This window comes from Pseudoalteromonas sp. D15MCD-2 (assembly GCF_038562745.1).
In the GTDB taxonomy this organism is placed as follows: domain Bacteria; phylum Pseudomonadota; class Gammaproteobacteria; order Enterobacterales; family Alteromonadaceae; genus Pseudoalteromonas.
In genome coordinates this window covers 1-57671 of record NZ_JBCFQE010000002.1, presented here as the reverse complement: position 1 = coordinate 57671, position 57671 = coordinate 1, and the positions used below count along the sequence as shown (strand labels likewise).

The 57671-nt window shown below is 40.7% G+C and carries 46 protein-coding genes and 2 pseudogenes (1 of these 48 running past the window's edge); 34 read left to right on the top strand and 14 right to left on the bottom strand.

Going from position 1 to position 57671, the window contains the following annotated elements; translation table 11 throughout:
- The 22 genes from tagF to AADY36_RS16890 all read left to right on the top strand — a co-directional run.
- A protein-coding gene (tagF, locus tag AADY36_RS16995; protein WP_055197346.1) for a type VI secretion system-associated protein TagF crosses the window boundary here: on the top strand, window positions 1-662 show its 3' portion. 331 nt of this gene lie to the left of the window's left edge; 662 of the gene's 993 nt are visible here — the last part of the coding sequence; its start codon lies beyond the left edge, outside the window; its stop codon occupies window positions 660-662.
- Window positions 659-2224, top strand: a complete 1566-nt coding sequence (locus AADY36_RS16990) for a type VI secretion system domain-containing protein (RefSeq protein WP_342409309.1) — start codon at window positions 659-661, stop codon at window positions 2222-2224. The genes tagF and AADY36_RS16990 overlap by 4 nt, the downstream gene beginning before the upstream one ends.
- Window positions 2225-2276: 52 nt before the next feature.
- Window positions 2277-2798, top strand: coding sequence for a type VI secretion system contractile sheath small subunit (tssB, locus tag AADY36_RS16985; protein ID WP_054554071.1), 522 nt, complete (start codon window positions 2277-2279; stop codon window positions 2796-2798).
- 10 nt (window positions 2799-2808) lie between these two features.
- Window positions 2809-4335, top strand: a complete 1527-nt coding sequence (gene tssC, locus AADY36_RS16980) for a type VI secretion system contractile sheath large subunit (protein ID WP_054554070.1) — start codon at window positions 2809-2811, stop codon at window positions 4333-4335.
- Between the two features lie 223 nt (window positions 4336-4558).
- Window positions 4559-5044: an Hcp family type VI secretion system effector gene (locus tag AADY36_RS16975; protein ID WP_054554067.1), complete on the top strand. Its 486-nt coding sequence runs from the start codon at window positions 4559-4561 to the stop codon at window positions 5042-5044.
- A gap of 54 nt (window positions 5045-5098) precedes the next feature.
- Complete coding sequence (gene tssE, locus AADY36_RS16970; RefSeq protein ID WP_055197342.1) at window positions 5099-5506, top strand: type VI secretion system baseplate subunit TssE; 408 nt, start codon at window positions 5099-5101, stop codon at window positions 5504-5506.
- 22 nt (window positions 5507-5528) lie between these two features.
- On the top strand, window positions 5529-7247 hold the full coding sequence (tssF, locus tag AADY36_RS16965) for a type VI secretion system baseplate subunit TssF (RefSeq protein ID WP_285221019.1): 1719 nt from the start codon (window positions 5529-5531) through the stop codon (window positions 7245-7247).
- A gap of 2 nt (window positions 7248-7249) precedes the next feature.
- Window positions 7250-8224, top strand: a complete 975-nt coding sequence (gene tssG / locus AADY36_RS16960; protein WP_342409308.1) for a type VI secretion system baseplate subunit TssG — start codon at window positions 7250-7252, stop codon at window positions 8222-8224.
- Between the two features lie 27 nt (window positions 8225-8251).
- Entirely contained in the window at window positions 8252-10990 is a 2739-nt protein-coding gene (gene tssH / locus AADY36_RS16955) for a type VI secretion system ATPase TssH (protein WP_342409307.1), read from the top strand.
- 21 nt (window positions 10991-11011) lie between these two features.
- Window positions 11012-13033, top strand: a complete 2022-nt coding sequence (locus AADY36_RS16950) for a type VI secretion system Vgr family protein (protein WP_446728748.1) — start codon at window positions 11012-11014, stop codon at window positions 13031-13033.
- A 15-nt stretch (window positions 13034-13048) separates the two neighbouring features.
- Window positions 13049-13465, top strand: coding sequence for a hypothetical protein (locus AADY36_RS16945; protein WP_342409305.1), 417 nt, complete (start codon window positions 13049-13051; stop codon window positions 13463-13465).
- Complete coding sequence (locus tag AADY36_RS16940) at window positions 13392-14624, top strand: hypothetical protein (RefSeq protein WP_342409304.1); 1233 nt, start codon at window positions 13392-13394, stop codon at window positions 14622-14624. The genes AADY36_RS16945 and AADY36_RS16940 overlap by 74 nt, the downstream gene beginning before the upstream one ends.
- A complete protein-coding gene (locus AADY36_RS16935; RefSeq protein WP_342409303.1) occupies window positions 14614-15645 on the top strand; it encodes a DUF2169 family type VI secretion system accessory protein in 1032 nt (343 codons plus the stop codon). The genes AADY36_RS16940 and AADY36_RS16935 overlap by 11 nt, the downstream gene beginning before the upstream one ends.
- Window positions 15635-16543: a hypothetical protein gene (locus AADY36_RS16930; protein ID WP_342409302.1), complete on the top strand. Its 909-nt coding sequence runs from the start codon at window positions 15635-15637 to the stop codon at window positions 16541-16543. Before AADY36_RS16935 ends, AADY36_RS16930 begins: the two co-directional genes overlap by 11 nt.
- Window positions 16531-17649, top strand: a complete 1119-nt coding sequence (locus tag AADY36_RS16925) for a DUF4150 domain-containing protein (protein WP_138624993.1) — start codon at window positions 16531-16533, stop codon at window positions 17647-17649. Before AADY36_RS16930 ends, AADY36_RS16925 begins: the two co-directional genes overlap by 13 nt.
- Before the next feature lies 1 nt (window position 17650).
- A complete protein-coding gene (locus AADY36_RS16920; RefSeq protein ID WP_342409301.1) occupies window positions 17651-20704 on the top strand; it encodes a hypothetical protein in 3054 nt (1017 codons plus the stop codon).
- The gene (locus tag AADY36_RS16915) at window positions 20697-21764 is read left to right on the top strand and encodes a hypothetical protein (protein WP_285221013.1); all 1068 of its coding nucleotides are present in this window, start codon (window positions 20697-20699) and stop codon (window positions 21762-21764) included. The genes AADY36_RS16920 and AADY36_RS16915 overlap by 8 nt, the downstream gene beginning before the upstream one ends.
- A 30-nt stretch (window positions 21765-21794) precedes the next feature.
- Window positions 21795-22865: a hypothetical protein gene (locus AADY36_RS16910; RefSeq protein ID WP_285221012.1), complete on the top strand. Its 1071-nt coding sequence runs from the start codon at window positions 21795-21797 to the stop codon at window positions 22863-22865.
- Window positions 22866-22932: 67 nt separating this feature from the next.
- Window positions 22933-23949 (top strand): hypothetical protein, encoded by a 1017-nt coding sequence (locus tag AADY36_RS16905; RefSeq protein WP_342409300.1) that lies wholly within the window; start codon window positions 22933-22935, stop codon window positions 23947-23949.
- A gap of 50 nt (window positions 23950-23999) precedes the next feature.
- On the top strand, window positions 24000-25202 hold the full coding sequence (locus AADY36_RS16900) for a hypothetical protein (RefSeq protein WP_342409299.1): 1203 nt from the start codon (window positions 24000-24002) through the stop codon (window positions 25200-25202).
- Entirely contained in the window at window positions 25196-25474 is a 279-nt protein-coding gene (locus AADY36_RS16895; protein WP_342409298.1) for a DUF6795 domain-containing protein, read from the top strand. The genes AADY36_RS16900 and AADY36_RS16895 overlap by 7 nt, the downstream gene beginning before the upstream one ends.
- A gap of 10 nt (window positions 25475-25484) precedes the next feature.
- Window positions 25485-25727 (top strand): hypothetical protein, encoded by a 243-nt coding sequence (locus tag AADY36_RS16890; RefSeq protein ID WP_342409297.1) that lies wholly within the window; start codon window positions 25485-25487, stop codon window positions 25725-25727.
- Here the strand turns inward: AADY36_RS16890 and soxR are convergent.
- On the bottom strand, window positions 25724-26179 hold the full coding sequence (gene soxR, locus AADY36_RS16885; protein WP_054562542.1) for a redox-sensitive transcriptional activator SoxR: 456 nt from the start codon (window positions 26177-26179) through the stop codon (window positions 25724-25726). The genes AADY36_RS16890 and soxR overlap by 4 nt on opposite strands.
- Window positions 26180-26255: 76 nt before the next feature.
- Here soxR and AADY36_RS16880 point away from each other — a divergent pair, with 76 nt between their 5' ends.
- From AADY36_RS16880 to AADY36_RS16870, 3 genes are read left to right on the top strand one after another with little or no spacing between them, the layout of a single operon-like run.
- Window positions 26256-26720, top strand: a complete 465-nt coding sequence (locus AADY36_RS16880) for a flavodoxin family protein (protein ID WP_342409296.1) — start codon at window positions 26256-26258, stop codon at window positions 26718-26720.
- 48 nt (window positions 26721-26768) lie between these two features.
- A complete protein-coding gene (locus AADY36_RS16875) occupies window positions 26769-27293 on the top strand; it encodes a DsrE family protein (RefSeq protein WP_138624998.1) in 525 nt (174 codons plus the stop codon).
- Complete coding sequence (locus AADY36_RS16870; RefSeq protein WP_342409295.1) at window positions 27293-27892, top strand: SGNH/GDSL hydrolase family protein; 600 nt, start codon at window positions 27293-27295, stop codon at window positions 27890-27892. Before AADY36_RS16875 ends, AADY36_RS16870 begins: the two co-directional genes overlap by 1 nt.
- Here the strand turns inward: AADY36_RS16870 and AADY36_RS16865 are convergent.
- A complete protein-coding gene (locus AADY36_RS16865; RefSeq protein ID WP_054562538.1) occupies window positions 27889-28557 on the bottom strand; it encodes a LytR/AlgR family response regulator transcription factor in 669 nt (222 codons plus the stop codon). The genes AADY36_RS16870 and AADY36_RS16865 overlap by 4 nt on opposite strands.
- Complete coding sequence (locus AADY36_RS16860) at window positions 28550-29773, bottom strand: sensor histidine kinase (RefSeq protein ID WP_342409294.1); 1224 nt, start codon at window positions 29771-29773, stop codon at window positions 28550-28552. Before AADY36_RS16860 ends, AADY36_RS16865 begins: the two co-directional genes overlap by 8 nt.
- 591 nt (window positions 29774-30364) lie before the next feature.
- Here AADY36_RS16860 and AADY36_RS16855 point away from each other — a divergent pair.
- A complete protein-coding gene (locus AADY36_RS16855) occupies window positions 30365-31234 on the top strand; it encodes an ABC transporter ATP-binding protein (protein ID WP_342409293.1) in 870 nt (289 codons plus the stop codon).
- A complete protein-coding gene (locus tag AADY36_RS16850; RefSeq protein WP_342409292.1) occupies window positions 31228-34380 on the top strand; it encodes a M1 family aminopeptidase in 3153 nt (1050 codons plus the stop codon). The genes AADY36_RS16855 and AADY36_RS16850 overlap by 7 nt, the downstream gene beginning before the upstream one ends.
- Window positions 34381-34457: 77 nt before the next feature.
- Here AADY36_RS16850 and AADY36_RS16845 read toward each other — a convergent pair whose 3' ends face one another.
- Entirely contained in the window at window positions 34458-36716 is a 2259-nt protein-coding gene (locus AADY36_RS16845; RefSeq protein WP_342409291.1) for a TonB-dependent receptor, read from the bottom strand.
- A 263-nt stretch (window positions 36717-36979) separates the two neighbouring features.
- Between AADY36_RS16845 and AADY36_RS16840 the strand changes: the two genes are divergently transcribed.
- From AADY36_RS16840 to AADY36_RS16825, 4 genes are all read left to right on the top strand, one after another.
- A complete protein-coding gene (locus AADY36_RS16840; protein ID WP_054562534.1) occupies window positions 36980-37987 on the top strand; it encodes a LacI family DNA-binding transcriptional regulator in 1008 nt (335 codons plus the stop codon).
- 101 nt (window positions 37988-38088) lie between these two features.
- Window positions 38089-39339 carry an MFS transporter gene (locus AADY36_RS16835; RefSeq protein WP_342409290.1) on the top strand — a complete coding sequence of 417 codons (1251 nt, stop codon included), beginning with the start codon at window positions 38089-38091 and terminating at the stop codon, window positions 39337-39339.
- Window positions 39340-39348: 9 nt separating this feature from the next.
- Window positions 39349-40857, top strand: a complete 1509-nt coding sequence (locus AADY36_RS16830) for a trehalase family glycosidase (RefSeq protein ID WP_342409289.1) — start codon at window positions 39349-39351, stop codon at window positions 40855-40857.
- A gap of 164 nt (window positions 40858-41021) precedes the next feature.
- On the top strand, window positions 41022-41720 hold the full coding sequence (locus AADY36_RS16825; protein ID WP_055021610.1) for a helix-turn-helix transcriptional regulator: 699 nt from the start codon (window positions 41022-41024) through the stop codon (window positions 41718-41720).
- 116 nt (window positions 41721-41836) lie between these two features.
- Here the strand turns inward: AADY36_RS16825 and AADY36_RS16820 are convergent, their stop codons facing one another.
- The 5 genes from AADY36_RS16820 to AADY36_RS16800 all read right to left on the bottom strand — a co-directional run bounded on the left by AADY36_RS16820 (window position 41837) and on the right by AADY36_RS16800 (window position 45641).
- Window positions 41837-42235, bottom strand: a complete 399-nt coding sequence (locus AADY36_RS16820; RefSeq protein ID WP_342409288.1) for a hypothetical protein — start codon at window positions 42233-42235, stop codon at window positions 41837-41839.
- A 275-nt stretch (window positions 42236-42510) separates the two neighbouring features.
- The gene (locus AADY36_RS16815) at window positions 42511-43284 is read right to left on the bottom strand and encodes a CsgG/HfaB family protein (RefSeq protein WP_054562529.1); all 774 of its coding nucleotides are present in this window, start codon (window positions 43282-43284) and stop codon (window positions 42511-42513) included.
- The gene (locus tag AADY36_RS16810) at window positions 43284-43709 is read right to left on the bottom strand and encodes a curli assembly protein CsgF (RefSeq protein WP_054562528.1); all 426 of its coding nucleotides are present in this window, start codon (window positions 43707-43709) and stop codon (window positions 43284-43286) included. Before AADY36_RS16810 ends, AADY36_RS16815 begins: the two co-directional genes overlap by 1 nt.
- Window positions 43699-44091: a curli production assembly/transport protein CsgE gene (locus tag AADY36_RS16805; protein WP_055021612.1), complete on the bottom strand. Its 393-nt coding sequence runs from the start codon at window positions 44089-44091 to the stop codon at window positions 43699-43701. The genes AADY36_RS16810 and AADY36_RS16805 overlap by 11 nt, the downstream gene beginning before the upstream one ends.
- Before the next feature lie 35 nt (window positions 44092-44126).
- The gene (locus AADY36_RS16800) at window positions 44127-45641 is read right to left on the bottom strand and encodes a curlin (RefSeq protein ID WP_342409287.1); all 1515 of its coding nucleotides are present in this window, start codon (window positions 45639-45641) and stop codon (window positions 44127-44129) included.
- A gap of 559 nt (window positions 45642-46200) precedes the next feature.
- Between AADY36_RS16800 and AADY36_RS16795 the strand changes: the two genes are divergently transcribed.
- Window positions 46201-48699 carry a S8 family serine peptidase gene (locus tag AADY36_RS16795; protein WP_055021613.1) on the top strand — a complete coding sequence of 833 codons (2499 nt, stop codon included), beginning with the start codon at window positions 46201-46203 and terminating at the stop codon, window positions 48697-48699.
- 44 nt (window positions 48700-48743) lie between these two features.
- On the opposite strand, the pseudogene AADY36_RS16790 reads toward AADY36_RS16795, so the two are convergent.
- Together AADY36_RS16790 and AADY36_RS16785 are read right to left on the bottom strand one after the other, a co-directional pair.
- Window positions 48744-49222 (bottom strand): annotated as a pseudogene (locus AADY36_RS16790) (ankyrin repeat domain-containing protein).
- A 59-nt stretch (window positions 49223-49281) separates the two neighbouring features.
- Window positions 49282-50796 carry a catalase gene (locus tag AADY36_RS16785; protein WP_095209693.1) on the bottom strand — a complete coding sequence of 505 codons (1515 nt, stop codon included), beginning with the start codon at window positions 50794-50796 and terminating at the stop codon, window positions 49282-49284.
- A 226-nt stretch (window positions 50797-51022) separates the two neighbouring features.
- Here AADY36_RS16785 and AADY36_RS16780 point away from each other — a divergent pair, with 226 nt between their 5' ends.
- Window positions 51023-52234: a sugar efflux transporter gene (locus AADY36_RS16780; RefSeq protein ID WP_342409286.1), complete on the top strand. Its 1212-nt coding sequence runs from the start codon at window positions 51023-51025 to the stop codon at window positions 52232-52234.
- Between the two features lie 41 nt (window positions 52235-52275).
- Here the strand turns inward: AADY36_RS16780 and AADY36_RS16775 are convergent, their stop codons facing one another.
- The 3 genes from AADY36_RS16775 to AADY36_RS16765 all read right to left on the bottom strand — a co-directional run bounded on the left by AADY36_RS16775 (window position 52276) and on the right by AADY36_RS16765 (window position 57318).
- Entirely contained in the window at window positions 52276-53361 is a 1086-nt protein-coding gene (locus AADY36_RS16775) for a methyl-accepting chemotaxis protein (RefSeq protein WP_054562523.1), read from the bottom strand.
- A gap of 190 nt (window positions 53362-53551) precedes the next feature.
- A complete protein-coding gene (locus tag AADY36_RS16770; protein ID WP_342409285.1) occupies window positions 53552-55945 on the bottom strand; it encodes a TonB-dependent siderophore receptor in 2394 nt (797 codons plus the stop codon).
- 152 nt (window positions 55946-56097) lie between these two features.
- Window positions 56098-57318 carry an MFS transporter gene (locus tag AADY36_RS16765; RefSeq protein WP_054562521.1) on the bottom strand — a complete coding sequence of 407 codons (1221 nt, stop codon included), beginning with the start codon at window positions 57316-57318 and terminating at the stop codon, window positions 56098-56100.
- A gap of 138 nt (window positions 57319-57456) precedes the next feature.
- Between AADY36_RS16765 and AADY36_RS16760 the strand changes: the two are divergent.
- A pseudogene (locus tag AADY36_RS16760) lies at window positions 57457-57671 on the top strand (sucrose phosphorylase); the annotation flags it as partial.

Genomic DNA, 57671 nt, shown 5'->3' with positions numbered 1-57671 from the left:
AGACTTACAAACGTCACCCTGCTTTTCTATTTTTATATGCAAGTCATGTCATTGAGCACCTATTAGGGGTTAATCAGCGCATCGTTGAAGCACATTCAATTGATGCGATGGCTGAACAAGCTAAATCGTATAGTAAAGTGGCCGATGCATTAAAGCAGCAGCCAAATCTGAATCAAGAGCTTGATAAATTACGCAGTATTCCGATGAGTGTGGTTTGGCAGCATTTAGGGATCAACGACATTCATCACAGAGCGGTTTTAATTGAAGAGCTTTCAGCGGTATTAAAGTCGATTGCGAATAGAGGTTGCCTACGTACACAATTTGGTATTCGACTACCTATGCCACACTTTAGTCACGAAAGTGCCCTGGTTGCAGGTTTTTGGCTACATTTAATTGCTTCGATCGTTGCCGATCATAATTGGCAACCTTGGTTCTTTTACCAGCTAGGAAATGAAAGTTCGCAACCGAGCCTAACGGTGTTTTGTCGCCCTGTACCGGCATCTTATTTTGGTTCAGTGTGGCTTGCTGAGGATAAGTCAAAAGACATTATTGATTTAGTAAATCTCTCACTAGACAAAGTGCCGAGCGAATACAGCCTTAATTTTGCTGATATGGATAATGTAAGTGTTTACGATGCGCTCAGAAGGTGGTGCAAAGCATGAGTGTAGTTAATCCGCATACCCATAACAGCTGGGAGCTGTGGCTTGAAGAGCTTAGTAAGCCACTTTCGGGGCTTGCGTGTGGTGAAGATCTAAAATACGAAGAAACCTTTAAAGCACTTAAAGCTTCATCGTCAGGTGTGGGCGAAGTTGATTTTAAAGTCATGTTTATTCAAGCCACCGATCTTTTGCAAAACCAAAGTAAAGATTTACGTATAGTGAGCTACTTGTGCCTTGCGGCTACCAGTGAGTTTGGCGTGGTGGGTTTAACCCATTCTTTAAAACTGTTTAATCAACTATTAAGTCAGTTTAGTGAACAGGTTCATCCTTTAAAAGCACGTATGCGTTGTGCGGTTAACACATGGTTTTTACAACAACAAGAACGCTTAAAAGGAATTGCCCAAGCTCAATCATCGAGCCCTGAGCAATGGGCTGAATTAGAGACTGTGTTAGCTGAATATAATCAGGTTTCAGTGCCTGTACTTGATGCTGAATCAGGGCCTTTATCAACTCTGAATGAGTGGGTTAAAGAGCAAGTAATTCGCAATCCTGTCGCTAAGCCAGAACCAGAAGTTAAATCAGAGCCTGAAACACATCAGACAACAGTGGTCAGCGAGCCAACGACTGAGCCCGTAGCGCAACAAGTTGTTCAGGCAAAACCAGTGACAACTGCACCTAAAGTGGCTGACATTGCCAGCGATAGTGCTTACCTAGCAGCAATTCGTGAGCTGCTTAATTTTGATAAAGAACAAAACAACATTGAACGGGTTTTAAAGCTCTCGCGCGCAGCACGTTGGTCTGGATTAGCGTTACCTGCCAATGAAAATGGCAAAACAAGACTGCCAGCACCGCGTGCGGCTGCCTTCGCCCCCATTGAAAACGCACTGGCAACTGAACAAGCAGAGCAAGCATTGTTACTTGCTGAGGGTTTGTTTATGGAAGGCGCTATGCAGTTTAATTTGAATCTGCAAATGCTTACTTTGTCAGCGTTGAAACAGCTAAATAAAGCAAAATTAGTACAGTGGTTAGAGCAACAGCTAGTCACTTTAGTCAGTCAATTTCCGTTATTAACCAATTTAAAATATGACGATGGTTCGGGGTTATGCAGCCCACAGAACAAAGAAGCGTTATTAGACATTGCCAATTCACATGCTTCGCAAAATGAAACAACTCAAGTGCAAGCAAATCCATTTGACGAGCATTACATAGCCTTAAGCGAGCAAGTTGCAAAAGGGCAGTTAAGTGCAGCCCTTAGCTTGGTTGCACAATTAAGTACGCCAACTGGATTCGACCAAGCTCAAAGTCAATTGCTTAAAGCTAAGTTGTTACTTAAAGCAGAGCATTATGAGCACGCATTGGCAATTTTAACCGAATTACTCGAGCAAATTGAAACTTATCAATTAGCGAAGTGGCAACAACAGTTTTGCATGGAAGTATGGCGTTTCGCCAAGCAATGTTATGCCAATTTGTCTCAGACAGAGAGTGATGACATGAGTTTAGCTGCTAAGCAAATTAGTCAGCGAATGATGGTTACAAACCCGGCTCAAGCAATAGCGTGGGTGTAACACGCCTAATTGGAATTTAGTCGTTAGACAAACAAACTGCAAAGGAAGAAACATGACAGATACATTTCAAAAAGAGATCCCACGAGCTCGGATCAACATATCGTTAGAGCTTGATACTGATGGGGCATCACAAAAAAGCGAATTGCCTTTAAAAATGCTGGTTATTGGTGACTATTCTAATGGTCAGAATAGCCAAGAACTTGCTGAGCGCGAACGCGTGACGATCAATAAAAATAACATTGAGCAAGTGCTGAAAGATATCGCGCCAAAAGCGAACTTTCAGGTGGCAAATAAGATTAAAGGCGACGGTGATATCAATGTTAATTTGCAGTTTGATTCATTTAAATCGTTCGATCCAGAGCAGGTTGCTGCACAGGTGCCTGAATTAAACAAAATGATGGCAATGCGTAATTTGTTACGTGACTTGAAGTCAAACCTTCTTGATAACTCATCACTTAGAAAAGAGTTGGAACGTGTTTTACAAAACCAACCAGAACTTGATGAGCTAAAAGCGAAGCTAGATGAAATAGCGCCGCTTGCTTCTGAAGATGAAAAACAACCTGTGACGGAATAAGGACGCCGCTATGTCAATGCAAGAACAATTAAATGTAGCTGCTCACACGGTAGAGCAAGCGCCATTATCAACTTATGAAAACCTATGTAGCATGGTTGATATTGCCCCTGTAGGCGATGAAATCAAACTAGATACATTTAGAGATGCAGGTAATCTAGCAGAAACACGTGCGAATGAGCGTCTTACTGCCGCTATTAATGTCTTTTTAGATATGGCAGGTATGAGTGGCGAAGAAGTAACACGCATCGATAAGCTATTGCTTGATGATTATATTGCAAAAGTAGACACCATTATTTCGCAGCAATTAGATCAGATTTTACACCACCCTGATTTTCAAAAAGTAGAATCAGCGTGGCGTTCACTGCGTTATTTAATTAACCGCACGCCAAATAACGCGAATATCAAAATTGAAATGCTCGATGTTGATAAAGAAACATTGCGTGATGATTTTGAAGAAGCGCCAGATACAACACAATCAGCGTTATATAAGCATGTTTATACATCAGATTATGATACCCCTGGTGGCGAACCGGTATCGACTATGGTGTCTAACTTTGAGTTTGATTGCTCAGCGCCAGACGTTTCACTACTCCAAGAAATCTCGCGCGTTTCGGCAGCGGCGCATTGTCCATTTATGGGCAGCGTAGGTCCTAAGTTCTTCTTAAAAGAGTCATTAGACGAAGTATCTAAAATTCAAGATATTGGCTCTTATATGGAGCGTGCTGAATTCTTACGTTGGAAAAACTTCCGCGAGTCAGAAGACTCTCGTTATATTGGTCTTGCTTTCCCGCGTTTCTTACTACGTTTACCGTATGGTGAAACAAACCCAATTCGTAACTTTAACTACCAAGAAGATGTGAACAGTCAGCACCACGAGCGCTACTTATGGGGTAATGCAACATTTGCATTTGCTGCCAACATTATTCGTAGCTTCCATGATAATGGCTGGTCGGTGAATATTCGCGGCCCGCAATCGGGTGGTAAAGTTGAAAATCTACCTTTGCATTCATTTGAAGCTGGTAAGGGCTCTGAAACTAAAATCCCTACAGAAGTGCTTATCTCAGAGACCAAAGAGCTTGAGTTTGCTAACCAAGGCTTTATTCCTCTTAGCTATTACAAAAACTCTGACTTTGCGTGTTTCTTCTCGGCAAATAGTGCCCAGAAGCCGCAAGTACTTGAAACAGCTGAAGCAACTGCAAACGCCCGTATTAACTCGCGTTTACCGTATATTTTCTTAGTATCGCGTATTGCTCACTACTTAAAAGTATTGCAGCGTGAAAATATTGGTTCGAGTAAACCTCGTCATGAGCTAGAGCAGCAGTTAAACGATTGGTTAGGTGCGTTAGTAACGAAGATGAATAACCCAGATGAGTCGTTAATTGCAACGCACCCGCTCAAAGACGCAAAAGTAACGGTATCTGAGATCCCAGGTAACCCAGGTTATTACCGCGTGAGCACTTACATTGTTCCGCACTTCCAAGTTGAAGGTATTGATGTTCGCCTTGCGCTTGTTGGGCAAATGCCTGGCGAAAAATGAACTGCCAAGCCGCCGATGAAACGGATTTAAGCAGGCTGTGTAAATACGTCAATTTGGTGAGTAGCTGGTTGGTGTAAAAGAATGGCCCCAAGTTGGTTGCAGCCAACTTGGGACATGTTCCCCAGTGGCATGAAGCATCGGGCTTTTTGGGGGGCATAAACAAGGTTGTTTATGCCTATGCCATTAAACAGGAAACAATTCATTCTAAAAGGAGAATAATGAAATGGCAATTCCAGCGTATATGTGGTTAAAGGATGACCAAGGTAATGACATCAAAGGTTCTGTAACTGTTGCAGAGCGTGAAGGTTCAATTGAGATCCTACACTTTGATCATGAACTTCGCATTCCTACAGATAACGACACAGGCGAATTAACAGGTACTCGTAAGCACGAACCTTTTGTTATTACAAAAGCGGTTGATGCAGCAACACCATACCTGTACAAAGCGTGCTCAAACGGTCAAACACTTAAGCAACTTGAGCTTAAATGGTACCGTATTGATGACACAGGGACCGAGCGTGAATATTTCTGCCACAAGTTGGAAGATGTAAAAATCACCTCAATTCTACCAACAATGCATAACGTAAAAGACTTAGACAAGGAGCGTTACCCGCACCTTGAAACAGTTAGCCTACGTTATAAGCGCATTACGTGGACTTACCTTGATGGCAACATCGAGTTCTCTGACTCTTGGACTGAAGGTCGATAAGTCAGCAAAATTAAAGGATATGCGAAAGCATATCCTTTTCTTAGAGGTAAGTTTATGGCGTTATTCGATTTTTTAACTCAACCTGTCACACGAAATGGTCATCAAGGTTTTCAAACTGATGAGCAAAACAGTGTCTGCAAACATCTAAATGAATTACTTAATGCGCGTCGTGGCGTGTTAAAACATTTGGTCGATTATGGGTTGCCTGATGTCGAAGATATCTACGAGGGCCTTCCGTATTCACAGCACACCTTGGCGTTTGAAGTTAAAAAATTGATAGAAAAATACGAGCCACGAGTTCGCTATGCCAATGTCATTCCAATGGAAATTCGTGAAGAAAATTGCGTGATTAGGCTTGATATACAAGCATTTTTAACCTCAGGACAATGTATCAAACTTAACACCCGATTTGAGTCGGGTGGTAAAGCCGATGTGGCAGAGCATGCCAAGCAGTTTGATTAATTCAGCGTAAAAGGATAGTTCAATGCAACAGTATTTTGATGCACAAATGCGCTTATTAACCCAAGCCGGTAAACAGTTTGCTCAGCATTACCCTGAGCACGCAGGCATGTTAAATATCGATGCGCTAAAAGATCGTGACCCCCATATTGAACGACTACTCGAAGGTGTTGCCTATTTAACTGCGCATACGCAAAAGCGTTTAGATGAGTCTGTTCCTGAGGTATCAGAGCAAGTGCTGCGTCAGCTATGCCCTATATTATTGAGTTATTACCCATCAAGCACGGTTGTAAAGTTTAGCCCTAAGTTGGCAATGCAAAAATCACATCTTATTGAAAAAGGGCTGACGCTAAGCGCTGATAAGTCAGTGGTTGATAAAAAACATATCACCTTTACAACAACGCACGACCTACAAGTTAGTCCTCTTGATGTTGAGCATGTGCGTTATCAAGAGTCGCATTTAGGATCTGAGCTACGTATTGGCCTACGCTTTGTTTGCCAAGGTGAGCGCAAAAACTACGACCTTGCAAATTTACAGTTTTACTTACGTGGTGACACGCCTTTATGTAGTTCATTGTTTAAGCTTTTAAAAACAGCAGAGCAGTATACTGAGCTTGATTTTGGCCCCTCGTATTTTGAACATAATAAAAAGTTAAAAGTAAAAGGTTGTAGTGCTACTTATTTAGATATAGATGGCGCTTTATTACCGCATGCAGAACAAAGCCATCCGGGCTATGCGCTGCTGTTAGACTACTTTAACGCAAAAGACCGTTTTTACTTTATGCGCTTTGATGGTTTAAAAGATCTGACCTTACCTGAGCATATTGATCGATTTGAGCTGGTGTTTAGAGGCAGTAGTAAATTACCGCCGGGTCATCAATTAAGCCGCGATAATATTTTACTCAATTGCGTGCCAGCTATTAATTTGTTTGCACAACCTGCAGAGCCAATACGCATAGAGTCAAACCGCACTGATTACATGATCACCGCTGATCAAAACAGAACAGATCATATCTTCAGTTACACCGTTAATGAGGTTAAAGGACGCAACTCGTTAAGTGGCAAATCGTATGATTACACCCCCAGGTACCAGAGCGTGTTTGAAGACGAAAAGAAACTGTTTACCGTCTTAACGAAAGATGTGGGCGGTGCTGCGCCGTGCCACTATTTACAGCTGCCATTTAACCTTGAAGAAGAAAAAGAAACCTTATCGGTTGATTTAACCGTTTTTAATGCTGGTTGGCCAAGGCAGTTACTCCAAGAGGGCGATTTAAACATAGGCGGCCCAGATATGCCAAGCATTGCCAATGTAGAAAATGTAATTCGCCCGACTAACTATTTACCTTGCCCTGAACAACCAAAGCATTGGCAGTTGATAAGCTTATTAAATGTGAAATTTTCACAGATTACACAAGTTACCGAATTAAAACGCTTACTGGTATTATTTGATTGGTCACAAAAAGCTGAAAACCGATTACGTATTGATAGCATTCAAAAAATTACCGCAACACCGATTAGTCAAATTAAGCGTGGCATTTTTATTAAAGGTGTTGATGTACTGATTGATATTGATGAAAGCAAATTTGTTTGTGATGCCGACTTATACCACTTTTGCAATATGCTGCATCAGTTCTTTTTAATGTATGCGCCAATTAACGAGAGCGTGCAGACCCGAGTCAATGCGATTCCGAGTTATAAAACCCACTGCTGGGAAATTGAACCGGGCAAGAGTTATCAGTTATGAATATGCACGAGTCAATAAATCACCCTGTTTGGGCAAAGTTACCTGAACCAATAGAAAAGCTGATTGCAGCTCCTTGGCAGTTTAATTTGTTTAAGGCGATGAGCCTCATTGAAAAACATTGGGCAACACCTTCAGAACTTGAAAAAGGTATTAGCGAGCGAGTTATCTTTAAGCCTTATAAAGAACTTGGCTTTCCTGCCACTGATGTACGTAGCTGCGAATTAGATAACCTTGGTCGTGGCCGATTAAGCTTATCGACATCATTTTTAGGCTTGTATGGTGTAGATGCACCTATGCCACATTATTTACTCGAACAGGCGGCAAGTGATCAAGAAAGTGGGGGCCGAGTCAGGCAGTTTTTAGACATGTTTAATCATGTGCTTTATTGCCAATTGTTTCAAGCATGGAAAAAGTCGCACATCAATGTTGAAGGCCGTGGTGCAGAGCAATTCGATCATTTAATCGAAGCCATCTTATCAACCAAAACTGAGCAAAAAGTTCAGTGTGGTATCGCCAGTTTAAAACAAACCAGCGCAGCGGGTTTAGCGCAATTACTTCGCCACTCACTAGAGGTTGAGCAACTGACTGTGGATGACACCCGAGCAAATTGGCAGCAAATAGACTCGCCAAGTTCATTTGGTCAAGATCAACAGATGGTGTTAGGCGAGTCAGCGGTTCTTGGCGAGCGCGTATTAGTCAGTGGTAGCGTACTGACCATAGTGATTGGTCCTGTGGATTCTGACACCGCGATAGCGCTTAATCCTCAGCACTCACAAGGCAAAAAAATGGCTGCCATGTTAAGCACTCATTTACCTAGTAATGTGCAGTGGATTTGTCAAATTAAGGTGGCTAATCAAGCTGTAACAGAGCAAACCTTAGGGCAAAACGATTTGCTACTCGGTCACAACTCTTATTTAGGCTGCGCTGAAGCAAATATCAGCGTGCACAGTTACACACATCAACAATATCAACATTAAAAGTAATCAGGATTAAAGGAAAACAACATGGATGCAAAAGGCATAAAGCAGCTTATCGACAAACTAAATGGCCATACTGCAACAGCACTTGAGTCAGCGGCAGGGTTTGCAAGCAGTCGTAGTCACTATGAAGTGTTACCTGAACATTTATTAATTAAGTTGATGGAAGAAGGTAGTAACGGCGATTTAGAGCATATTTTTCACTTTTTTAATATTAATCAAGACGCAGTGTGGCATGAGCTGCTCGACTTTTTAAACCGCCAACCTGCGGGTAACCAGAGTAAGCCGGTTTTTTCTCGTCGACTTTATGAGTGGCTTGAGCGAGCTTGGTTAAGTGCAAATGTACAGCACAAAAGTGACTGGATCACCGGCGCTGCGTTGATTGATGCCTTAACTGAGTTATTGCCATACAGCCCTGTACTGCAATTGCCTGCGTTACTTGAAAAAATTGACGCCCGCTTTATGGCTGAAAACCTCGATAAGCTTTGCCAAAACTCAAGTGAGCGATTAAATCCACAGGCAAAACAAAGTGCTCAGCATACTGCTGCTGAGCAGCAAAGTGGTCAAGGTGGTGCCCTTGATGAGTATTGTGAAGACCTTACCGAGAAAGCGAAACAAGGCAAAATTGACCCAGTGCTTGGTCGCAATGACGAAATTCGCATGATGGTTGATGTGCTTTGTCGTCGTCGTAAGAACAACCCAATTTTAGTGGGTGAGCCAGGGGTAGGTAAAACGGCAGTAGTTGAAGGATTTGCTCAGCGTATTGTTGATGGTCAGGTTCCTGATGATCTTAAAGGTGTACGATTACTGGTGTTAGATATGGGCCTATTGCAAGCCGGTGCAGGGGTTAAAGGTGAATTTGAACGCCGTTTAAAAACAGTGATCGATGAAGTAAAAAACTCAACCACCCCTATCATCATGTTTATTGATGAAGCCCACACATTAATTGGTGCTGGTGGCGATGCTGGTATGAGTGATGCAGCTAACTTGCTAAAGCCAGCGCTTGCTCGAGGTGAGTTACGCACAGTCGCTGCAACCACTTGGAGTGAATACAAAAAATACTTTGAGCGAGATGCTGCACTTGAGCGCCGTTTTCAACTTATTAAAGTTGATGAGCCAACGGAGCAAGCAGCTCAGCTAATGTTAGCGGGTTTGAAAGATAAGTATCAACAACATCACAACATTCAAATAACTGATGATGCTATAGAAGCTGCAGTGGTCTTGTCGTCACGTTATATCACGGGTCGTCAACTACCAGATAAAGCCATTGATGTGCTAGATACCGCTGCGGCAAGAGTTCGAATGTCGTTTGCGACCGATCCTGCAGCCATTGAAGCTGAGCGTGAGCACATTAATTACCTTGAAACACGTATCCAAAGCATTGCAGCAGAAAGCGAGCAAGGCTTGGCGGTTGATATGGACAAATTGCTGCACTTACAACAAGAACTAAATGCAGCGCAGAGCAACTTAGCAACATTGACGAGCGCGCGTGAGTCACAAATTTCGACATTAGGTCAAATCAATGAGTTTAAGCAAGCTAATTCGCAAAATGAATTAGATAGCTCTGTGTTACTTAACTTACGACAAACGCTAAAAGAGCAGAACACCCAAGATAATGGCCTTTACAGTGAAGTCGATGCCGATGCCGTTGCGCAAATTATTTCGCAGTGGACAGGCGTACCTGTTGGCGCGATGGTGAAAGACCAAATAACCAATTTGATTACCCTTGAAAAAGCCATAAGCCAAGAAGTGATTGGTCAGCAGTCAGGCATTGCGAAAATTGCCCAAACGTTGCGTGTAAGTAAGGCAGGTATAAGCAATGAGTATGGGCCGCTTGGCGTGTTTTTATTAGCTGGCCCTTCTGGGGTGGGTAAAACCGAAACAGCACGGTGTTTAGCTAAGCAGCTATTTGGTGGTGAAAAGTTTTTAACCACCATAAACATGAGCGAGTATCAAGAAGCGCATACAGTATCGCAGCTTAAGGGTTCGCCACCGGGATACGTTGGCTATGGCGAAGGCGGGGTATTAACAGAAGCTGTAAGGCAGCGTCCGTACTCGGTGATTTTACTCGATGAAGTAGAAAAAGCGCATAAAGATGTACTAAACATGTTCTATCAAGTTTTTGAGCGTGGCAGTATGCGCGATGGCGAAGGTCGCGAAATCGATTTTAAAAATACAGTGATCATCATGACCTCAAACTTAGGATCTGCAGAGCTTATTGATGCTTGCACGCCACCTAATGTCATTGATTTAACTGAACCGACTGACGATGAACATGCCGACATTGAAAATCAAGACCAAATCAATGCAGCATTGAACAGTGAACAAGCCCCTTTAAATGAAGACGGCAGCCCATGGCAAGTTCCTTCAATTACAGCACTAACAGAGCTAATTAAGCCGCAGTTACTGCAATTTTTTGCCCCAGCACTGTTAGCGCGTATGCAAGTTATTCCTTATTTAGCGCTCGATAAAGAGGCACTGCAATCTATTGTCAGTTTGAAACTAGACGGTATTGCCAAGCGGTTAGCGAATAATCACAAAATGCAGCTACGTGTTGATGAAACCGTACTTAACAAACTGACCGAACAGTGCCAGTTATCAGACAGTGGTGCGCGCATGGTAAATGCAGTGATAGAGCAGCAAATATTGCCAGGCATTGCGAAATCAATTTTAGAGTTTATGGCAGAGGATGACATGCCAGATATTCTCACTCTAGCTGTTGATGAGAATGATGAAATTACCGCAACCTTTGCGGACCAAGCATAAAGGATTTGAACAATGGGATTCATGGATAGCCTTAATGAACTAAAAGCCAACACCAGTCATTTTAGTGTCAGCGTGCAAGGGTTACCGGATGGCATGGTTTCGGTGACCGATTTTGAATCAAGCAATGACAGCTTATGTGAAGACTTTGCTTTTTCTATTCAAGTGTTAAGTCAAGAGCACCTCAGTGCCGAGATGCTGTTAGGTAAAGATGCCAAGCTCAATTTAGTGTGGTCAATGAGCGACCGCACGATTTCTGGGATCATCAGTGCTTTTACTGCACATGGGCAAAGCCATCAGGGTTATCACTATACGCTGACCATGAGTTCTTATTTAACCTTGTTGAAGCATCAACACTCTAACCGTGTTTTCACCATGATGGATCCAGCTGCCATAGTAAAAAGCGTATTTACTAAAGCTGGTTTTCCAATGCAAAAGTTTAGTATTCAAGCGTCGGGCCCAACCCTTGAAATGACGGTTCAATACAACGAAACAGACTATGAGTTTGTTACACGTTTGATGCGTAAGTATGGCTTTGTATATGGTTTTGTAGAGCAAACAGGGGGTGATTGCACCTTCAAAGTATGTAATAGCAGTAAAGACTTTTCGTCCTTATGTGATGATGTAAGCCTGAGCTATGTGCCGCCATCAGGGCAAGTTCGAAATAGCGAAACCATTTTTGCAATAAGCCGTAAAGCACAGTTGCATCCACAAAGTGTGTCGCTTAATGATTACAACTACAAAGCCCAAGGTAACTTAAATGTGTCGACCGCAAATAATACCAGTTACCCAGGGTTTGGTGATGACAGTCATTATGCAGATAACTTTCCTAATGCCAATATAGGTAATTCGCTGGCTAAAGTACGTCAACAAGCCTTTGATTGTCAGCGTGAGCAATTAATTATTGATACTGATTGCCGTGCCTTAAGACCCGGTATGTTGTTGACAGTGTATGACCACCCTGATCATAAAGGGCTGTATTTAATTACGCGTGTTGATCACAAAGGCAGTCAATCTGCAGCTGTAGAGTATGGCTCGCAAGTTAAGGGGTTAACCTATAAAAACCAAGCTTATTTATTGCCTGCATCCTTTGAGTTTAGAGCAGAGCTGTCTCCTGCACGTCGTGTATTTGCAACATTTAATGCCACCATTGAGAAAGAGGTTGACGACGATGGCAATTACTTAGTGCGCTTACCGTTTAACCAAGACGGTGAAGGCCAAGAAAGCCGCCCAACGCGCTTACTACAGCAGTATGGTGGCAGTGGTCATGGTATGCATTTTCCATTAACGACAGGCACCGAAGTGTTAGTAACCGGTGAAAATGGCGACCTAGATAGGCCGATTATTTTAGGCGCGCTTTATAATCAGAGCTGCCCGAACCCGGTTACCAGCCAAAATCCGACAGAGAATAAGCTTGTCACCCGAGCAGGGCATAGCTTGATCATGGATGACAAAAGCGGTGAAGAAAAAATTAGCCTTGCAAATAAAGAAAATAAAAACCAATTGTTGTTAGATGCCACCGAGAATGCCCATCAAGCAACACTTAAGTCAGTGGAAGGTGACGTCAAAATTTCAGCCAAAGAGAACCTTCAGTTTGTTGCTGAGAATGACGCCATTTTTACCGCTGCCAACGATTTTACTAATCGTGTCGAGAACACCCTACAAGTTCAAACACGCGAGGGTGATATTAAGGTAACGGCTGCGGCTGATTTAACATTAAAGTCTGATGCCGATACCCGTATCGAAGCGACCGATGGCAGTAGCGAACTGAAAGCAGCGCAAGAGCTTAACTTGCAAAGTGAGCAAGATTTTAGTGTCTACTCGGTCGATGGCAACCTTGAATTTCAAGCGCCAAATGGTGATTTAAACCTCTCAAGTGGGGCAAATATTACCATTAAAGGCGAAGGTAGAGGTTCGATCCAGCTCAGCCAAGGTGGTGCAAGTGTAGAGATTGATGCCGCGGGTAATTTAACTATCGATGCCACCAATATCACTCTATCGGCTAGAAACATTGCTATTAAAGGCAATGCAATAAGTAATAACTAATTTCAAGGACTGAAAATGACAGCCACAGTAACTCAGTTATTTGATCAGCAACAATGCCTCGCAGAGGTCAGTGAAGTGTCACCTCAGGGTAAAGCTTTGAGCGTGGTTATTAATCACATTCGTTACGATGTTGCTTTACAAGCTGCCCATGTATCGTGTTGCAAAATAGGTAGCCAAGTTGTGGTGCTACACAGCGACAAAGGTGTGATTGTAACGGCACTTTTAGCCGCACCTGAACAATCTCCGGCGGCTCACATTAGCAACGAAGCAGGACATATTATTATTGCCGCAGAGCAAAGCGTTAGCTTGCAAACCGCCAAGGGCAGCATCGAAGTATTTGCCGATGGCAATATCGTGCTTGAAGGCGAAGATATTACTGCAAATAGCCAACAAGACCTTACCTTGGCAGGTTGGCCGATTAGGCTTAATTAATATGTTTGCAGCGGTTTCTAAGTTAAAACAGCATCAACAGCGCGTTACCACCTTAATGGCGCACCGAGAAAAGCTCCTTGCGTCAGGGGCGTATAGTCTTGCAAGGCAAAAAGTGTTAGAGCATCAAGTGCTTAATCATCTTTATGTGCTGGCATCGCTTAAGCAGCAGTCACCGTGCGACTACTTCAATGGCAACAGCTTTAATGACCTTGCTGAACTTAGCTGTGATGATTTTTGTGAGATCGCGTTAGCGAGCGACCAGCACGCCATTTTTGTCCTTTGTGCAACACGTTTAATGGCTGCACCAGAGCAAGACAACAGTGATTATTTTTTAGCGCTTAAAAAGCAGCAAGCTCTGCCTGTTTATACTTTGTTATCGCAGCAACTTAAGTATTGGACTATCCCAGAACAAAAAGCACTCAGAGCAACAGTGCTAGAGGGCAAAGAGTCATTACCGCAGCAGCTTAAAACTATTTTGTTTTCGCAGCCTTTAAATGATGCCGAGTTACAACAAGCCCTCGCTCATGCTGATTTTACTTTGGTGTATGCCGCTTTAGTCAATTGCTATTGCCAAGGTGATAAAAGCCTTAGTGATAAAGTATTTAAAGTGTTTTCGAGTACTAGCGAGCCTTCACAAAAAGCGCAGTTGTTACAATTAGCGGGGCTGGTTGACGATAGTCGCTGGCATGAGCCTTGCGCTTTATTTTGTAAAGCGCACCCAGAATTTTGCCAAACCGTATTAAGCCACTTTGTGTATAAATCAGCGCTGGTATTGGTGATAGAGCTTATGGGCGTTGCGCAAACACAGCAAGCAGCTTATCAGGCTTGGCTAACGTTAACAGATAGACCACTTGCAAAAGCAGAAGCCTTAACACTGGTAAGTGCGCAAAATCAGCATCATGTGCAAGCCGGTATAAACTTGCATGATGCAGAGCATGTTAGGCAAGCACTGGCTATAAGCAAAGGAGAGTGTGTTTTAAAAGGCGTGAGTTTTACAAAAGCGCAGCCAGAGCAAGGCTTAGCAGAATTGGCAGGCGAGATTGTACAGCGAGTATTTGCCCCTCAGTTTGAATTAACACTGGCCTGTGGTCTTTATCATACTCAGCAAACAGCAGTTCAGTGGCAAAAGTTAATAGCAGGAGCAAAGCATGCTGCATAACTTTACTCCTTGGCAAGCAAGCGTGTTTGAAGGTTGGCAAACAGATGGTACTGCATCTCATGTTGTTTTGGTAAAACAGAGCTTTGAGTTTGATGAAAAAGGCAATACTAGCTTAATGGAACCGTGTGTTGAAATCGTCATGGCTGACGAATATAGCGGTGATCCGACTAGCGAGCCGCTGGTGGCAGTGAATGAACAAGTGGCATTTAAGCAAGGTTTCGAAGTGTATGGCAACTTTACTGCGTACCCGCCAAAGGGCAAAACTGCGCGTGTTATTGAGGTTGAGCTAGGCTTAGCTGCAAACGACACACCGATAATTAAAAAGCGATTACGCCTTACTGGCGAACGTAAATGGCGCCGTTCACTGCTTGGCCCTGTCGCAACAGATCCATGCCCAATTACGCCAACAGCTGTTTGCTATAGCCGTGCGTTTGGGGGCAAAGCACACCATGATCAAAGCGATTACAGCCTCGACAACCCTATAGGTGTTGGCTTTAAACTGAAAAACAAGCACGCAGTAGGGCAGCCTTTACCTGCGATAGAGTATGCCAACGAGGTATTAAGAAAACCAAGCCATCAAGTAAGCGTTGCTGGCTTTTCGGCAATTCCGAGTCATTGGTCACCGCGTATAGAGTTATTGCCAGAGATTGACGAACAAGCGCTTATGGCTGGTAAATACCCGTTCAAAACGTCATTGGCTAGCAACTTTTACAATACAGCCCCCACAGATCAACAAACAAAGCAATTGTTTACAAAAGGCTGGGCGTTTTCGTTAAGCGGATTATATCCATTACAAGAATATGGCCAGCAACAAACTGTAGAGCTTCCTGTGCTTAAGCCAATAGTGCAAGTGGCTAATACGTTAACAAGGCATGATATCGACATGCACTGCGATACCTTAGTGATTGATTCGGATGCACAGTGCTTTTCGCTGTTATGGCGCGGGCATATCAACAGCGACAACGTGGCAAGTAGCAGCAATATAATTGTTGCTGAGCAAGGAGGTAAAGATGCAGTTTGATACTCTTTATCATGTTAATGCCGCTGGGTGCTATACCGAAAGCTTTTATACTTCAGTGGCAAACCAAATGTTGTATTCAAAGCCAAGCAAAGCGCTGATCCGCTGCGATATTAGTTTAGATGCCCCTTATGTATTTGTAGAACTGACTGAGCTTGCAGGGCTTGATAGGCAAACTCGTTGCTTGCTAATTTTGTCTCATATTATTGAAAATATTGAGTTAAAAAAACTTTGTTGTTCATTTAGGGTCAATAAAGTTCAGTTTATATTACCGCACGCCAGTAATGGCGAGCCGCTGATTGATGATGACACATTAAGTGAATTATTGACTGACGCAATGCCTGAGCAAACACCAGCCTTTGAGCAGGTAAGTGATTGGCAGCTCGAAGCAACCGACCTCGATACCCTCATAGTTGCCGTTGATTCGTGTAATAGTTTTGAATACGTGGCTGAGCAAGCCAAACACCACACAGTACAAGTTGTAAATGGCCCTAGCGGCGTAATTAATGGCGAAGGTGGCTATGCATTGTTGGTACACAGACACGGTTGTTTAAAAGCCACGAATTTTGATGAGTCAATGCCTACTCAGCTTCAAAGCGCAAACATACAGGTTAGTGACTCCTTTATTTTTGCAGGCATGCAGTCGTATGAATGGCAAAAACAGTGGTTTAGTTATACCCAAAAGCACTATAAAAATGATGACGAACTAATAGAGTTTGCCGAACTAAATACCGTACTAGGTTATCAAGGCGTGGCAAACCAATCTGCGGCATTTGCATTAGCTGGAAGCTATTTGCATAACCCGCTGATAGCTGACACTGAACACGTTTTTGTGGTGTTCAATCAGCCAAATGAACAGCTATTTAAGATTTCAAGGAGTGAAAGCGAATGTCATATATAAATGCCATGGCTGGCAAAGAATCAGGCAGCGTACAATACGACATAGATGCACTCACTGCTGACGTACGAAGCGGCGGCAGTGTTACATGGCGCCATAATAACCCGACATTACTAGGTCTAACCAATAGTGCACGAAGCAACGGTGCACTCGGCAAAGCCAATGGTATTGCCATTTTTTCGGACCGCTCTGAAGGCGAATCTGCTTTTTTAGATGAAATTGCCAGACCTAAGTACCGAGAGCATACACTTGGTGAATTGGTTAATCGATTTATTCCAGATTACATTATTCCGCCACCACAATGGGATAACGAGAAAAATCAGCCAATTTTGCCGTGGAACGAACCCCAGACCAATATGGACGTCAACAAACCAATTGATAACCCTCGTGCCTTTTTAGATTTAGTGTCGAATCATTTAGGTTGGCAAGCAGGTACAGAGCAGCAATTAGTTAAAGATACAGAATCAGAGGCACCGCAAACCGCCACAGTCTCTGGGCAAAATGTACTTATCAATGGCCGTACCGCTGTGCATCAAGATAGCGGTGGTAAGCTAACAACAATCGATGTGTGTTTAACCACAATTGGTACCAGCGTTGTGCCTATTCCCTACGGCAATAAAGCCCAATCAAGTGATGTTACCTCTGTTGCAAGTTCAGTCAAAGTGAATGGTCAAGGAGCTGCTAATGTAAAAAGTTACTTTTCTCAAAGCTCGGGTGACTCTCCAGGTGATAAAAAAGGTATCGCTAGCGGAACGAACGACGGTAAAGCCGAATTTATCATGGGGTCATTTAACGTAATGATTGAAGGAAAACCAGCGGCTCGCCAAGGCGACCCGATGATATCAAATAATAAAAATACCCCACCCATGCCACTCATGCAGTCTGGCGGCCCCGCACCAAGGGGGCTAAGAGTGCAAGTTAGGGATAGTTTGCAAGATCTTGGTACTGGGAATGAAGCTTCTCTCCTAGTGAAAGGCGTTGATTGCAACGATGCGACACTAGGGCAAATAGTGCTTTCTAAAGGTGGATCACAACAACGATCATCAATCGCTGATAAGCGCCATTCTAGTGGTGAAAATTCGTCGATTAATTTCATAGCAGGTGAGTAAAATGGGCTTATTTAAATTAGATTCAGAAATTAAAGGCATTGATGGCTGTTCATTACTACCGCTTGGATATACAGAGTCATATACCTTAGAAAATCCGCCAGATGATGAGAATAAACCTAATTTTATAAACGTAAAATTAAAGCTATTTACAGAACCATCTCTTGATAAATCAAAGGCTAGATCCGCACAATTTCAAATACTAGGGGAGGATGGCAGGCCTGTATCTGAGTCTAATGGTTTTTACTATATATTTGTAAATGGTCATTTATGGCGAGAAATTGCAGCAGTAGATAATGGTTGTTTATCAGAAATTGATTTAGGTCGTGAGTTTGGTAAAAACGAGCGTAAAGCATCTGGCATACGAACTCAGACCGTTATTATACCCAAAAAGACCAATGGACTTAATTGTGAGCCTAGTGCACTAGAAACCCCTACAGTAGAGATTGCATACTCAGTCGTGCAATGGTCGTGGCAGTATATCGTGAGCCTTGGAGGTTTGTATAAAGATGACGCCAGACAAAGAGGTGCTAACGCAAAAGCGCCAACTCAAGTTGAAGATCAAAATTTAGCAAATAGATTAAGGTCTGCCCGTTGCCAACGTATTGATCTAGATGAGGCTGATGATGAAAAGCAAATTTTTATTCATGATCCTGCTGGTATAGCCTTAGGGTTATTAAATAAATGCCAATCTCTTTTTTTACAATTACAAATTGAAAATCAAAAGCTCACAAGCAAGAAGCACTATGATTCCGGAGTGTTAGCTTACCAAGCTATGTTCAGTGAAGACTTGCATGAAAAGGTAATGAAAGATCACTATTTCTTTCCACATCGCATGTCGTCTGTGCCAATTAAAACACAAAAACCGGGTTATAAAGATCAATCATCAGGCGCAAAATTTCTAAGAAGTGGTGCAAAACATATAGATAAAGAGTATCTAGAAAAATACTTATCTAGCACTGAACTTGAGCGACTCCTAATGTTATTACCAGTAGCACAAAAGGAATTTGTTGATTTTATTCAAGATAACCACGAAGAACGCCCACTATCTAATTACCAAACAGATTATATAGGCATGGCCCCAGTTATGAATGACTGGGTGGCTTTAGAGGATGTTGACTACCTATTTGGTTTTAATTTCGTCACAAATGTATTAAATATTCTGAGTATTGATGATATTTCTACCGGTGTTTTCAGGCCTTGGAATGCGAAACTCGAGTCTGAAAAAACACGTAAAAAAAATGTGCAAAGAGCGGTTAGCTCTATAGAACAGTTTTTAAAAACTACATTTGAACAGAGCAATTGGATGTCTGATTGCTTTATGATCCCCGAACAGCACTATGACATAACTAAGCCCGGTAGCGTTGTTCTTAAGAAGCTTAAAAATGAGAAGAATAATGGAGAAGCAAAGTTTAGGTTTGAAGAGTTTAAGCGGATCCATAAAAAGCTCATTGAAGAGAAAAAAGAGGAAGAAAGCTTATTAGCAAATAAAGGGTTAAAAGAGTTTTTCGGAAAAGCAAAAGACGCAGTTGGTTATTTAACCGGTGCATGGGGTCGTGTGGCTAGCCAGTATCAAAATGGTGTATTAAAACCGCATATGGTAAAGCTCAGAAACTTAATGGTGTCATACAATAAAGCAATAGAAATTAGTGACTTCGCAGACCTACATATAAAGAAAGCCGGTGCTGTACTCGGTGATAACCCTTCGGTAATCGCTGTTACAAACTATAAGCGCACACAACTTAACAGGCAACAAAGGCGCGCAAAATTACGAGAAAACGTGAAAAATCCTCCCCCTCACGCAGTGACTATTTTAGATAGCGATAACAAAGTCATCGCTGCTGAAGATCCAAAAGCTTTTGGTAGTAATAAAGGCTATTTTAATCCTAAAAACTGGACAGATTATCATGATCTTATTGGTCGCTATGACTCAATAGACGGTGAACTAGTGGTTGTGCCTAAATCACATAAATATGCAATGTACTATGACGATCCAAACTTTAAATTAGGTGCGGTTGATACTGTTAAATTAAAGGGATTACGTGTTTTAGAACATAATTTACCTATGGTTATGTTGGCATTTGAAATGTTTAACGCCAATGAGATGATCAAGAAGTTTAAGGCAGGGGATAAAGTATCAGGTAAAGTAAAATTAGAAGTAATTAATTTAGTATATAGCTTAGGCACGTTATCTCTTGAAGTAGCTTCTTTTAGACTTGTCTCTGTAAATAACTTTTTAAAACTATCTGTCCGGCTTTTTAGCAGAACTGTATTGCTGTCTAGGCTATTGGGTTCGATAGGTATGGTAATTACAGCTTTTTTATGTGGCTTGGACACCTATACATCAATTAAAAAGAACGATTTGGACGCTGCATTTTTTCATGTTTTAAGTGGGATTGTCGCAGTAGCGGGTTTTATTTATTTAGGAACAGCATTATTAACTACACCATTTGGATGGGCGATTATTGTTTTAGGCCTGCTCATAGCTGTAATTGCTACCCTGGTCACTGATAATGAGCTAGAAACGTGGGCTAAAAACGGCCCATTCGCAAAAGATGAATCCGATCGTTGTTCTGGGAATTTCAACAAGTGGGATTTAAAACCAAATGAATGTTATGCGGCATTAGTTGGTCTGCTAATGCAGCCTAGTGTTACATTGAACCTACAAGTTCAATCTAAACATAGTAATCAATTAATAATTAATGTAGGTACACCGAATTTTGCGTATGGCCAATCAGAAGTATTAGTACAAGTTTATCAAATTGAAGATGCTGGTATTTTAAGTCCAGAACATAAATTTAGGGTTAATCATAAAGACTGGAAAATTTCACAAAAAGAAGGTGAAAATTCTAAAGCAATTGAAGGCTTCATTTATTCAATACCTTTCCTCTCAATGTGGCCAAGTAAAGGGTATCAAGTTAAGTGGAGAGTCAAAGTTCAGTATCGCTTAGATAAGAATGTTACTTTGCCCTATGTAGACATTGATGAGCGTAATGACTGGGATAAAGGTGAGCAGCCTGATAAAGCTTGGCTGATTAAGGAAATTGAATATGCTTGAGCAATACGCAGAAACCGCTTATCGCGGAAAACAAGCTGCAAAATTTAGAAATGAAATCGCAACAGATGAACGTGAATCAATGTATTGCCGCTACCAAAGTAAACAGGCGCAATTTCCTAGGGGTAATGTGTTAGGTCACTGTTTTGATAACTCTCAAATATTAGAATATAAAATGAATCTAAGTGGTACTGCAAACCGGCATCGCAGTATCCTCAGTCAAGGTAAGAATCGACTGGAACTTCCATTAGCTTCTGAAGCAGTCAGTTTCATCGATAACTTAACTTTCTTCTGGGGGGTCATACACATTTCTGTTTTATTTCTTTTGATAGCATTCCCAGTCGCCAGTCTTTTTTTAGGAGATATTGGAGAAGCTTTCAATAGTTACATTTTTTTGTTGCCTATTTGGTGTTTTTCAAAAATTCTGAACTGTGGAATATGGCCATACTTTAGGCCTAATTTTAAATTAGCAGTTATTTTTGAACGTAAAACGGGAATCGTAAAAGTGCCAAGGAAAGGTTCTAAAAGTTTTTCTTATTTAAGCTTTGAACAATTTAACGCGCATTATAAAGCTACTCATAATCCTAAGAGTGGATTTCCACACAGGGGATTTACACTTTTACATTATAAAGAAAATCGTCATTATGATGTTGCTTACAATAATGAGATAACTTGCAGCTTCCATCATTGGGAACTATTACAAAACTTTATGGATGTTACCCAGCCTTTGGCCGATATCCCGCAATTTGAATATTATCGAGAGTTTGATAAAACAACCGCAGAGTTTGATAAAGCAAACGGTCGTCCAAAATACTTTTGGTATCGTGTTGATAAATCTTTTTTAAAAAAGATGAGCCAAGCAAAAGACGAGCAATTAAAAGAGTTTAATGATGACGAGCAACTAGATAATTTACTGATGGGTAAACCAATCAAAAAGCTCAATCCACCTGAAATCTTTAAGTTTCCTTGGAGATACGCAGAAAATATAAAACCAGAAAGTGAGATTAAATTTGGCAAAACAGCGTGGCAAAAATTCACTTCGTTTTTAATGATTGATTTATAAAAACGACTAGGCTGGTTAAGAAAGTTGAATATGTATAAAGATTATCTAGAGGGTTGTTATAAAGGTCTTAAAAGAAAATTGATAGAATCTGAAGGTTTAACAAATGAAAGAGAATCTTACTTTTGTAAAGAACAAAGCAAGATGCCTATTTTTCCAAAAGAACAATGCGTTTTGAATGCTTGGAGTGACTTTCAATTAGAGAGTGATCGGCTTAATAGAAATGGGGAATCAATTAGAGCTTATAATACTATTGCAAAAGACAATACACACCTAAAACTAGGTATTGGTGGAACACCAACTAACTGGAAAACCTCTTTAATTGTAGCTTGGATATATATACATTTATCTGTAATCTTTTTATTAATCAGTATGCCACTGTTAGCATGGTTACTTGGAAATGAGAAGCTTAGTTTTGATCTCATAAAAATTTGTTTCTTAGTTTGGCTAATTTCAAAGTTAGTTAGTATTTTTTTTAGAAAAAGTCGATTATTTAAAAAATTAAAATTACAAACATTTTTTAATCGATCAAGTGGTAATATTGAGGTTCCTAGCTCAGATGGTAAAGAGTTAATTGGCTTAAAATATGATGAATTTAATGCACACTATCGTGTCGTGCATAACCCTAATAGTGGCTTCCCATTTAGAGGCTTTACACTACTGCATTATAAAAAAGATGAACTGTTTGATCATACAGGCCCAACTTATATTTATGATGTGTTTTGTGAGTTGGAACTGATTGAAAATTTCATGGATACCACAAAACCTTTAGCTGATATCCCACAATTTGAATACTATCGAGAGTTTGATAAAACAACCGCAGAGTTTGATAAAGCGAATGGTCGTCCAAAATATTTTTGGTACCGTGTTGAGCGCAAGTTCGCTAAACAAATGAACAAAGAAGCCCTGAAGTTAAGTAAAGAGTTTGATAATGATGAGCAACTAGATAATTTACTAATGGGTAAACCAATCAAAAAGCTCAATCCACCTGAAATTTTTAAGTTTCCTTGGAAATACGCAGAAAATATAAAACCAGAAAGTGAGATTAAATTTGGCAAAACACCGTGGCAAAAATTCACTTCGTTTTTAATGATTGATTTGTAAAAACTGACTGTTAGGGCAACATTGAAAGATAAGGATATCAATGTCTATTTCGTATAGATTCGCAAAAATGAATGCAAGAACAATCGAAGCGTCACAAAACTTTAAGCAGTATATCGTACCTAAGAAGTTTGAATATAGTTCGCTTAAAGGATTGATGTTTGTAAGAACATTCTTAGAGAAAGAAGATAGTAAGGAGGTAGCCCCAGACAGTTTGTATAATCAAGCTCGTATTTTAGGTTTTCAAAAAGGGAATGACTGGTCGCTAGGGTTAATATTGGGGCCGATATTAATGGGGGCAGTGCTAACATTTATGTCAATTATATTTTTTGGGGTGTGGCTTTATTCACAATTTACATCAACCCCAGAAAGTTTCCCGTTTTGGTTTGTATTACCTGCAATTGGCTTTAATATTTTCTTCTTAAACTTTAGACCTATTTTAGCGCGTTACATTTTACCTCGGCGTGAGGTGTATTTTGACCGCATAAATCAAACGGTGAGTTTTACCTGGTCGGTTGATAATGCGCAAAAGAATGAGCATGGTCATGCGACCTTTCCGTTTTCAGAGATAGAAGCGTTTTACGCTAAAGCCAACCATTCACAAGGACATGGTGTGACTCATGCGATGTATGTGGCTCATAAAGATTACGGCAACCATGCAGGTGCGTTTAGTGAAATTCGTGTTAAAGACAACCCACAAAACCCAAACTACTGTCGTTACACATGGGAGCGCGTGGTGCGTTTTATGGATTTAAGCAAACCATTAGTGGACTCACCAGAAATTGAGCCGTTTCGTCATTTAGACCCAGTAACACGCGATTTTGATAAACAGAATAACCGCCCAGAAAAGTATTGGCGTTTAATGAGTTACAAACAGATGCAGCAGATAGAAGAAAAGCTTGATAACGATATTTATCGCTTTAACTTTGATGGCGCAATAACCAACCCTAAACGCTGGGCAAACGAAGAAATCACCAAACCATGGGAAAAATGGCCAATTGACGAAAGCTTAAATCAGCCTGATACAACGCCTTATTGGAAGCGATTAACAAAAACCTTATTAAGACAAATAGCAGTGGGTGTTTAGGGTCTGAGATATTTAAAGTGGAATGGTTAAAACAAGGAATGTAGATAGCAATGACAATGAGTAGTGGTGATAAAAGCTCTTTAAAATCAAGCAATCTGGATGATTTAATTGATAACCTTATTAGTGATGAGGAGGTTAAGCGCTATATTGCTGAACAAAACGACGGTTTAACTCATGAAGAAAGAGAAAAAATAAAAAGAGAAAATCGTATTAATGCAATTAACCAGTGGTGCGCCGAAAATCCTGGCCGAGACCCAACAAGAGCAAAAGATAAAACCATTAAACAGCTTGCCTTAGATGAAGAAGCGGTGGTTCGAAGAGAAGAATTTAGAAGAGATAACCCTGAAAAAGTTGCAGAAATAGATATAAGAGCTGAAAATAAAGTTAAATACCGTAAGAATAGTCAAACCTATACAGAGCAACTACCAAGAGACTATTTACATCAAGACAGTTATGAAACGCGATTAAAAAAAGCTGAAGCACTTAATGGCTGCAGCTTTAAAACTCGTACCTTTAAAAGTAAGCGTTTTACTGATCAATATGCAGCAGAGCTTGAATCTCCTAATCGAGGCTCAACACTTGAGGGGCATTGGGTAGAGAATGATGGTAAGCAGTTGGCTATTTCATGGTTTGGAGGGTGGTCTAACTTATTTACAGCACTTGGCTTTTTCTTTGAAACACTCGCTTTTATGGTTTTCTTATTTCATGTATATGCGTTAATTGCGAATGGGTTTGAATATTTTTGGATTATGGCCTCAATCTATGTGACGCTCTTTGGTTTGGGTTATTTCACTTTAAAACATCGAGCTATATTAGCGCACCGAGATAATTTTTACTTTAATCGCCATACTGGCCTTGTAAAAACTCCGCATACCTTGTTTAGAAAACCGTTTTATTTACCTTACGAAGACATTGTTTGCTATGGCGCAAATCAGCGTAATGTCGGTTCAGCCCGTGGTGGCTCACGTGTATTTGTATCACTCATGGTGCCGTTAAAATACCCTAAACATTATCGCTTCACTAAGCCTACTTTTTATGTAGGCGGTTCAAATCGTGAATGGGATTCACTGGCATACGCCACAGCTATGACCTTTATGGATACATCCATCCCGCTTGGTACTCACTTATATCAATCGATAGAGCATTACTTCAAAATTGATAAAGACATAACAGAAAAGCACGGATTCCCTGAGGAGCTAAAACCTTATTTAGATCCAGTAGATTGCCAAGTAAATAGAGAGGCCGTGTGGTAGTGAGCTTTGTTAGGTTAGCATTTGTCGCTATTATTCTTTTTACTTCAACTGAGGTTTTTGCAGGCATGTTTGGTTTGTTCAATAAAAGTGATTTTTTGTTATCTGCTCCAGTTCAAGGGGTTTTACTAGATAATGGTAAGCCGGTGGCAAAGCAAAAAGTAACCCGTTCGCTTACTTATGGTAAAGAATATATTGATAAGACGATAACAGATGAGAATGGCCGCTTTCGCTTTGATGAAAAGCTAATAAGAACAGCTAATAAGAACAGCTAAACCTGCAAATATGTTTGATAATGACTCGCTTATTCAACATATCTACCTTGAAAATGGCACTCCCGAAGGTATTGTGCTTTGGTATACAAGTATTTCAATTCATGAAAATAGTAATACCCTTAAAGGGTTGCTTGGCGATCTTGTTTGCGAGCTCTCAAAAAGCCCACAAACAGTTGATATTCAGATAGAAGAGGCGCCTGAGCATACGTTTGCTATTTACGGTATGTGTGAGCTGAGCAAAGCTAAACTTTAATCTCTTTCTAACAGCACAGCGCCGCTGTGCTCTTCACCTAAATAATCATCTTTGTTGTAGATAGGGCATTTGGCCATTGATAAACAGCCGCAGCCAATGCAACCATTAACGCGTTCGCGCAATCGTTGCATGTATTGAATTCGTTCATCTAATTGCGTTTGCCATACTTTAGAAAGGGCTGCCCAATCTTGTTTAGTGGGTGTGCGTTGCTCGGGTAGGGTGCTTAACGTTTGTTTAATGTCTTCAAGAGTTATGCCCATGGTTTGCGCAGCTTTTATAACGGCAATTCGGCGTAATACATCGGGTTTATAGCGGCGCTGGTTACCGTTATTACGCCAGCTGCGAATAAGCCCTTTAGACTCATAAAAATGTAAGGTCGAAACTTTTACGCCACTGCGTTTTGCCACAAAGCCAACCGCTAGGTTTGCATCAATAAGTTTCTTATCTGACATAATTTGCTCCAAGGTGTTGACCTAAAGTTAGCTTTAGGTTTTACGCTGCGCACATCATAAAAAAGGAGTGATAGTCATGCAACAAAAACCAATAACAAATACGGTAATTATTTATTCAAGTGCGCGAAAAAAGGGTAATACGAGTTTACAAGTTAATGATTATAAAGCGCAGTATGGCGGCGATCTGGTATGTCTAGATGACTATGTTATCTCGCCTTATTGCTACGATAAGCAATATAAAAATGATGATTTTTATGCGGTATTTGAAGCGCTGTTGAATTATCAACACTGGGTACTGGCATCGCCAGTGTATTGGTATAACACCACACCGCAGTTTAAAGCATTTTTAGACCGGATCACTGATTACATGGATGATGAAACACTCAGGCCAAAACTGAGAACATTGCGTGAAAAGCAGTTTTCATTGCTCTCAAATGCAGGATCTGCTCACGCGCCTAACGCGTTTATCGAGATGTTTAAAAACACCTTTAATTACTTAGGCATGACCTTTAAAGGGCACCAACATATTGATGCTAGTTAAACGGGTTTAAACAAGGTAGGCTAGAGTAAAGAATCATCAGGAACTTATATGAAATCAACACTGTTAGGTTTATCTTTAGCCTTATTATCTTCGTTTAGTCATGCAGAACAAGCTGAGCCTGCTATTAAAGGTTTTGGTTTTTATTATGATGTGCCAAACCATGCACCAATCTCTGATCAAACGGTTTTCAAAGTGGCGTTTGATGTAGCTGATGCGGCAGAAAAAGGGGCGCAGAATAACAAAATGAACTCATTAGCACGGTTCATTAATATGCATATAGCCCATGGTGTGAAGCCTGAGAACATTCAACTTGCTTTAGTTGTGCATGGTGGCGCAAGTGTTGATGTACTGGAAAACAGTTTTTATAAACAGCGCTTTGACAGTGACAATAAAAATCAGCAATTGATCTCACAATTGTTGGCACATAATACCGTTGTGTATGTGTGCGGGCAGTCTGCAACGCACATGAAGGTAAAACAGCAGCAGCTTATTCCTGGTGTGCAAATGGCGTTATCGGCAATGACCGCGCATGCACAGTTGCAGCAGCAAGGTTACACATTGAATCCATTCTAATGAATATCTTATGTTTTGGTGATTCAAATACTTATGGTATTTCACCCGTCGATGGTAAGCGCTTTGTAGCCGATGAGCGCTGGCCTAGTTTACTTGGGATTAAATTAGGTGCCGGCTACCAAGTTATAGAAGCTGGTCAGCCTAATCGTACACTGGTGAACGACCCGCCTTTCAGTGGCGATAAACTGGGCATTAAATACTTAGAGCCCTACTTAGCGGCTTATCATTTAGATGTGATTATTATTCAGCTCGGCACGAATGATTTAAAGCGCCGTTTTGCACTGTCGGCTGCTGATATTGCCAATGCCCTCGAAACACTCATTTTAGATATAAAAAACTACTATCTGCACCGCGAATTACCCAAAATAATGATACTAAGCCCGCCGGCGGTGTATGAGGTTGGCGCGTATCAATCTATATATGCAGGTGCAGAGCTAAAAGCAAAACAGTTAGTGGAAGAGTTTAAAAATGTTGCTGACAGCAACGACTGTAGTTTTGTTAATTGCTTTGAATTAATAACGCCATGCCCTTCAGAAGGCGTTCATTGGCCAAGCTCACAGCATAAGACACTTGTAGATCATCTGATATGCATTCTCTAAAGTAAAACTTTGCAGTGTTCTTTAAATGATTTACCAATTTTTATCTTGTCACTAGTATCTAACTCTACATGTTCGTTTGTAACAGCTACGACTCTGCTGTTATTCACTATGTATGATTTATGGACTTGAGTGAATGAGCCTATTAGCTGCTCTAAGATCTGCTTTAGTGTCGTTGTTGCGAGGATCGTGTGGTCATCTTGGTGTACTTTTACATAATTACCATATGCTTCAATGTATTTAATTGTATCTAAGCTAAGCTTGCGTTTTTCGCGATCTATTTTTAGAGTGATTGATTTGCTTTCCGGAGTTTGGGAAATCCGCTCACGCACTTTATTTATTGCTTGCTGTAAACGTTGTGCTGATACAGGTTTGAGTAAATAATCAGTAACATTTAGCTCATAGCCTGTGAGTGCATATTCTTCATAAGCACTCACAATAATAATTTGAGGCGGGTTAGCGAGTGCTTGAATGAGTTCTAACCCTGACAATTCTGGCATGTTTATATCTAAAAATACGACATCAATAGTTGATTTTGCTAATTGGTACAAAGCATCTTTAGCGCTGAAATGCTGAGAAACTACTTTGATATCTGAATGAGACTCTAAATGATGAAGAATTACTTGATGAGCAAGTGGTTCATCATCAACAACAATTGCTTTAATCATTTGATAATTCCAAAGAGAGGGTGGTTTGCCAAAGTCCATTGTGATTGCGCACCACTAAAGTATGTCTTTCTCGATAAAGTAGCTCTAAACGCCGCTTTAAATTGTTTAGCCCCATACCTGAATCAGCGTTATCACTTTTGTGAGGAATGCTATTTTCGCAAAATAAAGTTAAAACGTTATCATTTAATGTTAGTTTTATCGTTACTTCAGCGTTTTCTTTTGCGTGTTCAACACCGTACTTTATGGTGTTTTCAATTAAAATGATTAGAAGCAGTGGTGCTATCGAAAGAGAGTGACTAGTTTCAGGCCATACTAGGTTAAATCTACAATTATTTGCATGTCTTATCTTGTGCAGTTCAAGAAAGTTTTTAATGTAATTTAGCTCTTTTTCGAGTGGAACGAATGGTTTTTGCCCTTCATAGACGGTGTATCTCAGTAAGTCAGCCAACTGTAATACCAATTCAGGTGTCTTTTCTGATTTTGTTAATGCAAGTGCATATAAGTTATTTAATGTATTAAATAAAAAGTGCGGATTAATTTGCTGCTGTAATAGCTTTAGTTCTGTTCTTATTTGCTGTTTGGCAACTTCTTCTAATTTATGGTGGTGCTGTTGGCGTTCAAACGCCAAGATAATGGGAGTCGAGATACTTAAAAATAAAAACATAAACTGATAATTGTACTTATTGATAATATCTTGGTTGCCTCCAGGAGTTAAATTGGCAACATATGAGGGTAAGTCATTAACAGGCAATGTGAGCACAATAGCGACAAATAATGGTGTGAAAATAACCATGCTAATTAAGCATGCAGATACAAAAATGAGCACTCCATATTTGGCTAATAGTTGACGTATTAAAATGTAACGATTAAATAAAAAAATGCCGTGAACGATAATTGCGTAGACCAAAAGCTGAGAAAAATACCAAATGAATTGATAAAAGTTTGTAAGTAGTTTTTGAGTATCAAATATTAATGCGAATGGCTGATTTAGCAGAGGGGCTTCATGGCTATTAAGTATGCCAGCCATGACAAATGCCCAGCCAAAACATATAACAAAAACAACTTTATTTAATGTAAACAATGAGCTAATCCAACTGGTTAATTTAGAGTTTTGGTTTTTCTTAAAACGTTGGGATGAAAGCCAAAGTAAACTTGCTAGACTGCAAAGTAACCAACATTGTTCTTGTAAGTAGTGCCATTTATCATAAGTTGGCATGCTGTTGCTTAATAGATAAGTGAGTATTGGGTAACCAATAAACCCAGACAACCACCACAATGAAGCCTGCTTTAAAGAATGCTGAGATGCCATCCAGTGAGCGATTAAGAAGGGGATACACTCAAAAATTAGCTGTAAATTTACTGTTAGATAAGTACTGGGTGAATCAACTCTCAGCGAAAGATAACGAATATGGCTTTCAAGTAGTATCGCAGCGATTAATGGTAGTAGAGTAACCATGCTTTTTATGTTTTTAGGTGATGATAAATAGCTAATAGTTGCCAGCAAAATCTACTCCGTTCATTTTTATTTTTGCTACGTTACACTGTTGTTTTTTATGATATTTATATATTACTCTAATTTCTAAATAATGTGGAAACTGAGAGAGTAATACACTGATTAAGCGTTATGATAGATTTAGCTTAACGTTTTTATTTCTTTATTCACCCACATTTTGATGAAAGTTCTTTTTTTGATGACGAAAGAAGAATTTTTGCTTTCATCATCAAACTTGAATCATTGATCATTGCTTCATAGCAGCGAGCTTTACCATTCCTTAATCTAGATTTGTGCTAATTAAGGAGCCAAAAAATGCTAACACTTGAGCATATTTCGAAAACATACCCTGATGGAACTCAAGCACTTAACGATATAACCATTGAGTTACCCAGTGGCATGGTAGGGTTGCTGGGGCCAAATGGCGCTGGTAAGTCTAGTTTGATGAGAACCCTTGCATGCCTGCAAACTATTAATTCTGGCCGTATAAAGTTTAGTGGCTTAGATATATTAAAAGACCCTGAAAAGTTACGTAAGCAACTTGGTTATCTACCACAGCAATTTGGTGTTTACCCACATATGGGGTGTAGAGCACTACTTGAACACATAGCCATATTAAAAGGGCTTGAAATTAAAAAGACAAAGCAACAGATTGATGACCTGCTTACTGCGTTAAACTTAACTCAACATGCAAATAAAAGAGTCAGTCACTTTTCTGGGGGAATGAAACAACGCTTTGGTATTGCTCAAGCATTGTTGGGTGATCCCAGATTAATTATTTTAGATGAGCCTACAGCAGGGCTTGATCCGGCTGAGCGAGAGAGTCTCAATAACTTATTAGTATCAATGAGTAAGAATCGATTGATCTTGCTATCAACACACATAGTGGAAGACATAGAAAACCAATGTCACTTTGTGGCGATGATTAAAGGTGGTCAACTGATCCAAAGTGGCCATATTGATAACTTAGTAAGCCAACTCAAAGGTAAAGTATGGGTATTAAAAACTTTGCCAAGCGTACTGCCAAAAGATGCTTTAGTACTGAGCCAAAGTTATCGATATGGTGAGCCCGTCTTGCGAGTTTATGCCGCAGAACGCCCAACTATAGGAGCTGTTTTGGCGACAGAATCATTACAAGATAAGTACTTCTTTGAACTAAAATCTCAAAGAGGCGAATTATGTTAATAATTAATGAGTTAAAGTATCTTTTTCGTCAACCAATAGTTTGGGTGTGCTTGCTTATTGCGCCAAGTTTTGCATTTTCACTTTCTTCAGGACTTGCAACAAGTAATGTTGACCCGTTACAGCAGTATCAATTGCATTTAGTGTCATTACACATGATGCAATTGGTTTTATTGGTTGGAGCATTATCGCCAGCAATTTTCTTACGTGATCACCTCTTTCATATGGATGAAATTATTGCTGTTGCATCAGTAAGTTCAAGACAAAAAAACTATGTTCGAATAGGTGGTTTTGTAAGTCTATTAATGATGGTTTCATTAAGCAGTACGTTGGTTATGAGTTTCGTAGATTTTCAAAATAATGGATTTAGTTGGCAAATACTTGGTTATACAATTTTTTATAGTAGCTTTGTCCTACTTATAAACTGTTTTTTACTTATTGCTTTGGCATTTTGGCTTTGTCAAAGGTTTCGAAGCTCAATGATTATCTATGCCGTTTTTGCAAGCATTTGGATAGCTTATTTGTTCGCTGCGAGTATAACGGGTAATCCAATTTTGGCAGGAAGTAATGTACTAAACGAAACGTTCTATCAACTATTTATCTGGTTAGATCCATTTGCTTATACAACGGTAATAGCAAGTTTTAGCGAGTCACAAAATACGCCCTTTTATACTAATCGTTTTATTTGTTTTACTCTGGCATTTGTTATTTTTACGTATGCTGTTAGCTCGCATACCCAAGCACATTCACAGCCAAAGCAACCTAAACAACGGTGTCTTGAGTCTGAACTTAGGACTAACACTCAATATCAAACGGTAAAGCCTACATTTCGTCAAAGCTCGATTCTATTTGAGCTATATAAAGCTGCAATTTTAAATATTTTAAAACAACCAATAACTCTCATTCTGTTACTTATATGGCTAGGGTTGGTGTTTAATAGTGTTGCATCTTCTTCTCAGTATGCAGAACCAATGAGTGTTATTAAAGCAACTAGCATTGATGCTGTTAATCAATATGCCTTTGATATGTATATATTGCTCGGCTGTTTACTGGTGGCTCTATGGAGTTGGCAACTTAGTTGTCATGCTAGGCACTATAAAATAGCAGAGATAATTGCGGCAGCGCCTATTAAGACTGCTTCGATTTTGCATAGCCAATTATTGGCAATAGTGAGTTTGGTGTTTGTTTTTTCGTTTGTTGGTTTCGTTGGCGCATCACTAGCTGAGTTTTTTATTGGTAGTAACTTTGATGCTTATCAACATATTTATACCTTAGCTTTAATGGGACTGCCGCTAGCTATTATTGCTTCGATATTTATATGTATTTTCAATTTAATGCGTTCAGAGCTTATTGCATCTTTAGTGGTTTTTGCCATTTTGTTACTTAAATTTACTCCAGTAATGACTTATTTAGGGCTAACACACACGTTTTGGAGTGTAGCTTGGACACCATTGCAGCCGGCTAATGAATTTTGGGGCTATCGCGCAAGTTTGAGTAGTTACTGGCCTTATGTCCGCGCGTGGCTAGTATTATTACTTAGTGTAGTGCTTGTTAGTCAGGCTTTTAATCACCGTGGCACAGGAATGGGAAGTCGAGCTTTTAAAAATAAAGATGTTTGGCTCTTAACACCAGCGGTTTTGGCTATCAGTTTATTTTGGCAGCTGCATGCTAATTTAATTTCAGAAAAGCCACTAAGTAATTCTCATAAACGAGAAACATTTAAAGCAAATTATGAAAAAATGTTCGCTGATTGGAAACATAAAGCTCAGCCAAAAGTGAGTCATATCGATGCAGAAATAGATTTCTATCCGTATAAGCAATCAGCCCAATTCAACTTAACCTACTCATTTACTAACCCTCACACAAAACCAATAAAACAGGTATTGATAGGTCGTGCAGGCTTTTATCAATGGGCAGATATTAAAATAGAAGGAGCTGAGCTAGTCGCATTTTATCCATCTATGAACCAAGCTATTTACGAGTTTAAATATGCACTTCAGCCATTCGAAACAAGGCAACTTAAAACGCAATTTGCAGTAAAACAGGCCAAATTATGGCCCATACAAGGGCATCAAATCATAACGCCTGAATTTAGTTATATTCGTTCAGTTCCGCTATTACCGACGATTGGATATCAAAGAAACTATGAATTAGATGACGAGCAGTTAAGATTAGATTATGGGCTTCCAATGTATGTTAAAACACCGCCTTCAAAGCTTTTTAATGCAACATACCAAGTACCAGATAGCTATGAACGCATTACCATGAAAAGCAAAGTTACCACTGCATTAGGTTATCAGGTCGTCTCACAGGGTAAGAATATAGAGCATATTGTTGAAGGGCAAAGAGCTGTTTTTAAATTTCAGACGACAGTGCCAATTAACAACTTACCGGCTTGGTTATCGTTTCCATTTGCAGCAACTGAGTTAATTTATGAAGAGGTGAAGTTACAGGTTTATTCTAAATCAAGTGCAACTGAAGCTGATCAAGATGCTATAAAAGTTAACTTACAAGCTATGAGTGATACGCTTTCTTGGTTTAAGAATAATTTAAATGCGTACAAAGGTTCAAAGCTCAGTCTGGTTGACTCTACGGGTTTTGGTGGGACAGGGTTTGCATTACCTGAAATTATTTTGATTGATAATAAGGTCGGTTTTAGAGCTAAACCAAGTGAGGGCGGAGGTTTTGATCAACGCTACCGCCGTGCAGTACATGAAACGGCTCATCAATGGTTTGGTCATGATATTGGCAATAGTGTTCCTGAAGATAGCGCTTTTTTGATTGAATCACTAGCTAAATATATAGAGCTTGTGGTGATTGAAAAGCGTTATGGAAAAAAGGCTGTCGAAGCATTAGTTAAGTATGAAACTCAACGATATCAACAAGCTTCTAGGTTAGATATTTCAACAAAGCAAGCATTGGTAGATTCTTCAAAAAGTTACGATCAGTATTCCAAAGCTACTCTTGTATTTGCGAAGCTTAGGAATGAATTTGGGGATGCAGTGATTGTGGCAGCTTTAAAATCAGTATGGCAAAAATACGCACATCCAAATCGACCAGCAACGTCAATGGATTTTATTCGAGCTTTACAAGAACAACTTGATGATCAAAATAATGGCTTAATTAATAAACTTTTTTTGGAAGTATAAAAACAAAAAAGCCACAGGTTATAAAACACTGTGGCTTGGGTATTGATTCTTTCAATCAAGGGGTTTGGGAGAATCGCTTAAAACTCGTAGCTAATGCTTAAGCGTGTAGTACGAGGCATGATGTAACGACCATTCGGTGCATCAGCATTACGAGGGTCACCTTCGGTGATGCCTTGCTCGTCAGTTAAGTTATCAACCGCTAATTGCACTTTAATACCTTCCATAGGCTCAACAATTAAACCAATGTCTACTTTTTCGTAACCTTCTAATACAACTGTGTTTTCGTTGTCGCCCCAACGATCATCAACCGCTGAGATTGTGCCGTATAAGGTTGCATACATATCGCTTACTTCAAAGTCATAGCTTGGTGTTACACGTACTTGCCATTTTGGCTGACGTTGGCTTTCGTTACCTTCGTTGCTTGGGCTTTCTGTGATTTCTGTTTCTTGAAGCGTTGAGTTTAAGTTAACTGAGAAACCAGATTCGTGGTTGTAGTTATAATCAAGCTCAATACCGTAGGCTTCGTTTGTTAAGATTTCAGCTGGTACACCAGGGCGACGAACAAAGGTGTCACCTTTTACTTCGTTAGTGAAGAATGTTGCATAGAAATCGGTGCTATCAGTTAATAGCTTATAACCAAACTCGGCTTGTGTTACTTCTTTAATTAACTTTTCGCCACCTTCGTATGCGCTAAAGTTATCGCGGAAGTCGTCGAAGTAAGGCATTTTGTAACCACGGTTTACGCGAGCAAATACACCCATGTCATCATTAATTGAGTAGTTGATACCCGTTGTCCACGATGTTTTGCTTTCGTCATATTGAACTGACTTGTCGATTACGCCATCAAGACCTTCATCAACTGAGTATTCCACTTCGTGGTTTTCAAAACGAACACCGGCATCAAGTGTAAAGTCATCGTTGAATTTATATTGAGCCGTTGTGTAAAAGGCATTGGTGCGTGCATCACCTGTAGAGTTGATATCGTAGTTGAAGTCACAACCATCAACACTTGCATTACACTCGATGCCGTCTAGCATTTCGCCGCCTGCTTCAAGCACGTGATACGCTGTGTTACCTAAGCTCCACCAGTCATTTGCTGATGTGCTTGCTGTGTAATAACCAAAGGCCAGTGATAAATTATCAAGCTTTTTAGCGAATGCTAAATCATTGGTGAATGCGCTAATTTCTTTTAATACCACCCAACGACCAAGTTGTTGAACCGCTGTGTCTGCATCGTATTCTGTGCCAGTTACTGCACCTGTTGCTGTTTCACCGTTATCAGCCACTGCACCAACGGTTGTTGCAGAGCCTGCCGGTACTAAGCCGTACGTGTTTGCATCACCTTTGGTGATGTTGAAGCGATCTGTGAAGCTCCAACCGTTATCGAATTCAAGTTTGATACTACCGCCAGAAACATGACCTTTCCAACCACGGCCTTCACCTAAGTCGATCTGTTGCTCGTCATTATTTGCACCAGTGTAAATAGTCGCTTGGCGATTTAGAGTACCCAGCTGCGTGTAGCTTGCGTCAACACCGTCAACATTTAGTGGCGTTGGTAAGTACCAAGCACCATGGTCGTCTGTTTGACGCGTGTATAAGTTAATGGTGCCGTTTTCTAATTCTTTAGTGATATTAATGGTGAACTGGCTGCCTTTTTCTGATGTGAAACCTGCATCACGAATACCTGGAGAGCTTTTAACATAACCACCCACCATGAAGAATAAATCTTCAGAAATCTCACCACTAACCATAGCGTCAATGCGTTGTAAGTCATAATCTGAAGTTGTGTATTTGAATACACCTTCTGTATCTTCACTACCACGTTTAAGGCGGAAGTTAGTTGTTAAACCTGGTTGGCCATTTGATACAACAGGGTTTGGACCACCGCGTAATGCTTCCATTGTTTCGATTGTTTCATCTAAACGGAATAACGACGAGTTTTCTAAAAATGACAAAGTAGGCGCAGGATAAATTGGCGAACCTTCAAGGCTTAATGTTAAAAATGGTGCATCACCACCACCAGGGAAACCACGTACAAATACGTTCGCGCCAGACTCACCACCCGAGCTTTCTACCCACACACCCGGCACGGCTTTGAATAAATCAGCTGTACTTTTTGGCGATAATTTAACAATTTGATCTGCATCGATATTGGTTACTGCATAGCCAGCATCAATTTTACGTACGCCAATACCTGCTGGTGTACCAGATACAATAATACGTTCTACTTTTTCTTTCGCTGGTTGCTCAGTTTGCTCTTCGGCCATAACTGTTTGGCCACTCAAAGCTAGCAAAATTGCAGAGGCTAGCGCACTGCGTGTGTATGTAGTTGTCATTGTGTGTTCCCATTTTTTATGTTGTTGAAAGCAATGTATTAGCGAATATTTTGCAATTGTTAACACCTTGCTTTTATAAACCATAAAGATTTATGCAAACGTTTGCAATTTGTTTTTTCAATTTTTTGTCCTTTTTTTACCCACAGGGTGAGTTGGTCTGTTTTGCTTACTGAAAAAATATTATGCTCTTTGGCGCAGCGGTTTGGTCGAAATGGTGGTATATTGCCAGCATATGTTTTAAAGGAAAGCAGTGTTTCAGTATCATGAATGATAGAAAATTAAAGTTAGCTGATCTTGCGAAATTAGCCGGTGTTTCTACGTCGACAGTATCTCGTGCGCTCAATGATAACCCATTGATAAAGCAGGAAACTCGCGACAAGCTTCAACAGTTAGCAAAAAAACATAACTTTAGTTTAAACACGGCTGCTAGCCGCCTTCGCACCCAAAAAACCAATGTTGTTGCGGTTATTATTAACCTCGATGGTGATACAGAACAGTCTATTAACGACCCTTTCTTACTTAAAATTGTTGGTGAAATAAATTTAGCGCTAAATAAATTTGGCTTAGAGTTATTACTCTCTAATTCGTTTATGGCTAGTGATGATTGGGCAAATTACTTTATTAATAGCCGCCGTGCCGATGGCATTATTGTGGTCGGCCAAGGTAAAAGCCAAGCAAATATTGAAGCTGCAGCGAGTGCTGGTGTTCCTTTAGTTGTGTGGGGCGATCCAAAAACACCCAGCAGTTACCCAATTGTTGGCAGCGATAATTATTTAGGTGGTCGCATAGCGACTGAGCACTTATTGTCAAATGGCGCTAAAAACATATTGTTTTTAGGTGACCCTGGGCACGCTGAAATTAGTGAACGCCACCGTGGTTATTTAGATGCTATTAATGAAGCCAAAGCCACTCCTCACGTGGTTTCTATCGATATTACTAGTAGTGCTGCTTATAAAGGAATTAACCAATTGTTGGTAGAAAAAGGGCTGTGCTTTGATGGCATTATGGCATGTAGTGACATGGTGGCTTTTGGTGCGATGAAAGCCCTGAAAGAGCGTTACATTAGTATTCCAAACGACGTTGCCCTCGTGGGCTTTGATGATATTGCCATGGCAGATATCAGTCACCCATCTTTGTCGAGTATTAAACAAAATACTCAACGCGCTTCAGTTATTCTTGTTGAAAAGTTGTTAGCCCAGTTAGCAGGCCAGTCGGTAGAATCTCAAGTTGTTGAAATAGAACTAGTAAATAGGCAGTCGAGTCAGCGCTAAACCTATTGAATGTTAGCAATATGTGTAATTTTAAATGCAAACGTTTGCATTTTGTTTTGCGCTAAACTAGACTGAATAAAAATAATCATAGGTTGAAGTGAATGAATCCTATAAGAATAACTATCGCGCTGGCATGCAGCTATTTTGTCTTTGCTATTATGCTCAATAGTGTGGGCACTGTTATTTTACAAGCAATCAATAGCTTAGATGTAAGCAAAACTCAGGCGTCTGTTCTTGAAGGATTTAAGGATCTTAGTATTGCCATTGTGTCATTTTTAGTGGCGTCATTTATCCCTCGCATAGGCTATAAAATTGCTATGCTCGGTGCTTTATTACTGGTAGCAGCAATGTGCTTGGTTGTTCCGAGCATTGCCGACTTTTGGATTTTAAAAGCACTCTTTGCCGCAATTGGTTGCAGCTTTGCTGTTATGAAAATCTCTGTTTACTCTGTTATTGGTCAAGTGACTGATAATGCTAATAAACATTCAGCGTTATTAAACACCATTGAAGGGGTGTTTATGCTAGGGGTGCTGTCGGGCTATTGGATTTTTGCGTTATTTATAGACGCTGATAACCCGCAAAGTAGCCACTGGTTGAATGTTTATTACTTGCTTGCAGTGATTGTTGCGGTGGCGTTTATTTCTGTGATTGCGGCACCAATAAAATCGCCAGAACTAAAAACTAATCAGCAATCGCAGCTTCATGATTTTATTGATATGTTAAAGCTGACTTACCAACCCCTTGTGCTTATTTTTGTTCTTAGTGCATTTATGTATGTACTAATTGAGCAAGGCGTGGGCACTTGGCTGCCGACCTTTAATAACCAAGTTTTAAAATTGCCTGTTGATGTCAGTATCCAACTTGCCAGTTTGTTTGCAGCTGCGTTAGCGCTTGGTCGTTTGGTAGCAGGGCAAGTACTTAGGTTTATTAGTTGGTTTAGTTTATTAATGGGCTGCTTGGTCGCTATGGGTGTGCTCGTATTATTGGTGCTGCCTTTGACTCACGATGTAGATGGAAGCCAAGTGAAAAGTGTGTTTGATGTGCCTTTTGCAGCATACATGCTGCCGTTGATTGGCTTTTTTATGGCACCGATTTACCCGTTACTTAACTCTGTGATGCTGAGTTCACTTGCTAAGCACAAGCATGCTGCTATGACTGGTTTAATTGTGGTTTTCTCTGCATTAGGTGGAACAACAGGTTCAATTATTACGGGCTTTGTATTTGATAAATTTAGCGGTCAGCATGCATTTTATCTCACATTAGTGCCAATAGCCTTGCTATTAATCACCGTTTCAATCTTTAAGAAAATCACTCTAAAACCACAGTATCAAGCGGCTTCAAGCGCAGAATAAGGGATTATCATGAACTTCGTTAATAGCCAATTATTTAAAGACGTACAGCTAGCAGAAGTGTTTGCTGATTCAAAAATGTTTGCCGATGCAGTGCCAAACTTATCTTGGCAAAGTGCTTGTGAGTTATATCAACTTGTAGGCCCTTTAAAAGGTGATGCGCTGCGTGAATTTGTGATGTCGAACTTTGTTTTTGCTGATCAGTCTATTCCGACTGCGAAATTAGATACCACATCAGTTAAACAGTATATTCTTGACCTATGGCCGCATTTGCATCGCAATGCTGATACTGATTTAGCAAGCTCACTAATGCCTTTGCAGTTTGATTACATTGTGCCGGGTGGCCGTTTTCAAGAAATTTATTATTGGGATAGTTATTTTACAGCCTTGGGTTTAGAAGATTGTGGCGACCTAGCCACCATTGAAGCTATGGTTAATAACTTTATTGACCTACAAGAACGTAATGGCTGTATTCCAAATGGTAACCGTGTTTATTATAGCTCTCGCTCGCAACCACCTGTTTTGGCGTTAATGATAGCGATGCTATGGGACGCTAAATATAAACATGAAGCAGATTTAACTTGGCTGGCAAACGCCGTCAAAGCACTTGAAGCTGAGTATCAATTTTGGATGCAAGGCTGTAACGACCTTAGCAGTGAAACGCCTGCTATTAGGCGTGTTGTAAAAATGCCTAATAAGGCTATTTTAAACCGCTATTGGGATAGTGCAGCAACACCTCGTCCAGAATCATTAAAAGAAGATTTACATGACGCTGAGGGACTGACAACTGAGCAGCAGCAAAGTTATTTTCAACATATTCGTGCTGCATGCGAGTCTGGCTGGGACTTTAGTAGCCGTTGGCTTTGCGATCATGATGATCTAAAAAGCATTGAAACAACCAATATCATACCGGTTGATTTGAATAGCTTACTTTATAACTTAGAGCATACGTTATCTCGTTTTTACCGTTTACTTGATGAAGAACAAAAGAGTCAATCAATTGCTGAGTTGGCTACACTGCGCTTAGATGCAATTAATACCTATTGTTGGAATTCTGAGGCGGGTGTTTATCGTGATTACAATATTCGACTCAATCAGCAAAGTAGTGTCGATTCGATGGCAATGGCTGTTCCTTTGTTTGTAGGCGCTGCATCTGTACAACAAGCTCAACAAGTGAAGCAAAAACTGATAAGTGAGTTTTTAAAACCCGGTGGTTTAGTGACAACATTGTGTAGTACATCACAGCAATGGGATAGTCCTAATGGTTGGGCGCCGCTGCAATGGTTTGCTGTAAAAGGTTTAACAGAGTATGGCTTTGTCAGCGAGGCACAGGCGATCATAAAAAACTGGCTGAGTATGATCGAAATGCGTTTTGCAGAAGATAAGTGCCTCCTTGAAAAGTACAATGTGTGTGAATTAGTTAGCCGTGCAGGTGGTGGCGAATACACAGTACAACAAGGATTCGGTTGGACGAATGGTGTAACTTCACGTTTTTACAAACTACTTGATGATTCGCTGTAAAAGGGGAGATGTGAGTATTGTTCGTTTACATTATATTAACCTGAGCGTCTGGCCATCCAAATGGGTTAGCAATGTTGTAAATTGCCAAAATAAAGGCTTATGAACGGTTGAATCATGTATCTAAATTAGGTATTGTGAATAAAATGTTTCAAGGAAGAAATGAGATGATTCAACCAACTTCTGTATTTCTAAAAACACAGCCAAGGTTACAAAACCGCAGCCAAAATTATCAATATTTAATTAAAATACTCGATGCGTTTTTTATGCGCGTGAAAGTCGATGCAAGCTTGCCTCAAGACTCTATGCGCGAAGAGTTTAACCTTTATTTGATTGATAGCACTGACGCACATTGGAAAGACTTACTACCTGCAGAGTTAGTGCAACTTGCTAAGCAACATTTAGTGGTTATTTTTAATGCGGACGCTAATGCAATTTGCGAAAAAAACTTACTTTTAAATGGCATTAAAGGGGTGTTTTTTGCAGATCAATCACCTGAGGATATTTTTGCAGGGCTGGTCAGAGTGATCAATGGCGAGCTGTTTTTTAGCCGTAAAAGTATTTCTACTACGTTTAATCATATGCTGTCAGCAATGTCTCGCAGCCAATTCAATGCCAGCAACGATTCGGTAAATACTGATATTGATCTCAGCTTGCTGACTAAACGAGAAAAATCAGTGATTCACTTACTTGCCCAAGGTGCGAGTAATCGAGATATCGCAGAGCGTTTAAATATCAGCGACCATACCGTTAAAACCCATCTGTACAGTGCATTCAAGAAAACGGCATCGCGTAACCGCGTGGAGCTGGCTAATTGGGCACAAAATTACATGGCAGTGAGTTTGTCTTTACAAAATACACAGTGACAAACTGCAGCTAGTTTAATCCCAGTGGTAGTGTTTGCTATTAAAGCTGGTTTAGCACTTGCTCGATGCTTAAAAATCCAGCTTCAAGCAAGTAGCCTTCAAAATCGTGTTTCCGTTTAGCTTCCATTATTCGAGCCTCGGTTCGATTTAGATGTGACCTTATTCATAAAATACAGTGGAATACAGAGTATTAATAATCCTAGCCATTGCCATAATGGAGCAAAAAGAAACACCAGCGCTGATTGTGCATCATGTGAAAAATAGATTGAACCTATGGTCACAGTACCAAATAAGACACACATAATAGTGACAATAAACGTGGCGATTTGTGCCACTCTTGTTTTACTGTGTTCAACCATCCACGCCATTAATAAATAGGGCGAAATACCCCATAAAACAAAGCCAATTGGTAGACTTTTTGAACTGTCAAAATTATCAATGGTGATGACTAGAGTAATCAGTGGGGCTAAAACAATAAGAGAATAAGCGCATTTGGAGAAGGTAATCCATTTCATAAATAAAACTTAATTAATACCAACCCGCAATAATACTTAATCATTTTGAGGGATTAAACCTGTCGCTATCTGCGTTAAAAATTTCTGATTTAGAAAAACTAAATAACGAAATTTTTGCCTTGCTATCAACGAGGTTTTATTGCCTCAAAATAGACTACTTAATTAAGCGAATTGGTATAACTGAATGCTATAAGTATTTATTTCGATGGATAATTAAGCAGAAAGTTCAAATTGGGCGCTGTGATGTTCAGCGCCACACTAATATACTCATTAAATTAGACCGCTTTTGCAGACCAAATGCCTTTGTTAATACCTTTTAATACAAGGTCGCTAAGCGCTTTTTCAATTGCTTGCGTAACGCAAATACTCATAGGTTCATTGTCGGTGAATCCGGCTTCTGCTTCTGCAAGACGCTTGTAGCTCACATAGCGAAAGAAGCCTGCGCGCATTTCTTGACTGAGCACTTTTTTACTTGTCGCAACGGATAGCAAAACTTGGCCTGTGCGAACATCGACAGCGCGTAAATAAATTGAAATTGCATCTTCACGGTATAACTCTGATGCGCCAATCCCAAAGTATTCCATACCAATCCCGCCGGTTTTGATATTTGTGTCGTAGCTAATGATACCGCCTTCTAAGATTATTTTAGCTGTCGTGAGCGGTGGTAATTCAGGTAGCTTATCGTTTTCGGCTTGCGCAGCGCGAATAATTTTACGCTCAGTTAAGATATTTTGTAGACCTTCGCGTTCTACCGGAATAAACCAATCAGACTCATGCAATGCTTGCACTAAAATAGAGTTAGCACCTTGTGTTACTGCGGTAGAAAATGAGCTTACATTTGCCTGTGGTTTGTATTGCCCAGTTTGGTCACGAAATGAGTACACTGACACAGGAATGCTTCCCATTGGTTGAGGAAGGGCCTGCAAAGCCTGGAAAGTTTCGGTTGGCTCAAGAGAGTCTGCTAGTTGTTTAGTCGGCGGGATTAAATTGCCCATTGATGAACAACCCGACAGAAGTAATACCATTGCTGCTAATGTGAGTGTCTTCATTATCCAAACCTCGGTACTTCAATTACTGTCACTGTGCCATCAGAGGTATTGGTAATTCTAACGGTGATTGTGTCACTGGTACTGGTGATAATTTGAATTTCATAATCACCCGTCATAAAGGTCGAGTCACCATTAAAGATGCTGTCGTCGATTTCGTCACCAAATGCCATATCTGTGATTTCTCGTACCATTCTATTTAAGTATGTACGCTCTAACGAATCTTGAAATTTTTCCCCGTAGGTTTGTTCGATAACTGGCGCTTTGTGCTTGTTTTGTGATTGCGCTTTATTAAGTAGCATGCTGGCATTTAATGGGCTGCCACCAAAGCTTGGGTTAATTGGGGTATAAACGAGTTCGGTTGCCCAACTAGAAAGAGGGCAGAGGATTATTATTAGTGTTGTTAAGTATTTCATTTTACCATCCATTTTTTGCCATATCAGGTGTTGATTGCTGCATTTGACTGCGTGCCATGGCATCCATCACGCTATACATGGCTTGTTTTACACGTTCATCTAATGGCTCTAAGCGACGTCCTAAATAAGTGACGTACACTATTTGGTTATTCATTTTTAAGACAAGTCGAGTCCCCGCTCGGGGTAATACCGTTTCTTTTATTTCGATATTAAAACCTGCTGTTGAAGGTAGATCGCGCCATAGGTTGGCAAACTCAAAATAAAATTGATGGCCAAATCGGCTAATACTTCTATCGAGTACTAAGCCATCGATTTCGAGGTCTTCGCCATAACTAGCCGTACTTTGAGCTGCAAGCACGATGCAACATATGCGTAGTAAGTTTTTTATTTTCATAATGGAATGAGGGAGCAAGGCTCCCTCTTAAGCGATTATTCTTGGGTTACAGTTGCGGTATTGCCATCACCTAGTTGAGTGATAACAACTGTGCTGTTAGAGCCAATCATTGAGCCTTCAACAAGGTTTGCGTTGCCGTCTTGTACAACGACCAGTGAGTTACCCTCACCACCTAGCAAGAATGCACTTTGACCTATACCTACAACAAAGTTTTCTGAGCCTGTTTGGCTAATATCAACAGAGTTGTTGCTACCTTCCATAATCAGGTCGATGGCATTGAGTTCACCAACTTGTGTGAAAGCAACTTGGTTGTTGTTGCTATCAAGCACGCTTGCGAATGTTAATGCCGCTTCGTTAAGGTCACCCAGCTGATTAACTGCAATGTCATTATCGTTTGAAGAGAGTGAGTCGTCTGGGTATGAAGACTGCACTAGTACAGTGTTTTCATTGCCGCCTTGAGCAATATCAACGTTGTTGTCGCTACCATTGAAGTTAGCAACGTGAGCACTGTTTGCGTCACCAATTTGGTTAGCAACAAACTCATTGCTATCGCCAATAGCACCTAAGTACACATCATTACCGTTACCATTTTGGAATGCAGTGAGTTCGTTGTCGTTGCCAATAGCATCTAAGCCAGCGGTATTGCTGTCATGCTTTTGATTGACCAATAATGTATTGCCATCACCAACAATCACGCCTGACTCAAAGCTGTTGCTGTTGCCTTCTTGATCAGACTTAACCTCGTTGTCATTGCCTGTGATTTCTGCAACTAATGCGCTGTTAGAGTCACCATCTTGCTCAAACTCAACTTCGTTATAATCACCATGCAGCGAAGTAAGCTCAGCGCTGTTGAAGAAACCTGTTTGGTCAATAGTAATTTCATTGCCGTTGCCAATTACTTCATCAGAGGTAAACGCATTGAAAACACCCTCTTGCATTACTTCGATGCTGTTATCATCACCTCTAATTACATTGAACGTTGCTTCATTTAGTAAGCCGCTTTGCTCTGCGCTGATTGTGTTGCTGTTACCCTGTAAATCAAAGTTGTAGAACCAATGGCCACCATCACCTTGCGTTACAGTTGCGCTATTTTCATCACCAACCATGACGTTGATAGCTTCGTTGTTTACACCAAAGAATCCTGCACCTTCTTGCTCAACGCGAATAGCATTGCCAACACCAACGGTTTCAGACAATGCGCCATTCATGGTGCCGTTTTGGCTGTGCGAAACAGTATTATCGTCACCTGTGTTGTAGATAAGAGATAAGTTAGATGTTTGTGCTTGGCTTACTTCAACCATGTTGCCATCACCTACACTGACAGTTTCTGCACGATGACCTGTACCTTGTTGAGCAATAACCGCATCGTTACCAACACCGGTAACCGATACTTGATCTAGGGTAATTGAGTTTGATACACCCAATGTTGAAACTTGGCTTGCAAGCTCAGTGCTAGATTGTGTTTTATCATCTGTGTTTGCACTTGCTGCAAAGCTTGAACCTAACGCAATAGTAATTGCACAGGTAAGTAGAGACTTTCTTAACTTCATGATTATTTCCTTTAAATTATTATTAATCAAAGCTCTAAAATTATTATTTTCGCTTTTAGAACCATGTACCAGCATGCCTTGCCGGATTAATTTCTGTGATATTCAACTGTTAGCTAACAATCAGAAGTGAATGAAGCAACTTTGTTAGTTGTGACTCTGAGGTCGTACAAATAACAAGAAAATTACTTTAGACAGATTTGGAATAATATAAAATCATCAGTTTTTGTGGTTTTTATAAATTGCTTATTTTCAATTGGTTATGTGTGTTTGTTTAGGTTTTAGTATGGGTTTTAATTTAAAAGCAGTAAAAAAGTTGGAGAAATATTAATGGATCATTGAGAGTGCTTTTTTCACAAAAAAGTGTGAATTGGACGTATTTTTATTGATTCAATCAGCAAAAAAGTATGGATTTAAACTTAGCATCATTTTTTTTCTTGCCTGTTATCTGCAATTTGCCATTTATGAAATATGCCACGTGATATTCATCATTCAGAAGTAATGAGCTTTGGTGGTCGGATCATAGTGATTCGATCAGTTCAACAAATTATGGATAGTAAATATGAAAACTAAATTATCTGTATTAAGCCTAGCCTTATTACCATGTTTAGGTGCTGCACAAATCAGCACACCAGCAAAAACAACCGTCGTTGGTGCAAGTGAAGACTCTGTACTTGTTATGTATAAAAAAGGCACCTCTGCTGCAATGCGTGCCCATGCTCGTAGCTTAGTTAAAGCCACCATCAGCGATATCAACAAAGATGGTGTCGATGATAACTATTCAGCTATTTTGTCTGGCCGTTTAGCTAAATTTAAAGTTTCAGGTATGAGCAGCAAAGAAGCTATCAAGCGCCTACAAAACCATGCTGCTATTGAATATGTAGAGCCTGACTACCGTGTATCGATTGCCAGTGTACCTAATGATCCTGATTTTTCGTCGCTGTGGGGTTTACACAACGAAGGTCAAACAGGTGGTGTCGCCGATGCTGACATTGATGCAGTTGAAGCATGGTCAATCTCAACCGGTAGCCGCGAAGTTGTTGTTGGTGTAATTGATACCGGTGTTGATTACAGCCACGAAGATTTAGCTGATAACGCATGGATCAACCCAGGCGAAATTCCGGGTGATGGTATCGATAATGACGGTAATGGTTACATCGATGACGTGCACGGTATTAATGCGATTACCGACTCAGGTGATCCAATGGATGACCAAGGCCATGGTACTCACGTATCGGGCACAATAGGTGCGTCAGGTAACAATGGCACCGGTGTTGTTGGTGTGAACCATGAGGTATCAATTGCGGGCTGTAAGTTCTTAAGTGCAGATGGTACAGGTTCAACTTCTGATGCAATTAAGTGTATCGATTACATGGTTGATCTTAAAAACCAAGGCGTAAATGTACGTGTTTTAAATAACAGCTGGGGTGGCGGTGGCTTTAGCCAAGCACTGGCAGATGCTATTACGGCAAGTGAACAAGCCGATATTCTATTTGTAGCAGCAGCGGGTAACGATGCGGTTGATAACGATCAAAACCCTCATTATCCGTCTAACTACGAGCATGACAGCGTATTATCAGTTGCCAGTACTGACAACAGAGATAACATGTCGAGCTTTTCACAATGGGGTTTAACAAGTGTTGATTTAGGCGCACCAGGTAGTGCAATTTTATCAACGGTACCGGGCAATGGTTACGCTAGCTATTCTGGTACATCAATGGCAACACCGCATGTTGCTGGTGCAGCTGCATTAGTGCTTTCGATCAATCCTGATTTATCAGCGCTTGAACTTAAAGAGTTGCTAATGAATAGCGGTGACCAAAATGAAGCGCTGCAAGGCAAAACAGTGTCTGGCAATCGCTTAAATGTGAATCAAGCACTTGAGCAAGCTGATCCGACTCCAAGCTTCAAAATCTCGGTGTCGCCAAGTTCACAGCAAATTACTGCTGGTGAAACTGCAACCTATACCTTTGAAATTGGTTCAATCGCCCAGTGGGATGGTGTCGTTAGCCTAGCACTTCAAGCTGATTTAGCGGGCGCAACACTATCGCAAACAGAAGCTGTACCTGGAGATGTAGTTACACTAACGGTACCAACACAAGAAGCAACAGCATGGGGCAGTTACAGTTTTGTTGTTGATGCAACATCAGGTGAGTTAGCTAAACAAAGCAGTGCGTCACTGTTTGTTAACCCTGTTGGCTTAAATGACTTTACTTTCTCAAATGAAACACCAGTGTCTATTCCAGATAACAATGACACGGGTATTGATTCGGTGATTACTGTAGCTGATGAACTTACTGTGTTCTCAACGGATGCAAGTATTGATATTACTCATACTTACATTGGTGATTTAATCGTCACATTAACGTCGCCGCAAGGAACAACTGCAACACTTCACAGCCAATCTGGCGGTGGTGCTGATGATCTAGTACAAAGCTACTCGCTGGCTAACTTTAATGGCGAAGTTGCGACAGGTGATTGGGTACTCAATGTCAAAGACGTACTGTCTGCTGATACCGGTACTTTAAACAGCTGGTCACTGACGTTTAGCGCTATTGGTGAAGTGAGCCCGCAGCCTCCACAAGCTGGCTTTGCATTTGAAACATCAGGTTTAGATGTCACTTTCACTAATACCAGCACAGATAGCAATGACGATATTGTTGCTTGGGCGTGGGATTTTGGTGACGGTGCATCATCAACAGATGCTGATCCTATGCATACTTACGCACAAGCAGGCAGCTATGAAGTGACGCTAACTGCGACAGATAGCGAAGGTCAAACAGATACGTTCACGCAAACGGTTGTGGTATCTGATGTTGAAATTGAGCTATCGGTTAAACGTGCTAACAAAACACGTTTAGGTACTATGCGTGTTGATTTAAGCTGGCAAACTGTGGCTGATCAAGTAAGCATCTACCGTAATGGTGAACTACTTGAAACAGTAGCTGATCGTGGTTTCTATCGCGATGTAGAGCGTAAAGCTGAGTTACCAAGCTATGAATATCAAGTTTGTGTATCTGATACTGTTTGTTCTAACCCAGTGACAGTGTCCTTCGACTAACATTGTTTCACTGCTCAAAGCCCAGTTTCCCCACTGGGCTTTTTTTATTGTTTTGCTTTCTTATATTGCGTAAGTAAAGCGAGTACATGCTGTTGACCAAATTGTGCTGCAAATGCTTCGGCGGTTGCCCTGCTTTATTCGCATGCTCTGTGTCGCAGTCTTGCTTCATTAATGTTTTAGCGATGCTAAATTCACCTCTAAAAATAGCGGCCATCAAAGCGGTATTGCCGCGTTTATCTTCAAGGCAAGCATTGGCGCCTAATGCTAATAGTTGGTTTACCGTTTGTTTGTGGCCATGATAAGTGGCAATCATCAGCGCGGTATAGCCTTTTTCATTAACACTGTTGATTGGTAATCCGGCCTCAACAAATTGTTCAATGATGTCGTTCTCTGCGGTTCGCGCAGCAGCAAAATAATAGGCAAGTAAGGTTTGATATTGCGTCTGTGAGTCTGTTTGCTGATCAGCATTAACTGGGTTGCATGTTAATAAAAGGCTCAGCAGTAAAAAAGTAAAAATTCGCATAGTTAACTCCTAAAAAAAGAGGAAGGACGTGCCTTCCTCATCAAGGTTGGGAGAGTGAATTAAAGTGAGCTTGCTAGTTTTTTCACGGTCGCTAGGTTACCGCCGACGGCTTTGGTTAAGCGCATGCCGTATTCGGTGTCTGCTTTGTAAAAGTGGCTGAGCATAATGTGCTTTACCTTGCTATCTTTTACCTTCCCTAAATCACCCGCTAAGTTGTTGATCAGGTTTGTACGCTGTTGTTTAGAAAAGCTTTGATATAACACACCAGCTTGAGCAAAGTTTTGCTGCTTTTTAATGGCTGCTTGCTGTACATAGCCAGCCAGCTTAGTTTGTGCCTTACGAGCAATTGGGTTTTCTTGCACGTTTTCATGGCTTGGCTGATAGTTCACATTGCTGGTGGTATGACCAAAGTTCATCGCACCGTCTTGGTTGTAATTAACCACTTCTACTTTGGCGCGGTTAATTGGTAACTGCTGGTGGTTTGCACCTAAACGATACATTTGGGTGTCGGCATATGAAAATACACGGCCTTGTAACAAACGATCTTCTGATGGTTCAATACCCGGAATAATATTCGCAGGGGCCATAGCGACTTGTTCTGTTGCTTGGAAGAAGTTGCCTGGCATACGGTTGAGTGTCATGGTACCCACTTTGGTCTCTTTAACACCTAACCACATTTTTGTTGCATCTAACGGGTTGTAATCAAAGTCATCCAGTTCAGAAGGGTCTAATACTTTTATGTATAAGTCCCATTTCGGGTAATTACCGTTATTGATTTCTTGGTACAGATCACGGGTTAAATGCTGAAAATCTTTACCTTGTACTTCAGTAACTTGCTTAGCATTTAAGTTTTCAATGCCTTGCTGGCTAAGCCAGTGAAATTTTACGTATTTTACGTCACCGTCTTTGTTGATCATTTTATAAGAATGCACTCCAAAGCCATCCATTTTACGCAGGCTTGCTGGTGTTCCATGGTCACTATAAACCCATGTCAGCATATGTGTTGAACCTGGTTCATGTGAGAAAAAATCAAAAAAGCGATTTGGATCTTGAATGTTATCAACCGGAGATGGTTTTAATGAATGCACCATATCTGGAAACTTAATCGCATCACGAATAAAGAACACAGGTAAGTTATTACCCACTAAGTCCCAGTTACCTTGATCTGTATAAAACTTTGTAGCAAAACCGCGTGGGTCACGCAGAGTTTCAGGGCTACCTTTACCGTGAATAACCGACGAAAAACGAACGAATACCTCTGTTTCTTTGCCTGCTTGTGCAAACGGCGCAGCAATGGTTAGGTCTTCAAGGTTTTTACTCGCAACAAACACACCATGTGCACCTGTACCACGAGCATGAACAACACGCTCAGGAATACGTTCGCGAGCAAAACGTTGCAGTTTTTGAATTAGATGAACGTCTTCAAGTAAAACGCTGCCACGCGGGCCAGCTGTAATGGAGTTTTGGTTATCACCTACAGCTGCACCATTGTCTTTGGTAAGTGTAGCAGCGGATGCAGGAAGGCTGATTGCAAGAGCAAGTGCGCTTAAAGTCAGTGTGCGATTAAATTTCATAATAAACCTCTTCATAAGTCACCAAGGCATTGGCGTTTTGTTGCAGCCATTATATGAAGGTGTTTTAGTTTGGTAAAACTGATTGTTTCTATCGTGCTGATAGTTTTTAACTATCAATGGTAGGCTTAATTTTATTTGTATTACAAAATGAAGTTTTCGCTAAAACTGTGTATAATTTGCGCCCTTTAAATATCTGTTCACGTGTCGTATTAATGTGGGGTTGTGAGTGAAAGCATTGCTGAAACAGCATGGTGTAATTTTTATTCTTCTAAGTATGCTAACCGGGTTAATGGGGGCATTTGTTAACCCATTGATGAGCTTATTCATTGTCGAAGGGCTGCAAACACCGCCCGTGTATTTAGGTGTTTATATGATGGCGGTCACCATTACTGGGTTAGTTATTAGTCAGTGGTTAGGTGGCATGGCAGATAAAGGCACCAGTGCGCGAAAGTTATTTATGGTGGCTGTATCAGGTATGGTGTGTGCGTTAGTGACCTTTGCGAATGCCACTGCATTTTGGCAAGTATTGCTCGCAGGCGTGTTGTTTCTTGCTATGGGCAATGCGGCAATTCCGCAAATGATGACTGTGGCAAGACAATGGGCGGGGCGTCAACAGAACATCGACATTACCAGTTTTAATTCCCGTTTACGTGCAGCTATTTCCTTTGCTTGGGTCGGCGGCCCGCCGCTTGGTTATATGTTAGCTGCTGGAGGCGAGTTTAGCCGCTCGTTTTACTTTGCTGCGGTGTGTGCCTTGGTTGCGCTAATCTTCGCATTTAAGTTTATTCCTGACTACAGCGCTAAAAAATCACAACATGGCAGAGAGCCTGCAGCCGCAGCGAGTTTATCATTTTGGTTGTTGGGCTTAGCTATTATGCTTGGTTCAACGGGCAATATTATGTATTCATCGGCACTGCCGCTTTATAGCATTACTGAACTAGGATTTGCTGAACATACGCCCGGGCTGTTTATGGGTGTGGTGGCACTGTTAGAAATTCCTATCATGCTGTATGGGGCAAAGCTTGCTAAAAAATACAATAAAGTTGCGATGCTTGCGGTGGCATTTTGTTGTGCCATTGTATTTTATTTAGGGGTGTTTTTTGCCACTCAAGTATGGCATTTAATCGCGTTGCAAGTTTTAAATGGGCTGTTTTACGGTATTTTTGCGGGCATTGGCTTAACCGTATTACAAGATCAGCTCCCCGAACGAATAGGGTTTACCTCAGCGTTTTACACGAACGCCATTAAACTGGGTGTTATGTGCGGGGCAGGGGCTACAGGGGTTGTTGCACAGTTTTATAGTTTTAGGTTTGCAACGCTTGGTTCTATGATAGCTGCAAGTTTAGCCCTTGGCTGCTTAATGTTGTTTAGTTATGTGAAGCGTCAAGAGCAGCAAGGAGCTGTTATGCCAGTACTGCAAGAAGGCTTAGTTGAATAACTTGATAAAAAACCGAGCATCGGAGCTCGGTTTTATCGTTTTTAGCCATTAGCAATTTGATCAAGTAAATGCATGACTCGCTCACTGGCTGCTTCCATCTTATTAATGTGATTAATCGCTGCGTCTTTATTGCCTGTTTGCAGCATGACTAACGCTTCAACACCATTGCGATGAACTTCACGATGTGGCTCTTCTAATTGACGAAATGCGTTATGTTGTTTGAAGCCATTTGATTGCTCTGAATTATACCATTTACCTAATCGGCACATGGTGTGATCTGAAAAGTCATCAATCGACTTGTTACTTGTGCCATTGGCAACTGAATAAACTTCACCTTTCCAAACAATGTGGTCCAGTTTTACGGTTTGCACGAATGAGCGTGTAGCAGCATTAATAATGGTTTCTTTCATCGAATCACAGTGACTCATGATTGAACCATAGTCATTGTTTAGCGTATCAAAACTGGTTGAAAGCTGAGTGTTATTTTGCTGGATATCTTCAACCGAGGTCACCGTTTCGCTGGTTTTGTTGATGATCTCTTTGACTAGATCAGATACTTCTTGGGCTGATTTATTGGTGTTGGTTGCAAGTGTACGAACTTCGTCGGCAACAACGCTAAACCCTCGACCAGCCTCACCAGCACGGGCAGCTTCGATTGCGGCATTTAGCGCAAGTAAGTTGGTTTGATCAGAAATTTTAGAAATGGTTGATACAAAGGTGTTGATGCTATCGGCCATATCAGACAGACCCGTAATGTTACTGGTCATGCTACCCATTTTACCTGCCATACTCGCCATTTCACTGACAATATGTTGCAGAGCGTTATTTGAGTCGTTTAGTAGTTGGCTTATTTGTAAAGTAACTTGGCTTTCTTCTTCGATAACAAGGTATGAGTCGAGTACAGTTTGGCGTACGCCCTCAATTTGCGTGATACATTCAATCGAACTATTCAATAAGTTAGCAAGGAACAGTTGGTCTGCGTCATCAGCTTGCTGATGTAATTTTGCTTCTAAGCGTTCGTTTTCGTCACGTAATACGTGATTGTCGGCTTTAAGTGCCTCAACTTCAGCTAATAGCGCGTTGTATTGATCTTGGAGTAAAGAGTGGCTTTTGCTAGAGACAAACATGTATGTTCCTAATTCATATGGTTAATACTTATACCAACCCTGATTATAGATCAAAGTATTAACTTATTATCAGTGTTTTTTATTAGAAAGAGGGTAATTACGACTATTTGATTAAGTGTAGTAGAAAAAGCTGACAATTAAAGCCGAAAAAGCCCAGTAAAAACTGGGCTAAAACGAGGGAGGAGAGTAATTAATAGAAAGAATATTTTAAAGTAAGCGACGTTGTACGGCCGTTAATAGTACGGGCACGGATAATGTCGTTATCTGGTACTGAGCCTTCTTCTGCTTCGGTGATACCTACGGTGTCGAACAGGTTGTTCACGTTAAGCGATAGACTTAAGTTTTCAGACAGATTGTAACTTACAAATCCATTCACTTGTGTATAGCCATCAAACTCAAGGTCGTTACTGTCTTGTGCGTAAGCATCCGTTGTACCAATAAAGCTTACAGCACCTTTATCAAAGTTGTAAGTTGCCATTAGTGAGTAAATAAGGTCAGCTTGACGACGTGGTGTATTACCGACTAACTCTGGCGATAACGCATCTTTAGCAATTTCTGCGTCTGTCCAAGTAAAGTTACCACGGAAATCCCAATCACCTACGTAGTACGTTGATTCAACCTCAATACCTTTTGCTTCATATTCACGGTCAAAGAATTTTTGTGATGTTGCTTCAAAGTTTTGCTCTTCAGTTTCTGCGTAGAATGCTGTTGCAAATACTGATAGTGAATCAAAACGTTTTTTCACACCGATTTCATATTGGTTTACTTCATCAATTGCATCGGCTTCGGCAACCGAACCATCTGCTTCAACTTTACCGAATAGTAAGCGGTCTGCATTTGCGCGGCCGCCTTTACTTAAACGGGCAAAAGTCGCAAAGCTTGGATCAATTTGGTAGTTTGCACCAATTGAGTATGAGCTGTAGTGCCAGTCGTAGTTAACAATGCTTGGGTTCGCGTTATCAATACCAACAACACTTTGCTCAGGAATTGAGATAGTACCGTCGCCATTCATATCAATTGTTGATGTTACTGCACCTGCGTAGTTACCGCGTGCTTCACCTGAATCATAGCGAGCACTTGCATCAATGCTTAAATCGCCAAACTTAGTGGCTAAGTTAATGTAAGGTGCGCGAGTTTCGTACTCTGTATCGTAGTTACGTTGACAGCAGTTACCCCAGTAAGGTGTACCATACGCGTACAAGCCATTATCTGAATAGCTGTCGCCATTTGCAGCGTAAACGTCAAGTAATGCAGCGTTGTCGCCTTTTAGCTCCATAACATATGAGTTCCAAAGCCACGACATATCAATAGATTGGCTTGATGCAAAGTAACCAAACGTAACGCTAGTGTCATCAGAGAACGACTTAGTTAATTTAAGGTCATTAACAATTGAACCCATGTCGTTTAGCGTTACATCAAATGTATGAATACGCATTGCTAAATCGTCATCGCCATAGGCTTCGCCTGCTGAACCACCATTTGCATAAACAAGCGATGCACCATCACCAGCAATACTAGAAGCAATAGAGCTCGCAGATGCAACTTCAGCTGGAATTAGAGAAATAAAGTTACCGCTCACTGATGATGTTCTAAAGCGGTTTTCGATGCGCCAGTCGTTTTCTAAATCAAATGCTGCTTCAAAACCCACTGAGGTAACAACTGGGTTCATACCGTCGGTCATATCGCCTGTGCTGATTTGGTTATCACCATTTAAACGCAGAGTTTGTGTGAAAAGCGCTGAATGGGGCGTATCTGATTGTGCATCGAAACCTGGGATTGAATCGCCATCTGAGTACATAGGCATAGGTAGGTAACCTACGCTCTTATCATCGAGGTGTTTAAAGTAAACGCGAACATAACCAGCATCAAATTCTTTAGTTAGGTTTGCCTTAATTTGGCCACCTTTATTTGATGTATAACCGGTTTCACGTGGACCTTCACCTTGGCGAACGAAGCCACCAATGTGATAGCGCACACTGTCGTTTAAATATGTACCATACTCAAAGTCTGTACGAATTGAATCATAATCAAGGCCTACAGTGGTCGATACACTGCCTGATTCGTTCTCACCCGTTTTTGAAATAAAGTTGATGATACCACCTGGGGCATCACTTGCTGCTGTTGAAGCTGAGCCACCACGGATTGATTCAACACTTTGCACTGTTGAATCTAAGCGCATGAAAATGTCTGCGTTACCAAAGGCAATATCGCCAAACTGCATAACTGGTAAGCCATCTTCTTGTAGTTGCAAGAATTTAGCACCGCCCGATGCAACCGATAAACCACGTACCGCGATATTTGCGTTACCTTCACCACCAGTTGATTCTGAACGAACCCCCGGGATTGTTCTAAATGCTTCTGCAGTAGAACGAGGTGTTGATACTTCAATTTCCGCTAATGTAACACTGCTAACCGATGAGCTTGATGCCATGATGGTTGTACGGCGTGGTACACCGGTTACAACGATAGTTTCAAGGCCGCTTTTTTTAGCCTCAGGTTGTGCTTGCTCTTCGGCGTGTAAGTTTTGGCTTACTGCTAATGCAAGCGCGCTTAATGTATAAAGGGCATGTTTGTGTGTTGTCATAATGTGCCTCGTCTCAATCCCAGATGGTTTGTTGTCTAAATTGCTATCTTAATCGATTAAGTAAAGATAACAATAATTTTACACAGTGCAAGTCTTTTTAGCGAAAAACTTGCACAATTTATGTTCGATAATTGATTTTTAACGATTTTTATTTAGTGGCTTAATGCACTGTGCTGCGCTAAAGCTTGTTCAGCAGGGTTACGTAAGTAGTTATATAGCATGGCTAAAAACAGTAAACATGCGAAACCTGTTGCGAGATAAAAGCCGTAACGAATGTGGCCAAAATAGTCACTGATCACACCCATTAATAATGGGCCTGCTGCCGCAGAAAGGGCGGTAAAAAACAAAATAACCCCAGCAACTGCACCGTGCTGTTGCACCGCAAAGCAAGAAATACCTTTTGAGTTTAAAGTTGGGTAGATCATCGACATGAATAGCCCTGATAATGGGAGTAAGAATACCGCCCAATCAACACCACCGAAGATTAAGCCTAAATAACACAGTGCGATTCCTAAGCTTAAATACAGCATCGCCGCTTGCCAGCTGAAGTGATTTAACAGCCATACCGCCAAGAAACGTCCCGCAGCGCGTAATATGAAAAACAAGGTCAGTGCATAGGTTGCCAGTAATTGCCAAGGGCCGTTGTAATCGCCAAGTAGAGTAGGCATCCACACATAAATAGCCACTTCGGTTGCAACATAAAGGGCAATCGCTAATGAAAAACCCAATGCATAAGGGTTTTTCATCATACTCATGGTGGTTGCAAGAGAAGCCGGTTTGGCGTGTTCTTCAAGCTTTTTAGGTTTAGGGTAATCTGCACGCCAAGCAATTAAGGTTAAAATTAAACATAAAACCCCAGCGATAACGTAAAGGTAGGTCCAGCTTACCTGTTGGGTGATTAAAAAGCTGACAAGGGCAGGGCCTACAATGGCGCCAACACCGAAGAAGCCTTCGACCAAATTCATGGTTTTTGTGTGTTCTAAATTGTTTTTAGAAATATCACCTAACAGCGCCAAAGCACCGGTTTTAAATAACCCAATAGCAAGACCAATACAGCTAAGTAACACTACAAATATGCTAAAACTACTGCTAACGGCGAACAGAAAACAACAAATGGTGAATATGCCGAGCCCCAGCATGATGGTTTGTTTACGGCCAAAGCTGTCGGCCAAAAAACCTAAAAACAGGCCACTAAAAGCAATAAGTGCCATAGGTGCATAATGGAAAGCACTGGCTTGGGTCATGCTTAAATTAAATTCTTCGATAAGCTCAGGAATGATCATACCAACCGCATCAGAGGTCATCGCAAACATAAAAAACATCATGTATGTCAGCCATCTAATGGTTTGCAAAGGATCGTGTGTTCTATTCATTGTTGTATCCCCACCGAAAGGTCTGCGCCTTTACTATGTATATTAGTGTATAAAAACTATAAAAACTGCTTGAATAATTTGCTGTCGTGGTTAAAGATATATCTTAATCGATTAAGTTTCAACTTGGTATTAACAATTATGATCAACAATAAAGTGCAATTAATCACCTACGCAGACCGTATTACTGGTCAAGGTATTGATGAATTAAGTAATTTATTAAATGGCCCACTTAACAATGTGTTTGCAGGTGTACATTTGTTGCCATTTTATAATCCGATTGATGGCAGTGATGCTGGCTTTGATCCTATTGATCATAGTGAAGTAGACTCGCGCCTTGGTAGCTGGGACGATAT

What these genes read in the sequence shown, in the direction of transcription:
- AADY36_RS16835 (WP_342409290.1), top strand. Translation starts at nt 38,089, where the DNA reads ATGAATCCTATAAGAATAACTATCGCGCTGGCATGCAGCTATTTTGTC.
- AADY36_RS16810 (WP_054562528.1), bottom strand. Translation starts at nt 43,709, where the DNA reads ATGGATGGTAAAATGAAATACTTAACAACACTAATAATAATCCTCTGC.
- tssC (WP_054554070.1), top strand. Translation starts at nt 2,809, where the DNA reads ATGTCAATGCAAGAACAATTAAATGTAGCTGCTCACACGGTAGAGCAA.
- AADY36_RS16795 (WP_055021613.1), top strand. Translation starts at nt 46,201, where the DNA reads ATGAAAACTAAATTATCTGTATTAAGCCTAGCCTTATTACCATGTTTA.
- AADY36_RS16820 (WP_342409288.1), bottom strand. Translation starts at nt 42,235, where the DNA reads ATGAAATGGATTACCTTCTCCAAATGCGCTTATTCTCTTATTGTTTTA.
- AADY36_RS16950 (WP_446728748.1), top strand. Translation starts at nt 11,012, where the DNA reads ATGGATAGCCTTAATGAACTAAAAGCCAACACCAGTCATTTTAGTGTC.
- AADY36_RS16915 (WP_285221013.1), top strand. Translation starts at nt 20,697, where the DNA reads ATGCTTGAGCAATACGCAGAAACCGCTTATCGCGGAAAACAAGCTGCA.
- AADY36_RS16900 (WP_342409299.1), top strand. Translation starts at nt 24,000, where the DNA reads ATGACAATGAGTAGTGGTGATAAAAGCTCTTTAAAATCAAGCAATCTG.
- AADY36_RS16765 (WP_054562521.1), bottom strand. Translation starts at nt 57,318, where the DNA reads ATGAATAGAACACACGATCCTTTGCAAACCATTAGATGGCTGACATAC.
- AADY36_RS16990 (WP_342409309.1), top strand. Translation starts at nt 659, where the DNA reads ATGAGTGTAGTTAATCCGCATACCCATAACAGCTGGGAGCTGTGGCTT.
- AADY36_RS16860 (WP_342409294.1), bottom strand. Translation starts at nt 29,773, where the DNA reads ATGCCAACTTATGATAAATGGCACTACTTACAAGAACAATGTTGGTTA.
- AADY36_RS16865 (WP_054562538.1), bottom strand. Translation starts at nt 28,557, where the DNA reads ATGATTAAAGCAATTGTTGTTGATGATGAACCACTTGCTCATCAAGTA.
- soxR (WP_054562542.1), bottom strand. Translation starts at nt 26,179, where the DNA reads ATGTCAGATAAGAAACTTATTGATGCAAACCTAGCGGTTGGCTTTGTG.
- tssG (WP_342409308.1), top strand. Translation starts at nt 7,250, where the DNA reads ATGCACGAGTCAATAAATCACCCTGTTTGGGCAAAGTTACCTGAACCA.
- AADY36_RS16800 (WP_342409287.1), bottom strand. Translation starts at nt 45,641, where the DNA reads ATGAAGTTAAGAAAGTCTCTACTTACCTGTGCAATTACTATTGCGTTA.
- AADY36_RS16870 (WP_342409295.1), top strand. Translation starts at nt 27,293, where the DNA reads ATGAATATCTTATGTTTTGGTGATTCAAATACTTATGGTATTTCACCC.
- AADY36_RS16845 (WP_342409291.1), bottom strand. Translation starts at nt 36,716, where the DNA reads ATGACAACTACATACACACGCAGTGCGCTAGCCTCTGCAATTTTGCTA.
- AADY36_RS16785 (WP_095209693.1), bottom strand. Translation starts at nt 50,796, where the DNA reads ATGAAATTTAATCGCACACTGACTTTAAGCGCACTTGCTCTTGCAATC.
- AADY36_RS16920 (WP_342409301.1), top strand. Translation starts at nt 17,651, where the DNA reads ATGGGCTTATTTAAATTAGATTCAGAAATTAAAGGCATTGATGGCTGT.
- AADY36_RS16880 (WP_342409296.1), top strand. Translation starts at nt 26,256, where the DNA reads ATGCAACAAAAACCAATAACAAATACGGTAATTATTTATTCAAGTGCG.
- AADY36_RS16910 (WP_285221012.1), top strand. Translation starts at nt 21,795, where the DNA reads ATGTATAAAGATTATCTAGAGGGTTGTTATAAAGGTCTTAAAAGAAAA.
- tssF (WP_285221019.1), top strand. Translation starts at nt 5,529, where the DNA reads ATGCAACAGTATTTTGATGCACAAATGCGCTTATTAACCCAAGCCGGT.
- AADY36_RS16875 (WP_138624998.1), top strand. Translation starts at nt 26,769, where the DNA reads ATGAAATCAACACTGTTAGGTTTATCTTTAGCCTTATTATCTTCGTTT.
- AADY36_RS16815 (WP_054562529.1), bottom strand. Translation starts at nt 43,284, where the DNA reads ATGAAGACACTCACATTAGCAGCAATGGTATTACTTCTGTCGGGTTGT.
- AADY36_RS16830 (WP_342409289.1), top strand. Translation starts at nt 39,349, where the DNA reads ATGAACTTCGTTAATAGCCAATTATTTAAAGACGTACAGCTAGCAGAA.
- AADY36_RS16925 (WP_138624993.1), top strand. Translation starts at nt 16,531, where the DNA reads ATGTCATATATAAATGCCATGGCTGGCAAAGAATCAGGCAGCGTACAA.
- AADY36_RS16945 (WP_342409305.1), top strand. Translation starts at nt 13,049, where the DNA reads ATGACAGCCACAGTAACTCAGTTATTTGATCAGCAACAATGCCTCGCA.
- AADY36_RS16850 (WP_342409292.1), top strand. Translation starts at nt 31,228, where the DNA reads ATGTTAATAATTAATGAGTTAAAGTATCTTTTTCGTCAACCAATAGTT.
- tssB (WP_054554071.1), top strand. Translation starts at nt 2,277, where the DNA reads ATGACAGATACATTTCAAAAAGAGATCCCACGAGCTCGGATCAACATA.
- AADY36_RS16855 (WP_342409293.1), top strand. Translation starts at nt 30,365, where the DNA reads ATGCTAACACTTGAGCATATTTCGAAAACATACCCTGATGGAACTCAA.
- AADY36_RS16775 (WP_054562523.1), bottom strand. Translation starts at nt 53,361, where the DNA reads ATGTTTGTCTCTAGCAAAAGCCACTCTTTACTCCAAGATCAATACAAC.
- AADY36_RS16840 (WP_054562534.1), top strand. Translation starts at nt 36,980, where the DNA reads ATGAATGATAGAAAATTAAAGTTAGCTGATCTTGCGAAATTAGCCGGT.
- AADY36_RS16825 (WP_055021610.1), top strand. Translation starts at nt 41,022, where the DNA reads ATGATTCAACCAACTTCTGTATTTCTAAAAACACAGCCAAGGTTACAA.
- AADY36_RS16930 (WP_342409302.1), top strand. Translation starts at nt 15,635, where the DNA reads ATGCAGTTTGATACTCTTTATCATGTTAATGCCGCTGGGTGCTATACC.
- AADY36_RS16770 (WP_342409285.1), bottom strand. Translation starts at nt 55,945, where the DNA reads ATGACAACACACAAACATGCCCTTTATACATTAAGCGCGCTTGCATTA.
- AADY36_RS16975 (WP_054554067.1), top strand. Translation starts at nt 4,559, where the DNA reads ATGGCAATTCCAGCGTATATGTGGTTAAAGGATGACCAAGGTAATGAC.
- tssE (WP_055197342.1), top strand. Translation starts at nt 5,099, where the DNA reads ATGGCGTTATTCGATTTTTTAACTCAACCTGTCACACGAAATGGTCAT.
- AADY36_RS16905 (WP_342409300.1), top strand. Translation starts at nt 22,933, where the DNA reads ATGAATGCAAGAACAATCGAAGCGTCACAAAACTTTAAGCAGTATATC.
- AADY36_RS16935 (WP_342409303.1), top strand. Translation starts at nt 14,614, where the DNA reads ATGCTGCATAACTTTACTCCTTGGCAAGCAAGCGTGTTTGAAGGTTGG.
- tssH (WP_342409307.1), top strand. Translation starts at nt 8,252, where the DNA reads ATGGATGCAAAAGGCATAAAGCAGCTTATCGACAAACTAAATGGCCAT.
- AADY36_RS16805 (WP_055021612.1), bottom strand. Translation starts at nt 44,091, where the DNA reads ATGAAAATAAAAAACTTACTACGCATATGTTGCATCGTGCTTGCAGCT.
- AADY36_RS16890 (WP_342409297.1), top strand. Translation starts at nt 25,485, where the DNA reads ATGTTTGATAATGACTCGCTTATTCAACATATCTACCTTGAAAATGGC.